The 57,671-nt window shown below is 50.9% G+C and carries 48 protein-coding genes and 1 pseudogene (1 of these 49 only partly in view); 35 read left to right on the top strand and 14 right to left on the bottom strand.

Annotated elements, in window-relative coordinates:
• Positions 1-17: 17 nt before the first annotated feature.
• Positions 18-1,133, top strand: a complete 1,116-nt coding sequence (locus ACFQ03_RS19985; RefSeq protein ID WP_379290444.1) for an MGDG synthase family glycosyltransferase — start codon at positions 18-20, stop codon at positions 1,131-1,133.
• A gap of 171 nt (positions 1,134-1,304) precedes the next feature.
• On the opposite strand, the gene ACFQ03_RS19990 is transcribed toward ACFQ03_RS19985, so the two are convergent.
• Positions 1,305-2,096 (bottom strand): collagen-like protein, encoded by a 792-nt coding sequence (locus ACFQ03_RS19990; protein WP_379290445.1) that lies wholly within the window; start codon positions 2,094-2,096, stop codon positions 1,305-1,307.
• Between the two features lie 289 nt (positions 2,097-2,385).
• Here ACFQ03_RS19990 and ACFQ03_RS19995 point away from each other — a divergent pair, with 289 nt between their 5' ends.
• Entirely contained in the window at positions 2,386-2,865 is a 480-nt protein-coding gene (locus tag ACFQ03_RS19995) for a GAF domain-containing protein (RefSeq protein ID WP_379290447.1), read from the top strand.
• 190 nt (positions 2,866-3,055) lie between these two features.
• Here ACFQ03_RS19995 and ACFQ03_RS20000 read toward each other — a convergent pair whose 3' ends face one another.
• Positions 3,056-4,408 (bottom strand): arsenic transporter, encoded by a 1,353-nt coding sequence (locus tag ACFQ03_RS20000; protein ID WP_144938458.1) that lies wholly within the window; start codon positions 4,406-4,408, stop codon positions 3,056-3,058.
• A 401-nt stretch (positions 4,409-4,809) separates the two neighbouring features.
• Here ACFQ03_RS20000 and ACFQ03_RS20005 point away from each other — a divergent pair, with 401 nt between their 5' ends.
• The 5 genes from ACFQ03_RS20005 to ACFQ03_RS20025 all read left to right on the top strand — a co-directional run bounded on the left by ACFQ03_RS20005 (position 4,810) and on the right by ACFQ03_RS20025 (position 10,435).
• Positions 4,810-6,240: an MBOAT family O-acyltransferase gene (locus tag ACFQ03_RS20005; RefSeq protein ID WP_379290449.1), complete on the top strand. Its 1,431-nt coding sequence runs from the start codon at positions 4,810-4,812 to the stop codon at positions 6,238-6,240.
• Between the two features lie 10 nt (positions 6,241-6,250).
• On the top strand, positions 6,251-7,321 hold the full coding sequence (locus ACFQ03_RS20010; RefSeq protein WP_144938464.1) for a hypothetical protein: 1,071 nt from the start codon (positions 6,251-6,253) through the stop codon (positions 7,319-7,321).
• A gap of 122 nt (positions 7,322-7,443) precedes the next feature.
• A complete protein-coding gene (locus tag ACFQ03_RS20015; protein WP_379290451.1) occupies positions 7,444-8,319 on the top strand; it encodes a polysaccharide deacetylase family protein in 876 nt (291 codons plus the stop codon).
• Positions 8,320-8,387: 68 nt separating this feature from the next.
• A complete protein-coding gene (locus tag ACFQ03_RS20020; RefSeq protein ID WP_379290453.1) occupies positions 8,388-8,951 on the top strand; it encodes an RNA polymerase sigma factor in 564 nt (187 codons plus the stop codon).
• On the top strand, positions 8,945-10,435 hold the full coding sequence (locus ACFQ03_RS20025) for a DUF4179 domain-containing protein (protein WP_144938473.1): 1,491 nt from the start codon (positions 8,945-8,947) through the stop codon (positions 10,433-10,435). Before ACFQ03_RS20020 ends, ACFQ03_RS20025 begins: the two co-directional genes overlap by 7 nt.
• An 811-nt stretch (positions 10,436-11,246) precedes the next feature.
• On the opposite strand, the gene ytaF is transcribed toward ACFQ03_RS20025, so the two are convergent.
• Both ytaF and ACFQ03_RS20035 read right to left on the bottom strand, forming a co-directional pair.
• Entirely contained in the window at positions 11,247-11,846 is a 600-nt protein-coding gene (ytaF, locus tag ACFQ03_RS20030) for a sporulation membrane protein YtaF (protein WP_144938476.1), read from the bottom strand.
• Between the two features lie 866 nt (positions 11,847-12,712).
• Positions 12,713-13,555 (bottom strand): helix-turn-helix transcriptional regulator, encoded by an 843-nt coding sequence (locus ACFQ03_RS20035; RefSeq protein ID WP_379290456.1) that lies wholly within the window; start codon positions 13,553-13,555, stop codon positions 12,713-12,715.
• Between the two features lie 139 nt (positions 13,556-13,694).
• Here ACFQ03_RS20035 and fabF point away from each other — a divergent pair, with 139 nt between their 5' ends.
• Complete coding sequence (gene fabF / locus ACFQ03_RS20040) at positions 13,695-14,933, top strand: beta-ketoacyl-ACP synthase II (RefSeq protein ID WP_379290458.1); 1,239 nt, start codon at positions 13,695-13,697, stop codon at positions 14,931-14,933.
• Here the strand turns inward: fabF and ACFQ03_RS20045 are convergent.
• Positions 14,930-15,067 (bottom strand): alpha/beta fold hydrolase, encoded by a 138-nt coding sequence (locus tag ACFQ03_RS20045; protein ID WP_379290460.1) that lies wholly within the window; start codon positions 15,065-15,067, stop codon positions 14,930-14,932. The genes fabF and ACFQ03_RS20045 overlap by 4 nt on opposite strands.
• Before the next feature lie 287 nt (positions 15,068-15,354).
• On the opposite strand from ACFQ03_RS20045, the gene ACFQ03_RS20050 reads away from it, so the two are divergent.
• The 6 genes from ACFQ03_RS20050 to ACFQ03_RS20075 all read left to right on the top strand — a co-directional run bounded on the left by ACFQ03_RS20050 (position 15,355) and on the right by ACFQ03_RS20075 (position 18,984).
• Complete coding sequence (locus ACFQ03_RS20050) at positions 15,355-15,936, top strand: hypothetical protein (RefSeq protein WP_379290462.1); 582 nt, start codon at positions 15,355-15,357, stop codon at positions 15,934-15,936.
• Between the two features lie 15 nt (positions 15,937-15,951).
• Entirely contained in the window at positions 15,952-16,689 is a 738-nt protein-coding gene (locus ACFQ03_RS20055; protein WP_379290464.1) for a DinB family protein, read from the top strand.
• A gap of 71 nt (positions 16,690-16,760) precedes the next feature.
• Positions 16,761-17,576: an aminoglycoside 3'-phosphotransferase gene (locus ACFQ03_RS20060; RefSeq protein WP_379290466.1), complete on the top strand. Its 816-nt coding sequence runs from the start codon at positions 16,761-16,763 to the stop codon at positions 17,574-17,576.
• Between the two features lie 13 nt (positions 17,577-17,589).
• Complete coding sequence (locus tag ACFQ03_RS20065) at positions 17,590-17,841, top strand: hypothetical protein (protein ID WP_144938492.1); 252 nt, start codon at positions 17,590-17,592, stop codon at positions 17,839-17,841.
• 107 nt (positions 17,842-17,948) lie between these two features.
• Positions 17,949-18,371 (top strand): hypothetical protein, encoded by a 423-nt coding sequence (locus ACFQ03_RS20070; protein ID WP_144938495.1) that lies wholly within the window; start codon positions 17,949-17,951, stop codon positions 18,369-18,371.
• Between the two features lie 37 nt (positions 18,372-18,408).
• Positions 18,409-18,984 carry a GNAT family N-acetyltransferase gene (locus tag ACFQ03_RS20075; protein WP_191964282.1) on the top strand — a complete coding sequence of 192 codons (576 nt, stop codon included), beginning with the start codon at positions 18,409-18,411 and terminating at the stop codon, positions 18,982-18,984.
• Between the two features lie 126 nt (positions 18,985-19,110).
• Here the strand turns inward: ACFQ03_RS20075 and ACFQ03_RS20080 are convergent, their stop codons facing one another.
• Positions 19,111-19,803, bottom strand: coding sequence for a hypothetical protein (locus ACFQ03_RS20080; RefSeq protein WP_379290582.1), 693 nt, complete (start codon positions 19,801-19,803; stop codon positions 19,111-19,113).
• A gap of 36 nt (positions 19,804-19,839) precedes the next feature.
• Positions 19,840-20,352 (bottom strand): annotated as a pseudogene (locus tag ACFQ03_RS20085) (RNA polymerase sigma factor); the annotation flags it as partial.
• Positions 20,353-20,573: 221 nt separating this feature from the next.
• Here ACFQ03_RS20085 and ACFQ03_RS20090 point away from each other — a divergent pair.
• The 11 genes from ACFQ03_RS20090 to ACFQ03_RS20140 all read left to right on the top strand — a co-directional run bounded on the left by ACFQ03_RS20090 (position 20,574) and on the right by ACFQ03_RS20140 (position 36,784).
• A complete protein-coding gene (locus tag ACFQ03_RS20090; protein WP_379290469.1) occupies positions 20,574-20,948 on the top strand; it encodes a hypothetical protein in 375 nt (124 codons plus the stop codon).
• 584 nt (positions 20,949-21,532) lie between these two features.
• Positions 21,533-22,969 carry an amidase family protein gene (locus ACFQ03_RS20095; protein ID WP_379290471.1) on the top strand — a complete coding sequence of 479 codons (1,437 nt, stop codon included), beginning with the start codon at positions 21,533-21,535 and terminating at the stop codon, positions 22,967-22,969.
• A 392-nt stretch (positions 22,970-23,361) separates the two neighbouring features.
• Complete coding sequence (gene hisA / locus ACFQ03_RS20100) at positions 23,362-24,117, top strand: phosphoribosylformimino-5-aminoimidazole carboxamide ribotide isomerase (protein WP_379290473.1); 756 nt, start codon at positions 23,362-23,364, stop codon at positions 24,115-24,117.
• Between the two features lie 1,236 nt (positions 24,118-25,353).
• Entirely contained in the window at positions 25,354-26,313 is a 960-nt protein-coding gene (locus ACFQ03_RS20105) for an ABC transporter permease (protein ID WP_144941744.1), read from the top strand.
• 108 nt (positions 26,314-26,421) lie between these two features.
• Positions 26,422-27,300, top strand: coding sequence for a carbohydrate ABC transporter permease (locus ACFQ03_RS20110; RefSeq protein ID WP_150959224.1), 879 nt, complete (start codon positions 26,422-26,424; stop codon positions 27,298-27,300).
• A 106-nt stretch (positions 27,301-27,406) separates the two neighbouring features.
• Complete coding sequence (locus tag ACFQ03_RS20115; protein ID WP_379290476.1) at positions 27,407-29,026, top strand: extracellular solute-binding protein; 1,620 nt, start codon at positions 27,407-27,409, stop codon at positions 29,024-29,026.
• Positions 29,005-30,840, top strand: a complete 1,836-nt coding sequence (locus tag ACFQ03_RS20120) for a hypothetical protein (protein ID WP_379290478.1) — start codon at positions 29,005-29,007, stop codon at positions 30,838-30,840. Before ACFQ03_RS20115 ends, ACFQ03_RS20120 begins: the two co-directional genes overlap by 22 nt.
• Before the next feature lie 75 nt (positions 30,841-30,915).
• On the top strand, positions 30,916-32,340 hold the full coding sequence (locus ACFQ03_RS20125; protein WP_379290480.1) for an extracellular solute-binding protein: 1,425 nt from the start codon (positions 30,916-30,918) through the stop codon (positions 32,338-32,340).
• A gap of 429 nt (positions 32,341-32,769) precedes the next feature.
• Entirely contained in the window at positions 32,770-34,296 is a 1,527-nt protein-coding gene (locus ACFQ03_RS20130; RefSeq protein ID WP_379290482.1) for an extracellular solute-binding protein, read from the top strand.
• A gap of 15 nt (positions 34,297-34,311) precedes the next feature.
• Positions 34,312-36,141: a cache domain-containing sensor histidine kinase gene (locus ACFQ03_RS20135; protein ID WP_379290484.1), complete on the top strand. Its 1,830-nt coding sequence runs from the start codon at positions 34,312-34,314 to the stop codon at positions 36,139-36,141.
• A 154-nt stretch (positions 36,142-36,295) separates the two neighbouring features.
• Entirely contained in the window at positions 36,296-36,784 is a 489-nt protein-coding gene (locus tag ACFQ03_RS20140) for a cysteine dioxygenase (protein ID WP_150959230.1), read from the top strand.
• On the opposite strand, the gene ACFQ03_RS20145 is transcribed toward ACFQ03_RS20140, so the two are convergent.
• The 3 genes from ACFQ03_RS20145 to ACFQ03_RS20155 form a co-directional block, all read right to left on the bottom strand.
• Positions 36,781-37,833: a CapA family protein gene (locus ACFQ03_RS20145; RefSeq protein WP_379290485.1), complete on the bottom strand. Its 1,053-nt coding sequence runs from the start codon at positions 37,831-37,833 to the stop codon at positions 36,781-36,783. The genes ACFQ03_RS20140 and ACFQ03_RS20145 overlap by 4 nt on opposite strands.
• Positions 37,834-37,998: 165 nt before the next feature.
• On the bottom strand, positions 37,999-38,592 hold the full coding sequence (locus ACFQ03_RS20150) for a YkoP family protein (protein WP_379290486.1): 594 nt from the start codon (positions 38,590-38,592) through the stop codon (positions 37,999-38,001).
• 39 nt (positions 38,593-38,631) lie between these two features.
• Positions 38,632-39,168, bottom strand: coding sequence for a phosphatase PAP2 family protein (locus ACFQ03_RS20155; RefSeq protein WP_379290488.1), 537 nt, complete (start codon positions 39,166-39,168; stop codon positions 38,632-38,634).
• A 398-nt stretch (positions 39,169-39,566) separates the two neighbouring features.
• Between ACFQ03_RS20155 and ACFQ03_RS20160 the strand changes: the two genes are divergently transcribed.
• The 3 genes from ACFQ03_RS20160 (at position 39,567) to ACFQ03_RS20170 (ending at position 43,303) form a co-directional block, all read left to right on the top strand.
• On the top strand, positions 39,567-40,520 hold the full coding sequence (locus ACFQ03_RS20160; protein WP_379290490.1) for a D-2-hydroxyacid dehydrogenase: 954 nt from the start codon (positions 39,567-39,569) through the stop codon (positions 40,518-40,520).
• A gap of 39 nt (positions 40,521-40,559) precedes the next feature.
• Entirely contained in the window at positions 40,560-41,306 is a 747-nt protein-coding gene (locus tag ACFQ03_RS20165; protein WP_379290492.1) for an NAD-dependent protein deacylase, read from the top strand.
• A 380-nt stretch (positions 41,307-41,686) separates the two neighbouring features.
• Complete coding sequence (locus tag ACFQ03_RS20170; RefSeq protein WP_150959236.1) at positions 41,687-43,303, top strand: S-layer homology domain-containing protein; 1,617 nt, start codon at positions 41,687-41,689, stop codon at positions 43,301-43,303.
• 243 nt (positions 43,304-43,546) lie between these two features.
• Here ACFQ03_RS20170 and ACFQ03_RS20175 read toward each other — a convergent pair whose 3' ends face one another.
• Together ACFQ03_RS20175 and sigK are read right to left on the bottom strand one after the other, a co-directional pair.
• A complete protein-coding gene (locus ACFQ03_RS20175) occupies positions 43,547-44,998 on the bottom strand; it encodes a SulP family inorganic anion transporter (protein ID WP_150959237.1) in 1,452 nt (483 codons plus the stop codon).
• Positions 44,999-45,432: 434 nt separating this feature from the next.
• Positions 45,433-46,131, bottom strand: coding sequence for an RNA polymerase sporulation sigma factor SigK (sigK, locus tag ACFQ03_RS20180; RefSeq protein WP_144939298.1), 699 nt, complete (start codon positions 46,129-46,131; stop codon positions 45,433-45,435).
• Between the two features lie 396 nt (positions 46,132-46,527).
• Here sigK and ACFQ03_RS20185 point away from each other — a divergent pair, with 396 nt between their 5' ends.
• Positions 46,528-50,700, top strand: a complete 4,173-nt coding sequence (locus ACFQ03_RS20185; RefSeq protein ID WP_379290495.1) for a heparinase II/III domain-containing protein — start codon at positions 46,528-46,530, stop codon at positions 50,698-50,700.
• A gap of 424 nt (positions 50,701-51,124) precedes the next feature.
• Positions 51,125-51,310 carry a hypothetical protein gene (locus ACFQ03_RS20190; RefSeq protein WP_144939302.1) on the top strand — a complete coding sequence of 62 codons (186 nt, stop codon included), beginning with the start codon at positions 51,125-51,127 and terminating at the stop codon, positions 51,308-51,310.
• A 100-nt stretch (positions 51,311-51,410) separates the two neighbouring features.
• Here the strand turns inward: ACFQ03_RS20190 and ACFQ03_RS20195 are convergent, their stop codons facing one another.
• On the bottom strand, positions 51,411-52,676 hold the full coding sequence (locus ACFQ03_RS20195) for a glucuronate isomerase (protein WP_379290497.1): 1,266 nt from the start codon (positions 52,674-52,676) through the stop codon (positions 51,411-51,413).
• A 292-nt stretch (positions 52,677-52,968) separates the two neighbouring features.
• On the bottom strand, positions 52,969-53,175 hold the full coding sequence (locus ACFQ03_RS20200) for a DUF1657 domain-containing protein (protein ID WP_144939306.1): 207 nt from the start codon (positions 53,173-53,175) through the stop codon (positions 52,969-52,971).
• 165 nt (positions 53,176-53,340) lie between these two features.
• Here ACFQ03_RS20200 and spoVAC point away from each other — a divergent pair, with 165 nt between their 5' ends.
• The 5 genes from spoVAC to ACFQ03_RS20225 all read left to right on the top strand — a co-directional run.
• Positions 53,341-53,823, top strand: coding sequence for a stage V sporulation protein AC (gene spoVAC / locus ACFQ03_RS20205; RefSeq protein WP_379290500.1), 483 nt, complete (start codon positions 53,341-53,343; stop codon positions 53,821-53,823).
• A 5-nt stretch (positions 53,824-53,828) separates the two neighbouring features.
• Positions 53,829-54,845 (top strand): stage V sporulation protein AD, encoded by a 1,017-nt coding sequence (gene spoVAD / locus ACFQ03_RS20210; protein WP_379290566.1) that lies wholly within the window; start codon positions 53,829-53,831, stop codon positions 54,843-54,845.
• 8 nt (positions 54,846-54,853) lie between these two features.
• Positions 54,854-55,204: a stage V sporulation protein AE gene (gene spoVAE, locus ACFQ03_RS20215; RefSeq protein WP_379290568.1), complete on the top strand. Its 351-nt coding sequence runs from the start codon at positions 54,854-54,856 to the stop codon at positions 55,202-55,204.
• A 332-nt stretch (positions 55,205-55,536) separates the two neighbouring features.
• Positions 55,537-56,496, top strand: coding sequence for an AAA family ATPase (locus tag ACFQ03_RS20220; protein ID WP_144939310.1), 960 nt, complete (start codon positions 55,537-55,539; stop codon positions 56,494-56,496).
• Between the two features lie 4 nt (positions 56,497-56,500).
• Positions 56,501-57,671, top strand: partial view of a DUF58 domain-containing protein gene (locus ACFQ03_RS20225; RefSeq protein ID WP_379290502.1) — the 5' portion only. Its footprint extends 62 nt past the window's final position; only the first 1,171 of its 1,233 coding nucleotides appear in the window; the start codon lies at positions 56,501-56,503; its stop codon lies beyond the right edge, outside the window.

Here is a 57,671-nt window from a genome sequence, read left to right on the forward strand (position 1 = left end):
ACAACGGGGGCTGTCAGATGGTTAAGAAAATTTTATTCCTTCCCTTTTTAAGCCTGTCGTCCGGTCATCATCAAGCCGCCGATGCCATGATCGAGCATATTCGGCAAATCGACCCGTCGATCGTCTGCGAGAAGGTCGATATTCTAAGTTACAGCTACGGCAAAGTGGAGCAGTTGGTCTCCGCCATATACCTGAAATGGATTCATTCCGCTCCCTATATTTACAGTTGGATTTACCGCAAAACCTGTATGAAAGGCAACAGGATGCTTAGAAGATATTTTTTGTACGAACAATTATTTTTACATTTTATGCAGAGATTAATACAGGACAGTCGGCCCGATTTCATTGTTTGCACTCATTCGCTGCCTTCCTATCTTTTAGGACAGCTGAAGCAAAGAAATAGGCTGTCGATACCGATAGCCAATGTATACACGGATTACTTTATCAATAATATTTGGGGGAGGGAGGAAATCGACTATCATTTCGCTCCGGACTTCCCGGCGAAGCAATGGCTGGAAGCCAGAGGAGTGCCAAGCGAACGAATTATCGTTACCGGCATTCCCGTTCACCCCCGGCTTATGACTCCCCGCAGCAAGCATCATTCCGGTTCTGGATTAACGATACTGGTTACCGGAGGCAATCTCGGAGCGGGGGCCGATGTCATCCGTTCCGTTCTCGCTTCGGCCGGAACATCGGACAAGGTGAACTATATCGTTCTTTGCGGCAAAAACCGGGAGCTGTATCAAGCCATCCGGGGCCTCAAGCGGCCTCAAATCGTGGCGATGCCCTATATCGAATCCCGCGAAGAAATGAATTCTCTATATGACCAAATCGATGCGGTCTGTACGAAGCCGGGAGGGGTAACGGTCAGCGAATGCCTGGTCAAACAAATACCGATATTTGTTTATCATACCCTGCCGGGGCAGGAAGAAATCAATTTGCAGCATCTGCTCGGGCAGCAGCTGGTTATACCTTTGGCCGACTGGGAACGCGAGGGTATTGAACATCAAATGATCACTTTATGGAATAATAAACAGGGTCTGATTCAGCTTCAAAAGAGGATGGAGGAGTACCGCTGTCAGATGACCGATTTAACGCAGGCATTTCACCAAATATTCTCTTCCCTGAAATAAAAGAAAACCCCGTCTCATTATTATTGACGGGGTTTCTCGTATTCTTTATTCCGAATATAGTCTAGTTCCGCGAAAAAATTAGTATTTTGTCCAAGCAAAACAATACCGGCTAGCATTTTCTATAGTATAGTGATTGTAAGATTTGATAGCAGATAGACTCTTGAATCTATGCTATGCTATTTTCTCGATAACGATAGACGCGCTTACGGTGGCCGTTCCTCCACCTATAGCACCCTGTAAAGTCTGGGCTCCCATATTGTCGATCCGGTTCAAGGTCAATACGCCGCCGGCTGTCAATTGTGCAACGACCTGCCCTTGGTACGGCTGATTTCCGGAGCCTGCACCGTAGTTGCTGCAAGGGACTAGAGCGGCAGGTGTCGGGCCGGCCGCGTCCGGATCGAAGAACAAGCCGAATGCGGAGTTACCGGCGGTCGGGAAGACTTCCCAGCTGATGTTGTATAGACCCGTTTCATTGATGTTAATAGTGGAGGGAGCAGCGAACGTAATTGCCGGGCCATTGATAACGGAGTTATTGAACGTTACGGCTCCGCCCTGGGTAGTGGGGGCCGGCGCAGGTGCCACGGTTTGGGACACCGTGCTGCACAGGAAAGCGGAAGAAGCGATCCCTCCCGCAGGTCCCTGGGGTCCTTGTGGCCCCTGCGCCCCCTGCGGCCCCGGTACTCCTTGGGGTCCCGGAATTCCCTGCGGCCCCTGAGGTCCTTGCGGCCCCCGCGGTCCCGGTACTCCGCGTTTAATTACCTTCTTGACGATGACGACTTTTTTACGTTTCTTCGGAGGGCAAAGGTCTATTTTCTTCACTTTCTTCGGATGACAAAGATCGATTCGCTTTTCTTTTCTCGAATGGCAAATCACGGCCTTCTTTTTGCTTGAGCAATGAACGGTTTTCTTCGGTCGGCAGAGACTGCTTCTGCCGCATATTTTTTTTGGCTTACGAATAAGCAATATAAACACCTCCCTAAAGTTATGATTTATCGTATGGTGTGATTCTATCTTGTGGTTGGACTTCTATCCCCCGGAGTAGTAGACTGGAATCTATTTTCTCCGAAAGATAGGTAATAATACTAAGAGAATTGTCCCGCCCAAGCGCTGCAACCACGCACCCGAACCGAATGAATCTCCTGCAGCCCTTTTTTTGATAAAAATTGGAGAACAAGCCTCCTCCCATAATTGATTGGAGGAGGTGAAATAATGATATAATATATGGACATTATCGAAAAAGCAGGTGGCAGTGATGTTTCAGCTTCAGGAGTATAAAGGAAGCAAGGAGGAGCAGTTTGCACTGGCAACGGCTCAGCTTATTGCGCTTGTAGAAGGCGAGAGCAGCCGGATCGCCAATCTGGCGAACGCTTCGGCTTTGCTTGGGCAGTTTCTTAAAGAGATCAACTGGGCAGGATTTTACCTTATGGAGGGAGATCAACTGGTGCTGGGCCCTTTTCAGGGTCTGCCTGCTTGTGTGCGAATCCCTCTTGGGCGCGGGGTCTGTGGAACGGCCGCTCTTCAGAGACGGACGGTTCGTGTGGATGATGTCGAACAATTCCCTGGACACATCGCCTGCGACGCCGCTTCCCGCTCGGAAATCGTCATTCCTATGATCAAGTATGGGGAATTGCTCGGGGTGCTGGATATTGACAGCCCGCTTAAGAACCGTTTCGACGAAGAGGACGAGCGGCTTCTGGAGCAGTTTACGGCTGAGCTCGTTAAGCGGTTATGAAGCCCGGTTCCTTATTATAGAACATAGAGGCCGGGATGGCGGCTGTCATGCTGAAGAGCCGAGCGCTCAAGCCAGATTTATCCCGACAAAGTAAAAGAAGAGATAGATAAAATAGATGAAAAAAGGCAGGCTATCGCTTAGCGGGAGCCTGCTTTTCTTTTTTATTCTTATTGAACCGCGGGCAGCAAAGTTAAAATAACCAGATCACCCAGTAAGCAAGAAGGACCAGGGTGAACAGGACGGTGAACGGGATAACCGCATAAGTCACCTTCAAGTACTGCCCCCACGTTATTTTCACTTTTCCTTTCCTCAAAATATGCATCCACATGAGTGTAGCCAGCGTCCCGATTGGCAGAAGCAGCGAACCCATATCGCTGCCTATGACACTGGCCAAATACGAGATTTTCAGAGTAATAGGATCAAGATCCATATTGGTCAGCGCCAGAGTTCCTACCATTAGGGCAGGGTGGTTGTTGAACAGATTGGACAGAACGGATAACAAGCCTCCCATCAGAATGCTTGCGTGAAGCAGGCTGCCGGAAACAAGCGGCTGCAGAATCCGGATCAGCATATCGGTCAATCCGATATTATGCAGTCCATAAATAATGACATACATCCCGAATGCGAAGATCAAAATGTACCAGGGCGTCTTCTTGATCATGTCGACGGGCGCCACTTTAAGAAAGTACCAGCGCCAGCCCAGCAATAGAATCGAACCGATGACCGCCGTTAACGATACCGGAAAGTGGAAGTAGGAGGCGACAAAGAGGCCGATTCTTACCAGAAAGACGAAGATTAGAATGTTACGCATGAACAGGGTGCGTTTTTCCTTCGGAATAAGGAGTTTATCGTCTTTGAGCGGGTGCATACCGGGGGAACCGGCATAACTCCAGTATCCGGGAGCCGGCCTCGGCAGCCTGCGCGGAAGAACCCGATAGAAGCTGAGAAAAAGCAGGGTCGTCAGCAGGAGAAGTCCGAGCGTAGCCGGAATGAACATCATGGCGGTATGCATGTAGAGGTCCATGTCAACGATTTTCAGGGCAATCAGATTGACGATGTTGCTGACTCCTATAGGTGCGCTGGAGGCTGTTGCAATTAATGCTCCGGAGATGAGATAAGGAATTTTCTGGTGGTTTTTCAGACCCAGGTTATGGAGCAGCATTAACAGAATGGGAGTCGTAATCAAAATGCTCCCGTCGTTGTTGACGAACAAGGTCATCAAGAAGCATAGCAGATTGGTATACCAAAAAAGCCGGATGCCTGATCCTTTGGCTTTGATAGCCAAGTTTTCGGCCGCCCAATGGAAAAATCCGAAGCTTTCCAGCACGATGGCCATCACGATGGTGGCCATGATGGTGATGGCGGCTCCCCCTATAGTTTCGGTAATGGTCCCCAGATCCGATAGAGAGACGCTTCCGCTGAGGAAGACAAGAACCGCACCGATCATCGCGGGAATGGCTTCGTTCACTTGAGGGCGCCAGAAGATAAAGGCGATCGTTAGCAAAAAAGATATGATCGTAAGGGGCACCGTTAAATCGTTCATTAGGTTTAACCTCATTTCTGCCGATAGTTTAAGAGGTTCCGCTAATCATCTAGTATTTCATCTCCCTCCTTTATACTTGTCTGTAATAAGTATTTGCTGTATGTATACGTATCTGGCACGACCTTCGCACTAAGCGCATTTCTCAATTTCTATTATTTTCAACTACTAGCGTTCCCGGCCATCGGCCCTCCCCGGAAATCTATCATCTATCGGCATTTATTCCTAATCTCCTTCCATAAATTCTATGAAAATACCCGTCACCGTAAGAAACGCAGATGAACCAGCCATAACTGCTGCTCGTCTATAATGAGAGACGTCTCCGGGCAACACCCGGGGTTATTACATCGCGCCTGTCCAAAGGACGGCGATAGCTGTTTATCCTTGTTTAAGGGGTCTTTCCTATGATTTTTTCATCCTACAGCTTCATATTTGTATTTCTCCCCGTGACTTTGCTCGTTTACCGGCTGCTGCTCTTCTGGAAGAAGGATGCCTTGTCCAAATTGTGGCTGGTGGCGGTCTCCCTCTACTTTTATGCCCAGGGAAGCCCCGAGTTCGTGCTGTCGTTTGCGGGGGTCATTCTCTTCAACTATGTTCTGGGCAGCAGAATTCGCAGGCTGCACGTATCGGACAATAAGCAGCACCGGTCCAAGCGAATTCTGCTCGCCATCGGGCTGGCTCAAAATCTGGCGTTGTTAGGCTACTATAAATACACCAATTTTTTTATCGAAAATGTTAACGCACTCACCGGCGAATCGCTCGCCTTGAAGTCCATAGTTCTGCCGCTCGGCATTTCCTTCTTCACTTTTCAACTGATTGCTTATCTGGCGGACTGCTATAGAGGCAAGGTGGAGGAGCATTCGGTCATCGATTATTTGGTATTTATTACTTTCTTCCCGCAATTGATCGTCGGGCCGATCGTTCATCACGGTGAAATTATTCCCCAACTGAATCAGCACAGGAGGCGGTTCTTTAACCAGGCTGAAGTTATGCTGGGCATGTTTCTGTTCTCTATCGGCTGCGCCAAGAAGCTGGTGCTGGCCGATCCGTTAACCGCCTATGCGGAAGGCTTCCTGGCCGACCTGCCGGGAGCGGATGCGCCGACGGGATGGACGGCGGTTCTCAGCTACACTCTGTCGTATTATTTCGACTTGTCGGGCTATGCGGATATGGCAATCGGCCTGGGATGGTTATTCGGAATCCGGCTGCCGCACAACTTTGACTCGCCCTACAAAGCGAGAAATTTCCGGGAGTATTGGCAGAAATGGCATATGACGCTGTCCAGATTTCTTGGCGACTACATCTTCCGCAGCCTCTACCGGAAAGAGGCCGGAAGCGGAAGGTTCTATACGGCTGTGCTCGTGACTTTCCTTGTTTCGGGGATTTGGCATGGGGCGGGGTGGCATTTTGTCCTATGGGGGCTCATCAACGGCATTTTCGTTTGCGCCGCCCATTGTATGACCCGAAATAAGCTGCGCCTTCCTTTTCTGCTGGCCTGGGGGCTGACCTTCGCCGGGGTTGTGGGAACGAGAATATTATTCGTCTCGACCGGGTTGACTCAGAGCATGGAAATCTTCCGCAAGCTGTTTTCCTTCCGGGACATTTTGGACGCTGCGGATGGGGGGATGCGGCTGGCTTCTTTTGCCGCCTTTAACTTGTATCCCATCCTTCTGCTGATCATAGCCATAGGCATCGCCTTGTTTGCCAAAAATACGAGAGAAATGACGGAAAACTTCGTTCCGAGCCGTAAGCATGCGGTCTGGGCGGCGGTTTTGTTTACGCTCGCTTTGTTCCATATGACAGAGGTATCCGATTTTCTATACTTCCAATTTTGAGGTGGGGATCATGACATTCCGTAAGTGGGCAGTTCTCTTCAGCGGCGCTATGCTGGCTGCCGCCGTCTTGCTCGGTCTCTTCAATTATGCTGTGGACCCGTTTGGCGTGTTCGGGGACAAGCTGTTGAGATGGCATTCTTATAATATGGTGAATAATCCCCGTATCGCCAAGATTGCCTACCTGGATCAGTATCATGAACGTTATGATTCTTATATTATCGGGGGCTCGAAATCAAGCTCGCTGGACCCGGCACTGCTGAATCAATACTACGGGGATGCGAAATTTTACAGCATGCTGATGTACGGAGGGGACTTCCACGATTATGAGAAAACCCTCTATTATCTCGTGGAGCATTACGAAGTCAAGCACATCGTTCTTCATATGAGCTTGCAGGAAATCAGCCACTATAACGTCAATTCCGAGAGCTTCGATCCGAAGAAGAACCTGCATGCCAAAGTATCCGGACAATCGCTCGCCGGATTTTATTTCCGTTATTTAACGCTTCATCCGAAATACAGCCTCTCCAAGCTGGAGGGCTTGGCCAGAAGGGCCGTAGATCCGGACGAGTTTACCCAAATCAAGCCCGAGGACGGAGTTTATAACAAAGTGAAGAGGGATGCGGAAGAGCTGGGGAGCATCGAAGACTTCCTGGCCAATCATCCCGATTATGCCCTTCCCATAGGGAGGCTTGACGCCTCTGCCATGCATCAAAATGTGAAGGCATTAAGGCGGATGAAGGAATACTGCGAGGCAAGAGGGATCAGCTTCACCTTCGTGGCCGGTGCCGCCTCCGATACCGAGATGGCAAGCTACTCTTTGGAGGATTTAAAGAAGTACTGGATCGCACTCGCCGAAGTAACGGACTTCTGGGATTTCTCGGGCTATACGCCGATCAGCTCCGACCCCAGAAATTTCTACGACTCCATGCATTATAGAAACAGCGTCGGCCGGATGATGCTGGCTTATATGTTCCAAGACGAAACGGTTTACGTCCCGCCACAGCTTGGCCATTATACGACGAAGGAAAATGTGAAGGAGCACAGCGAGAGAATTTTTACGAAACCGCCCGTGGATTCGTGATTATTTTCACAAGATATGGGGGCGGGATGCGTTTATTCCTATTAAAGCTTTGAACCGACAGAGGGTGCTGTTCGCCTATAGATTATCAAACTCTGACAGCCAGAAATCTATAGGGGGCCATTATGCGAAGAATAGTTATCCTGATCTTGACTTTAGTCTTACTATCGGTGACAGCCTGTGCGAGCAGGGCGGAGACCATGCGGCAAGTCGGCCCGATTTGGTATGAAAACCAGGCCATCGTCCTGCTGTATCATGATGTGGTCGATTCCGGTGAAGGGGGAGCGGCGGACGAAGTCTCAACGATCCGTTCCGATCAGTTTGAGGCTCATTTGCTGGCTATGAGAGATAACGGCTACCGGATTATCTCCATGGAGGATTTTGTAGAGTTCATCCTGAATCAGAAACCGATCCCCGCCAATGCCGTCGTCATTACTTTCGATGACGGGTACGAAAATTTCTATACTCACGCATATCCCATTCTGCAAAAACACGGAGTGACGGCGAGCAATTTCATTATCGGAATTTATTCGGACACTTATTATCCGGACGCGGAGCCCCATCTAACTTGGGAACAGATGAAGGAGCTGAAACAGAATGGGATGGGAATTTACAGCCACACCTACAACCTGCATCGTACGGCGAATACGGGAACCGATCGGGTGGAATCGGCATTAACTCATAAACTGTTCCTGGAACAGAAAGAGAGGTTGGAAACCGATGACGAGTTCAAGCGAAGGATTAAGAGTGATCTGGAGTTTATGAACCGGCGGATTGCCGATGAGCTCGGGGAGCAGACGCCTCTGTTAGCTTTTCCCTATGGCGAATATACCGATTTGACGGTAGAATTAGCCGAGGAGGCCGGGATTCCCATCTTTTTTACAACCCGGGAAGGGATTAATTCCTCCACAGATAAGCTTGTATACCGAATTAATGCGGGGGAGCCTTATATGACTGCCGAAGCTTTGATTCAAATTTTGCAAAAATATAGTCAAACTTGAAAAATGAATGAACCGATCTTTCGTTTGGTTCGCCTATATAGAGCAGGTCTAATTGGAAGGTGAAGCAAATGGATAATATAGAGCGATTGGTACGGCAATGCCGCGATGGAGATAAGGAGGCCTTCTTCCAGCTGGTAGAGCCGCTGTTGGGGCGTGCCTACCGGACGGCGTCCGCTATTTTGCGTTCCGGCCATTTGGCGGAGGATGCTATGCAAAATGCTCTTATGGAAGCTTATCAAGCCATTATGAATGGAAAGAAGATAAGAAATTTTACAAGCTGGTTCAATCATTTGGCGGCATGCCGTTCCCTTGATCTGGCCAGGCAAAGGTCCAGGCTGGCCAGCCGATCGGGAGATATTGACGAGGTCCAGCTTCCTGACGAACAGGCATCTCCAATGGAGGAGGTTCTGCAGAAGGAACTGGGGTCCGAGCTGTGGAATACGATCATGTCCTTGGATATTCACCACCGCTCCGTCATCGTCTTGTACTATTACCAGGAGCTGTCTATAGACGAAATAGCGGATGCCCTGGGCATCAAGAAAGGGACTGTCAAATCACGGCTGCATAATGCGAGATTGAAGCTGAGCCGCCTGGCCACACCATTAAATCCCAAGCAGGTGATCGGATGTTAGACAGGAAGGAAGAACAGCAATTTAAGCAACAATTGCAAAATTCTATAGATGAAGTTCCGGTTCCTGACTCTCTCCTTCAATTTGCCAAAGAAGTTCCCGCGAAGTACGAGCAGAGAAGCAAGGAATGGGCACCGCGGGCACATCGGACCAGAAGGAGGGTGCTTCCCAAAGCGGCCGCCGCCTGTGCGATATTGGTGGTTACCTCACTGGGGGCCATGCACGCTTCGCCGACCTTTGCCGAATGGATCAAAGATATCCCCGGGTTTTCCATTGCGGCGAAATGGCTGGATCTCATTCCCGGGGAAGATGGAGTTCGGAATGCGAAAGCCCATCATTACAGCCCGTTCGAACCGGTCGTGAAGCAGTTCGACGATATAACCGTCAGCATCACCGACGTGTATTTAAGCAATGACAAGCTTACTTATAAAGTGTTTATCAAGTCGAACAATCTTACAGAACATTCTTCCGCCAGAGAAGACGGCACTTATGCTGTGGATGAGAACGCTTATTCCTATTTCGTCACCGCTCCCGATCTTTCTGACCAGAGCAGAGGAGGCGGCGTGGTGATTCCGTCCGACGATGAGGCGAAGGAGCCGACGCAGATTATTTTCAATACGATAGATTTGAAGCCGGAGGACGTTAAGAAGTTTCTGGACCGGAAGCCGGAGGAGCTTGCTTTTCATATCGGTGTTTTGGGAAATCGCTCCAATTTGGTGGATACTTTGGAGATCAAGGTTCCTTTTAGACATACGGACTGGCTGGAGGACCGGATCATTCCGCTGAATCAACCGATCGCTGTGAACGACGATCCGGATCTGCAGGAGCTTGTGCTGGAGAGGATCAAGATTACGCCGACCGATACGTATCTCGATGTGAAAATTCCGGACTTCTCGAATTATTACCTGGCATTTGGCAGGTCCGAACCGTATCTGACTGATAATAAAGGCGGCATTTATCCGCTGTCCTACGACAGCCCGCACGATATCACCAGAAATAGGCAGGGAGGGGACGGAAACCTGCTGGTCTTCACATCCTCACCGTATTTCGACGAGTCGGTCACGAGCCTTACCCTTCATTTGAATGGAGTCCTGCTGACCGAAAGGGAGCCGAGCGCCAGGTTTACGATTTCTCCAAACGATTCCTTCCCGAAGGAGGTCTCTTTCAAGGGGAAAACATTGACCATAACGGATGCCTATTATGAAGACGTCTATTTGCATTTGAAAATCAAGAAGGAGCCGTCCGGCGGCAGCGGGTTAGGCATTCGGTTCAGCGCGGCGGAAGTCGCTATATGGGATGACCCCGAGCTGAGGAAATGGAGTGCCGCCGGCAATCCGATCGATGCGGGGTATGCCAGAGAACTGGATGACGACTTCTACGAAGCGCTCATCATTTCTCCCAAGCAAGATGTCTATGACATCGGGATGAATCGGGTCGATGATTATCTTCCGCTGAACCTGGAGCTTCCGATTGAACTGCCTCGATAAAGATTAGAGAAGATATGAAAAAGTACATTCAAAAAAACAGGCTTCGCTTATGGCGGAAGCCTGTTTTTTTTGGTATAAGGCGTGTATGCCGCGAACGCGGCATGGACGTCCGGCCTTGAAAATCCGTCTATTTTTATCATCTGCTGTTGCCGCGGTCCGAGACATGGGGGTCTAACTGGAAAAACTAGGGTGATCAAGGGTGGTAGATGGAAACTAACTGGATTTCCTACAGTTAGTTTGCTCCATCAAGGGCGATAGCCGGAACTAACTGGATTTCTTGCAGTTAGTTTGCTCCATCAAGGGCGATAGCCGGAAACTAACTGGATTTCCTACAGTTAGTTTGCTCCATCAGGGGCGATGGCCGGAAACTAACTGGATTTCCTACAGTTAGTTTGCTCCATCAGGGGCGATGGCCGGAAACTAACTGGAAAAAACTAGGGTGATAGCCGGAACTAACTGGATTTCCTACAGTTAGTTTGCTCCATCAGGGGCGATGGCCGGAAACTAACTGGAAAAACTAGGGTGATAGCCGGAACTAACTGGATTTCCTACAGTTAGTTTGCTCTATCAAGGGCGATAGCCGGAAACTAACTGGAAAAACTACAGCTAGTTAGTGGAAAAAGGGCGATTTCAGCCAAAAACCCCGATTCTAAGTGTAGTTTTTCCATTTACTTTAATCACTTTCTATCATTCCCTTGAATCTACCTGTATAAAATACAGTTAGATCGTCGGCAATAGAAATCACGTGGGGGGTACGGATGATGAGCAGAGTGAGAGGCCGGCTTAGCCCAGTAAGCCAGAGCTCCCTTAGTCAGTTGAAAAGAGCGGTGAATGCCACCAGCAGCAGCAGAAAACCGCTGATCAGCGTTCCAAACTGTCCTATCGTAAACCGGCCGATGCGAACGTGAGTCAGCTTTACGCCAAAAGCGACTCCGGCCCAGACCGTCACGAAGCTGCCCACTGCGGCCAATATAGAAATAAGAATCGGAGAGAAGCCGAGCAGGCCTGCGCCGACTCCGTTGGTCAAGGCATTGGCGGAGAGGGCAACGCCCAGCACTATGGATTCAACCAAGCCGATGCTTTGGGAAGGGACGGCTGCGGCGTGGTCCTTGGCCTCCGCTTTGTGCTTGGAGCTTTGATTTTTCCGGGGGACGGCCAACAGCATGATCCGGATTCCAATAACGACCAGGATGAAGGATCCGAGGACTACGGGAAGAATCCCGGGCAGAATTTGGGATATCCACAGTCCGAAATAAATGCCGCATACGCTGAAGAGAAAACAAATGACGGCAATCAGCAGGTTCGACAGCAGGCTGATCCGAATATTACGTATGCCATAAGACAGTCCCACACCCAAATTATCAATGCTTGACGAAAAGGTTAAAGCCGCAATGATAAGCCATGATGTCATTTCAACAAACTCCTTTAAGTTTTTTTTCCACATAGGAATCTTGAAGTTCTTTACAGCGTTAATACGATGTAATCAAAGATTCCTATTGGCATAAAAAGCTACCTGTTAATACCGGGCTATTCATCATCGAAGATGCTTCGCTAGGAGCTTTTTTTTCCACATAGGAATCTTGAAGTTCTTTACAGCGTTAATACGATGTAATCAAAGATTCCTATTGGCATAAAAAGCTACCTCTAAAACCGGGTTATTCATCTTCGAAGATGCTTCGTTGGGAGCTTTTTTTTCCACATAGGAATCTTGAAGTTCTTTACAGCGTTAATACGATGTAATCAAAGACTTCCTATTGGCATAAAAAGCCACCTCTAAAACCGGGTTATTCATCTTCGAAGATGCTTCGTTGGGAGCTTTTTTTTCCACATAGGAATCTTGAAGTTCTTTACAGCGTTAATATGATGTAAACAAAGATTCCTGTTGGCATAAAAAGCTACCTCTAAAACCGGGTTATTCATCATCGAAGATGCTTCGTTGGGAGCTTTTTTTAATACATCATATGGGAATGTGTCGAAAAGTCATCTTGTCTCATCAAAAATGATTGCAATTTTAGCAAATTTGTTGATTTTTCCTCAACAGATAGTTGCAGCATTGGCTTTGCCAGGGCAGTCTTGCCCCGTTGGAACATGCTCGTCTCCTCGCCGCGGACCCTGTCCAGCCGTTCGGCCCGGGCGACTTTTACGGTCCTGCCCGCCGATTCCGCTTTCGACCAAAGGAACATTTTGTTCGCTGTTGAGATTTCTGCAACACTTTGTTATCCAATCCGGACACCGGCTCGAACGACTCAAAATGGAAGCGGACGGCTTCTAAAATTTTCATTGACTATCCATCAGTTTCTTCAGCTTGTATTCTGTCGGAGATTCAGGATCGGGCGTATAGATGCTGCAGCGCAAATCGGCATTGCCCTGAACCTGCAAAGAGGTGAGATGGAACAGCATCTTGCCCGCTTTCGCATGCCGGAATTCAATCACTACTTCCGGGGCCGAGCTCACCTCGCTCTGTCTCCATAACCCGTCGAAATCGGGATGGACTCCCCTCATTTCCTCCAGAAATTGTTCGTACCATTCATCCTCCACATATTGACCGTAGTAGGCGCGGAATATTGCCAGAAAGCCTCTCACAAAATGCACCCAATTGACGGCCAGTCTCCTGAATTCTTTCCTGGTGAATAACAATCGGATCATATTCCGTTCTTCCGGAGCTATTTGTTCAAAATCCAGAAAGACATGGGAAGCGGCCGGATTCCAGCCGACAATCTGGCACCGCCGGTCGGAAATAATGGTCGGACAGAAGCGCAGCTCCTGCAAAATTCGTCTTAGTGACGCATTGATTTGAGGCTGTTCTTCCTTCAACCGGGCGGAAGCCCCCGGTCCCGTCTCCAAGGCCAGCGCAAACAGATATTTGCGTTCATCCACGGTCAATTGCAGAGCGGCCGCAATGCAGTCCAGCACCGATGCCGACACTTTAATATCGCGGCCCTGCTCCAGCCAGGTATACCAGGTCGTGCTGACTCCGGCCAATTGAGCGACCTCTTCTCTTCTAAGGCCGGGAGTTCTTCTGCGGGTTCCCGCAGGAAGGCCTGCGGCTTGCGGAAGGATCTTGGCACGCTGTGATTTAAGAAATGCGGACAGGGCTTGCAGTCTTGTCTGACGATTCACGAATCGTCCTCCTTTCCTAGGCCATCCCAATATTATAGTAGTTATTATACTAGGATAATCTATAACTTGTAATAGGATAAAGGCTGTGGAAAGATATTAGTAATTTAATCAGCAAATCTAACGTTGGAGGGGAAACACGATGAACAGAGTGGTCATTACGGGAGTGGGAATCATTTCGCCGCTCGGGAATGATGTGGATACGTACTGGTCCCGTCTCGTTCGGGGCGAATCGGGGATAAGCGTCATTGATACTTTTGATACGACCGGGCATAAGGTTAAAATTGCCGGGCTGGTCCGGGGGTTTGATGCGGATGCGCGGTTTGGCCGCAGGGAAGCGCGCCGGCTGGACCGCTTCTGCCAATATGCCTTGGCTGCCGCCGAGCAGGCCTGGAATGATGCCTCTCTTTCGCCGGAGCAGCTTGATCCGGAGCGGCTCGGAGTATATGTAGGGTCCGGAATCGGCGGACTTCAGACCTTAATGGAGCAGGATGCGCTGCTGCTGGAACGTGGGCCGGAGCGGATCAGCCCGACGTTGGTGCCCATGATGATAGCCAATATGGCGGCTGCTCAGATCAGCATCAAGTACGGGGCATTGGGCCCGGCGTTATCTCCCGTCACCGCCTGCTCCATCGGCAATACGGCGATCGGGGAGGCCTTCCGACTGATCCGCAGCGGCGGGGCCGATGTCATCATTGCCGGGGGTACGGAGGCGGCGGTTACGGAAATCTCCTTGGCGAGCTTTGCCAATGCCACAGCGTTGTCCCGGCGGAACGACGAACCGGCGCGAGCCAGCCGCCCGTTCGACGCCGAACGCGACGGATTTGTGATCGCCGAAGGAGCGGGGGTGCTTGTCCTCGAGTCCCTGGAGCATGCGCTGCGTCGGGGGGCTCGAATTTATGCCGAGGTCATCGGATATGGAGCCAGCTCGGATGCCTATCATATCGTGGCCTCCGATCCGGAAGGCCGGGGAGCTTACCGGGCCATGAAGCAGGCGATTCGGGAGGCGGGAATAAGTCCGGAAGAGGTGGATGTCATCAGCGCACACGCTACCAGCACGGAAGTGGGAGACAAGGCGGAAACGATGGCGATTCGCAAGCTGCTGGGTGAACAAGCTTCCCGCGTTCCGGTAACGGCGAACAAATCGATGCTCGGCCATATGCTGGGGGCAGCCGGGGGCGCTGCGGCCGTAGCCCTGGTGAAGACTCTGCAGGAGGGGATTATCCCTCCTACCATTAATCAGGAATCCCGAGATCCGGATTGCGATTTGGATTACGTCCCCAATGCGGCACGGAAGGCCGATCTCACGGTCGGCCTGTCCAATTCCTTCGGATTCGGCGGGCATAATGCGGTTATCGTGCTGAAAGCTTACAGGGATTAGATTTGTTCCAAGATATCCAATATCACGTCGTTAAATTTCTCCTTCTGATCCAGCATCGTCACATGTCCGGCGTCCGGAACGGAGCAAAACCGCTTGAGCGGCGCTTCAATATGGAGGAAGAATTGTTTCGCCAAGGAATAGGGCGTTTGCTAGTCCTGTTCGCCATGAATATAAAATACAGGCGCTTGATATTGGGTGCCCAAAGCCGGGAGATCAAAATTTTCCATTAAATATTTCCAAATATGGCGCTGCCCTTCTTCAAAGGCTTTGGATTTCAAAAAATAGCTCACATCTTTGAGAGTATAAAATGGCGAGCATACCGCGTTTAGGATAAGCTCCGGAGTAGGACCCGCCGCCAGCTTATATTTACACCGCAACTTATGTAGGAAAGTTTACGTTGTAATAGGTGAGGTGATGTTGGATGACAAGACTATTTTTGTCAGGATTTGTTATTGTGCTTCTGGTCATAACGGGGTGTCGGTCTTCGGAAGAAACAGAGCGCAGGCCGTCGTCGGCCCCGAACCCCTATGAAGAGATCAATCGGCAGAAGGACGAGGTGAAGGAAGGGGATTTCGTCTATCGTCTTGTTACGGAAAAACCGGAATATCGCGAGGGGGAACCGGTCGTTCTGTATGCGGAGCTGGAATACGTAGGCGATAAGGAAGAGGTCACGATTTACCATGCGGCATCGCCATTCTATTTTCCGATGACGGAGAAAACCCGGGGCTACAGCATTGAATACAGTATGCCGCAGCCGCTTGTCAGCACAACTCTCAAGCAGGGAGAGCCCATCCGGGAGGACTATAAGGGGAGCGGCGGATATGGTCAGGAGGATGACCCTCAATACATCGCCTTCACAAAGAAGTTGTGGGACAGCGGGTTTCCTGCCGGGTACTATGTAGTTGACGGTGTTGCCGAATTTTGGATAGAATTGGATAAGGCTGGGCGAGAGAATGAAGAATATCGGATAAAGGCCGAAATTGATTTCAAGGTTGTTGAGTAGGATGGTGCCGGGTGAATGAATCATTTCCGCATCGATATGGATGGGAGGAGGGGCGGACCCTGGATGGGCCACTGCCTTTCGGAAACGGGATGCATTTGGCTGGCGGACACCCCGCAAAATGTGCTGGGTAAAGCAGCATCCGAAATTGTTAAATTCCAACAATGGTTGAGCCGTCATGGCGAACCTGTACTCTCGCCTGCGGGCATTAACGAAATTACGGTTCAATTAGGAGAGCAGTATGAAATCCCTGATTTTCGAATTTCCGGAGCGGCCGTCGGTTTGTTTGAAGCGGATTATACTCCGGTCACGGATCAAGATATAGCTGCGGCCGTTCGCCGTCTCGGTTATGCCAGAAGAGAGCTGCTGGAGACGGTAGCCGGGTTGCCGGAGACGGCTTGGGATTGGCAGCCGCCCTCTGGAAAAAGAACGATCCGGCAAAATTTGCACCACGTCAGGAATTGTCATGGCTGGTATTTGACCCGGGTTCTGGGCTGGGACAAGGTTGCCGAAATCCTTCCCGAGCCTTGGCCGGAGGAAACGTGGGAGAGCATGCGCTGGGTGATGGAGCGGGCGGTTGATACACTGCTGTCTTTGCCTGCAGAGTTGAGACAAGGGGAATTTCAGGCAGAGAAACCCAGAGAGATATGGACTCCCCGGAAAATGCTGCGCCGCTTCGTTGAACACGAACGTGAACATGTGGCCATTGTGAAGCAGACCGTCGAAGTATACCGTGCCTGTACAAAGAATGGTTAGCGTTTTCAGAAACTGCAGTCTGATCCCATGAGCCTCAATTTGCATAGAAGAAAGCAAGAGGAGATGAGAGGATGCCAAACCTGCTGCATACGTTTGATAGGATGCCTGTTGAGTTACGGCACTATCTATCGGTAGATTCCAAGGTGTCCGTTATCAAGGAGAAATCAAGAGCCTCCGTCTATCGAATGGACCAGGAGGATGTTTTATATCTGAAAATAACACCTAAGGGAGAGCTACATCATGAGGCTGTGATGACGAGATATTTAAGCGGCCTTGGTCTATGTGCCAAGGTGCTTCTCTATGTTCAGGATGACCGGCACGATTATCTGGTTACTGAACAGGTTAAAGGGAAGGATGCCGCAGATGAGGAATATCTCGGGCAGCCGGAACGGCTATGTGAGGTTTTTGCCGAAAGTCTTGTCCGATTACATACAATGGGGGTAGAAGATTGCCCGCGGGATAACGGTTTGGAGAGGATGGTCGAGCGTGCCAAAGAAAATTACCGGGACGGGAAAGCAGACCGGAGTCTCCTTCGCTATATGGGCTATGAAAGCAGGGACGAGGCCTACAGGGAGCTGCTTTTGCTCGAAGATCACTCCATAAGTGACGACAGGGTTGTCATTCATGGCGATTACTGCCTGCCTAATGTGATATTAAACGAGTTTGAATTCAGCGGATATGTGGATGTTGGCTATGGAGGGAGCGGTGATCGGCACTATGATCTTTTCTGGGCGCTCTGGTCTTTGCAATTTAATTTGCAAAGCGGCCGGTATTCCGAACGCTTCCTAGACGCCTACGGCAGAGATCGAGTGGATGATGCCCGGCTCCGCCTGTGCGGCCTCGTGTCTGCCTTTAACGGTTTCCGGGGACAGGATTATTATGATTAATAAGAGGGGTCCTATGAAAATTGAAGTCAAGCTGACGACTAAAGAGGAAGCCAGAGGGAAGGGTATGGCGGAACAGGCTGCCGTCCAAGTGTTTGAAAAATTCAGAGGAAGCTGGCAGTTATTTACGAATCCATCGGAAAAAAATATTGCAGGTCAAAAGTTTTGGCGAAAGACGGTATCTAACTATACCAAGGGTCAATACGAAGAAACGGTGGGGACGACTTTTGACGGATATAAGATGATTTTCAGCTTTCAGAACGCTTAATGGATAGTGCGCATTCTATATGATTGTAATTTTTATGAGGACCCATAAAGTGTGCTCCGGCGAGCCAATTGTGCATGGTAAGTGCTTAGAATATAGGAGGACAAGGAATGGGAACAAGTTTGTTAGATGATATTATGGCTACTGCGGAAAGCTTTACTAACAACTTTTCGGATAAAGGTCACTTTGATTATAGTGTGGAAAGCTTGCATGGAGTAGAACAAATTTTAGAAGAAGTATGTGATTATGAGTTGGATGAGGACACTCTCAATTCCGTGTCTTCCATGGTTGGATGCTATATTTTCGAGGTAGCAAGAAGAAATTTCGGCGGTAAATACTATTGGATGAAAGAAAAAGAGCAGCCCGTTCTGGTTACAGGCGAACCGTCGTTTTCCGTATCCATCTATGCTTTTGACAAAGTTAAGGGAAGATTAGTCAATGGCAAAGAGGATCATATTCCGTTCTACTTCGAAGGCTATATTAAAGCAGTTGAAAATGGAAGAAACACAGGCACTTGTTCCGTTGTGGTTTAGCTGGACTAGAGAAAATGCATAAGAAAGAGGGATTGCCGTGACCGGTTACTTTTGGCAAGGCTATAAGGTCAGGCTTAGACCTACCCAGCCGAGCGATTGGGAGGACTGGAGAAGGGAAAGCTCCGACAGCGACGGCATAAGGCTGATGGAGTGGGGAATTCAGCTTCCGGTGGACGATTTCAATGTGCGCGAAATGTCGGAGAAATACGACCATTTTAAAGATGATTATAGAAAGATGTTCGCGATAGAAACTTATTCCAACCAACTCGCAGGTCTGATCAACCTGAATACCATTGACTACAAGAACGGCACCTTCAGCTTTGGATTGGGAACGAACCGGGCGTACAGAAATCAAGGATATGCTTCAGAAGCGGTTAGAATTATTTTAAGGTACGGATTCCATGAATTAAGGCTGCAAAAATGCAACTCCAGTTGCGTAGACATTAATGAGCCATCGATTAAGCTGCACAGGAAACTTGGCTTTAGGGAAGAAGGATTAAGGAGAAGGGTCATCTATATGAACGGCCGTTACTATGACAATTTGTTGTTTGGGATCACGAAGGAAGAGTTTGACGAGAATGACCGGATATACATATCGAATCAAGAAGCATAGGATTCATAGTAATATTGTGATTAGGTGGCAGCGACCGCTCTACAAAAAACACTAGCCCGTCATTTCATGCGGACTAGTGTTTTTGACATCTTTGAAAAGACTTCGTTAGGATCTTTTTTACAAGTACTAAGGGGACAGTTGCTGCTTTAAATAGTGTACCCATCGGTTATGAAATTCCGATTCTGTGCAGTGAAAGATTTCCCGGTAACCGGCCGGATTCCTAATGAGTTGATTCAGTTTAATCAATCCGTATTCCTTCGAGATGAATTCGATAATTTTATAAGAGAATTGAAATCCCTTCATCGTTTCAAAATCCCACGAGTCATTATTCAATTCCTGAAAGGAAGGGACGCTTCCCTGCCGAATGGCTTCAGAGATGGAATTGTTGATAAAAGCCGGCGTCATTTGACCCGCCACATAACCGCCAATCCCTTGTCTGATCCACTTGGGGGACTCCGGATGGATATCGCTGACCAGCCACATGGCAAATAAATGGATGGTGGACTTCAGGATGGAAGCATAAGTGTGCTCCGGCCCCGGATTTAAGGGGGAAACGATCTTGAGCTTGTTGCCTTCTATCGTGCCCATGAACCAATCGGGAGCATCAGCTTCACCGACCGCTTGATGGAACGTTGGGAGATCCGGATAGATTTCAATGACGATTTTTTGAGATGGCTTATGGTTGAATTTGGCGGCTATCCGATCGACATTCGCTTGCAGTTCACTGAACAGGTCCTCGTAGACCTTGATTTCTCGGTCTTTCCCGAGATCATCGGATTTATGCTTGTTTACGATCGATATCCAGCTTTGAACAGTCATTAGATTAAAACCTCCCCAATCTTTCAACTCACTTCTTAATTTTCCTAAGGACCTATAAAGACGATTCTTCACGGCACTTTCACGCATTTGTACAATTTCGGCAATCTCGGAAAGGGTACAGTCAACAAAGAATCGCAATGAGAGAATCTGCCGATCGAGCTTGCTTAATTTTTTCAATGCCTGGCCAATATCTATCCGTATTTCCAAGTGGCTTGCAAAGTCAAAGGTAATGAACCGGGATCCTGAATCTGAAAGATCGTAAGGAGACTCTTTGGACCGAGATCTTGTGCGGTACTCGTTTTTTAGCGTGTTTTGGGCGATTTTGAAAAGCCAAGTAAATAGGCTGCATTCCTTTCGGAAAGAAGGCCACTTCTCCGTAGCTTTCAAAAATACCTGCTGTGTTAAATCGTCCGCCCTATCGGATTCAACCTTCATAGAGAGATATTTGCGAATTTTGGAATGAAATTGATGGTAGATAAGTTCTAAAGTTTCCTGCTTCCCTTGATTATCCGGATAACCAAGGGTTTTTTTGTCATGAGCTCCTGACATGGATTAACCTCCTTCGACCTTACACATAATTAGACTTCGCAGAGGAGAAAAAGGCCACAGAATAATAAAAATAACTCAGCCATCATTTTAAATAAAGTTCGGCAGGCCTGACCGCAGGCGGATCAGCATGTCCTATTGCCATTTACGAGTCTTAATGCCTGTCGATGCCCATATAGATGGTAGGAGTATACATAACGGGGCGAAGGGAGAGTCAGCCGGTTATGAAGCAGAGAATTACGATGGAGCAAGTCCTTCAATTAAGTGAAGAGCAGAGGGGGAGGGTACGGCAGCTATGGACCCCGGATAACGGAGACCGGGTTCTGTATCGCTCCAAGGAAGGAGTCATTACGGGAATAGACAGTTTGAATGCGGGAGGAACATTTTTTGTAGAGACGATAGACAAGAAATGGCGGGCCCTGTTAGTTGAAAAAAAGGAATGTATACCGCTGCTTTCTATCGGTCAGATGGTGGAATTAATCGCTGCTATACACGAAGAAGGGGATGAAAGCCTTAACGCCATCTTCCCGAAGATGGAGGAATGGACGGCCGGGGAGCTTTGTGACCGGCTTTATGAAGCTATCCGAACCCATCTTTAGGCGGGCATCCCTGTCTCGCAAGTCGGCTAGTCTGTCGTGGGAGAAAGTGTATCCTCTGCAAGAGGAGATTCTAGCTGATCTATGAATGCTGAAGGGGGAGCAGTTTGGAAATATAGGGATATTAATGGATGGAGGGCTTGCCCGGAAGTCGTATTTTGCGATGAAATCAACCTGCAACGCGCGCGCTGCTCCCGCGGGCGTTGCAGCGCTGCATGGCGGGTGGCCGGACTCCCATGATTGCTGCGATCTGTCAAAAAGCCCCTCCCTGCTCTAACAGCAGAAAGGGGAGAATAGTTAATGATGTATAGTCAATGTTGACTATTTGGTCGAAAAATAAATGCCTGTCAGGCTCTGCGGCTTCTGGAAAAAAGCGGCTGCCCGGCATCCCAACGGAAAGTGAGGCTGGCCATGAGGACTAGCCCGAGAGTGAATGCTGCGATGATCCCGATGTAAGGCAGTGTGGCTCCCGGATCGCCACGTTAAAAAAAGGGGTAGGGCCGCTATGCGTAGAATATACAAGAGAAACGCGATGAATAGGGAAACACACTATAAAGTAACCTTAACATGGAAAGGCGGGGATCCTAATGGGTTTTCATTTGCAAGAAGCGACCATTCAAGAAATCCGGCAAGCGTTCGCGTCAGGGGAGTTGACTTCCAGACGGCTTACCCTTATGTACCTCGAACGGATAGCGGAATTCGATAAAGCCGGTTCTTCACTTAATTCGGTGCTGGAGCTGAACCCGGACGCCCTGTACATTGCGGAAGCCTTGGATCTGGAAAGGGCAGAGGGCCGGATCAGAGGTCCGCTTCACGGTATCCCTGTTCTGCTGAAGGATAATATCAACACGGCGGACAAAATGCATACAAGCGCCGGTACACTCGCCCTTGCGGACTCGTTCGCTCCGGAGGATGCATTCCTGGTCAAGAGGCTGCGGGAACAGGGCGCCGTCATTATCGGCAAAGCAAATATGACGGAGCTGGCCAATTTCATGTCCGATGTCATGCCCAGCGGGTACAGTTCCCGGGGCGGGCAGGTACTGAATCCCTATGGCCCCGGAAAATTCGACCCGGGAGGGTCCAGTACCGGTTCGGCGGTTGCCGTGGCGGCGAATCTGTGTACGGTAGCCGTCGGCACGGAGACATCGGGATCGATTCTGGATCCCGCTTGCTGCAACAGCATTGTCGGGATTAAGCCGACACTTGGTTTAATTAGCCGGACAGGGATATGTCCTATCACCTATACCCAGGACACCGCAGGCCCCTTGGCCAGGACGGTGGAGGATGCGGCGATCCTTCTGGAAGCGATGACGGGGATAGATCCGGAGGATCCTGCGACTTGGGCAAGCCGGGGCAGAGAACCTTCCGATTACAGGTCTTGTCTCGACCCGTCCGGTCTTGCCGGAGCGCGAATCTGCATCAATCGAGGGTATGAGGAAGAGTTTACGGCGGAAGAGAAGGCACTGATTGACCAATGCATAAGAAGGATGGAGGAAGCCGGGGCCGAAATCGTCGAACATATCGATCTTCCTCACATAGCGGATCATTCCTGTGTGCTGCTATACGAATTCAAGTCGGCTCTCAACCGATATCTGGCGGCGCTCGACCCGAGATTGCCGGTCAAGAGCCTGAGGGATATCATTGAATTCAACAACTATCATGCCGAGGAGGCTCTGAAATACGGCCAATCGCTGCTTCTGCGCGCAGAGCATGACACCTCGGGCACCCTTACGGAAGCACAATATATCCGCGACCGGCTGCAGGATTGGAGGAGGTCACGGGAGGAGGGAATTGATCGTTTGCTGCAGGAGTATTCACTGGATGCCCTGTTCTGCCCGGGAGTGACGGATTCTCCTGCGGTGTCGGGCTATCCGTCGATAATCGTTCCGGCCGGCTTTACGGAGACCGGCAAGCCCTTCGGCGTGGCCTTCACCGGCACGGCCTACAGCGAGTCGACGCTGATTCGCATTGCCTATTCTTTCGAGCAGAGGGTCAACGCCCGTATCCCGCCCATATTGGAATGAAGGTGCGAATAGCTATCGATAGTTCAGTCCTCTATGCTGTTCGGGGGCTGTTCTTTTTGAAAAAAATAAGAAAGCAAAAGTTTCACCTTAAATCTGTTCTTATATTTCATCGGTAAACGGGCCTTTCCAAAGGACGGTGATAGCCGTTAATCCTTGGAGCCCTAATCAAAGCCCGGAACTCTTGGCTAGAGATGAAATCGGGGAAGGATTTGATATTATATAAAGGTGTAAAATCTGATATGATAAAGCAATAGCAATAGCAAAAGCAATAGCAATAGCAAAAGCAAAACAATAGCAAAAGCAAAACAATAGCAAAAGCAATAGTAATGGCATGCGGGATTTGCGCTTGCACGAATAAGATAAGAATACTTCTAGGTGAAAGGATGTACCGGATGAAGTTCAGACCTTGTATCGATCTTCACGATGGAAAAGTAAAGCAGATTGTCGGCTCCAGCCTTAATGATGATAGTAGTGACTCCCTGGTCACCAATTTTGAAGCCGAGATGTCCGCGGCCGATTATGCGCGTCTGTACGCGAAGGATAGCCTTACCGGAGGGCATGTCATCATGCTGGGACCGGGCAATGAAGAAGCGGCTTTGTCCGCGCTGCAGGCTTATCCGGGAGGGCTGCAGCTGGGCGGCGGCATCAACGCGGACAATGCGAAGAAATATATCGAAGCGGGAGCTAGCCACGTTATCGTAACCTCTTATGTGTTCCAGAACGGGCAAATCGACTTCGAGCGGTTGTCCGGACTTGTGAAGCTTATTGGCAAGGAAAGGCTGGTACTGGATCTAAGCTGCCGAAAACGCGGCGACACTTACTATGTAGTCACGGATCGTTGGCAGAAGTTCACTTCTTATGAAATCACCAAACATAATCTGGACGAGCTGTCGGCTTACTGCGACGAGTTTTTGATTCATGCCGTCGATGTGGAAGGGCTATGCCGCGGAATCGAAACGGAGCTCGTCGAGAAGCTGGGGGAATGGGTCACTATTCCGACGACCTATGCGGGAGGGGCTTCTCAATACTCGGACCTGAATCTGGTTAAGGAACTGGGACAGGGGAAAATTGATTTGACGATCGGCAGCGCCCTCGATATTTTCGGCGGCAAGATTCCTTACCGGGATGTCGTACAATGGAGAGGATAACAGATTAATCCTTTCGACCAAAAGCTGCTATGGTATAGGTAAGGTATCCATTTGGAGAAAGCTGTTGAATTCACGGTCTTCGAATGGATACTCGTTATCCTATCCTAAACCTTCCACGTAATTCTTCTCATCTCGCTCCCCTTTTTAATTTATCTTAAATTGACTCTATTTTTCACCAACTAACTACCTTCAAATTAACTATCCCCAAACTTACGATCTTCTGACTAACTCTAACTGACTAACTCTAACTGACTAACTCTAACTGACTATCTCAACGTCTGACTGTCTGATATGCTTTTTGATTTCTCGTACAGCTCCCCTTCCTCTCCGGTTACTGCTTACTTACCCCGAAAAGTGTCCTTTCTCTCGCTTGATCTCCGATTCTCTCTATGGACAGCTTTGATAAAGGCCGTTCAAAATAACTACGCGAACTAAAACTACCGGAATGGGGCCTAGGACGCTTATGACTTGATTTGGCAATAGTCCCTCCTAATTTCTCTTAGTGCTTCAGTGACTTAAATTCCTGCGAAAGTGCACGAATTTCAATTTCAAACCTGCGTCCGAGGCCATTAACGGGAAAAATCATGCATTTTTTCATCAATTTTCCAAAGCGGGGCAGCACATAGCTAAAAAGATGTACAATCGCCGCTTTTCCGAACTTTGCAAGGAGATGTACAAATATCGCGGCAGTCTCCGGCTAAAAAAGGTGTACAATCGCCGCTTAAAGTTCCGGAGCATAAATCGAACCGCCTGCGGGTAGCTTGGATTGCCTCGAAAGCTTCATTAGGTCCTTCAATGCGGCCGGGTTTGCTCCATAAGCTGCTGTGTTTTTGAGAGGGCAGGGGCTGCTAACTCGACTTTCATATGTTTCCATTTGTGCTTTCTCGACCACTCGGCGAAGCTCATAATTGACACCGCATAAGCCCAACAAGCTTAAGACAGCGCTCACATAAAAATGATTGACACTATTTATGACAGAATATATGATATATGTACCTGTAATTTAGATGTCTATATCTAAAAATTAAAGCGCTTTAATTTGTCTATGAAAAGAAATGGGGGAAAGCGGTTATCGCCGAACGTCCGGAGAAAGCTTCATGTCTGCTCATGCTGTTATCAGCCGGGGGTAGCTCCTCGGGCGCTCGATTATTCGAGGGGGTGAACTCTTGCATTTGTGTGGTTCCGTATGCTGAAAGCGAATCCAAAATTGTAAATCATTAAGGGGAGACTGTTGGTATGAATGAGACAGCCGTTCAAACTCGGGACACCAGGCAGCCTAACACAGGACGGTGGAATGGCTTAAAAAGGAGAATGTGGCGGGAACGGTATATTTACTTGCTGCTGCTTCCGGGGGTTCTTTACTTCGTCATCTACAAGTATGTGCCGATGGCCGGGCTAGTGATCGCCTTCCAGGATTTCAATCCGTTCACCAGCATTTGGGAGAATGATTGGATCGGGTTCAAGAACTTCTCGCGAATCTTCGCGGATAAAGAAGTGGTGAATGTCATCTGGAACACGATCAACATTTCTTTACTGCAGATTTTGATGGCTTTTCCAATTTCCATTATTCTGGCACTGATGCTTAATGAACTGCGCAACGAAACATATAAACGCATTATTCAATCCATGGTGTATCTGCCGCACTTTTTATCCTGGGTCGTTGTTGTCGGTATTTTTGTCGTGTTCCTGCGCGGAGAAGGCCTGATTAACAAATTCCTGACGGATACCTTGAATTGGAACCAGATTCCTTTCTTGACCGATCCGGCCTTGTTCAAGCCTGTCATCATCGCCCAGATTATTTGGAAGGAATCGGGCTGGAGCACGATTATTTTCCTGGCCGCCTTGGCGGGGGTCAATCCCCAGTTGTATGAAGCGGCCGTTATCGACGGGGCCAGCCGCTGGAGACAGATTTGGCACGTCACTCTGCCGGCCATTCGCAGCGTTATCGTTATCCTGTTCATTCTGCGGCTGGGAAGCGTTATGGATACAGGCTTCGAACAAATCTTCCTGATGCTGAACCCGTTCAACATGGATACGGGCAATGTATTGGATACTTATGTTTACTTCAAGGGGATTCAGCAGGGGGATGTCAGCTTCGCTACGGCCGTCGGCATGTTTAAAGGATTGGTCGGATTGGTCCTCGTGATGGCGGCGAATCGGATCGCCAAGCGCTTCGGTGAAGACGGCCTGTATTAAATGTGACAAAGGAACGGGGAGGCAGGAGCCGTCCGATCCGTTGGCGCGACAGGTTCCTTACATTACCGCTCTCAAGAGGTCAGTTTATTTAAAAGGTGGCTTCAAGTGATGATCAAACGTACTTTTTCCGATAGGCTTGCCGACGGCGTCAATATCGTTTTGCTTGCTGTCATCGGTTTATCGATGTTATTTCCTTTCCTGCATATCTTCGCGGTTTCCTTCTCATCCCTTAAGGATGTATTGGAAAGAGACCTTATTCTATGGCCGAGAGAATGGGTTACCGATGCTTATCAAACGATTTTCGCATCGAACAATTTTGTACGTTCCCTCGCTGTAACCGCTTACGTAACGATAGTGGGAACGGTCGTGAATCTGTTTTTTACGGCGACCATGGCTTATGCGCTCACACGCAATGCGCTGGGACAGCGCGCGATTCTGATGATGGTCGTATTCACCATTCTGTTCTCGGCAGGGATGATTCCCACTTATCTGGTTGTCAAAGCAACCGGGCTGATCAATTCGTTATGGGCCTTGATCATTCCAGGGGCGATAAGCTCATTCAACCTTATTGTGATCCGGCAGTTTTTCCTGAGTATACCGACCGAGTTGAATGAAGCGGCACTAATTGACGGGGCCAACGAGCTGAGGGTGTTCTATTCCATCATCCTGCCGCTGTCCAAGCCTTCCTTGGCCGCCTTCGGATTGTTCTATGCCGTAACCCACTGGAATACCTATTTCGCCGGTATTCTGTATCTGAATAATCCTTCGAAATGGCCGATACAGGTCATTCTGCGGCAAATCGTCATTGTTAATGAGCCTACGGCCGCGCTAGGAGCGGAAGTGATGATGATGCTGGAAAATCCGCCGCCGCCGGTTACCATTCAGATGGCTGCGATCCTTGTCGCTACGCTGCCTATCCTGATTGTCTATCCGTTTCTGCAGAAGCATTTTGCCAAGGGGGTGATGCTCGGCTCGGTCAAAGGGTAGAAGCCGTATGGCGAGCCGCAGCGATATTCCGCACAAGGGATCGGTAGCAATTTGAGAAAGAAAATCGAAGAGTACTGCTTGGACAATGAAAAGGGGAGGTTTTCATATGAAGCACAGTAAATCGTTTATTCTGGCCGCGGCATTCATGCTGACGGTGACCGCTTGCAGCTCGGGATCGGGATCGGGCACGGGGACGGATCCGGAGAAAACGGCCCAGCCGGAAGCCAAGGTGGAGAAGAAGCATCAAATTACAGGGATCACCTACATCTACGGAAATCCGCCGCCAGGCAATGGAGAAGGGCAGAAGAAGCTTAACGAACGCTTCAATGTCGATTACAAGGTAGACAAGGTCCCGCAGGAAAACTATGTAGAGAAGCTGACAGCCATCGTATCGGGGGGAGATATTCCGGATATGATCGGGTTCCGGCCGAATGATATGGCCCTGTTTCAAAAATGGGCGGGCCAGAAAGCTTTCCTTCCGCTGGATGATTACATCGACAAATATGAATCGCTTAAAGCGGTTCCCAAGGAAGTATGGGACCAGTTCAGAATCGACGGCAAAATATACGGGATTCCGTCCTGGGCTCCTCTGGAAGGCAATTCCTTCATGATTCGCAAAGACTGGCTCGATAATTTGGGGATGGAGATCCCGACCAGCTACGAGGAGCTTAAAGAAGTAGCTATCGCGTTCACGAAGAACGATCCGAATAAGAACGGGAAGGACGACACCTACGGATTGGCCATAGGGCAGAACATCAACCCGGATTTTGCGATGGGGCCTTACTGGCAGTTCAATACATGGTATCATAAAGACGAGCAAGGTAATTTCATTCCCGGAATTATGTCCGAGGGACGCAAGGAAATTATTCAATTCATGCACGACCTGTACAAAGAGAAGGCCATAACCAGTGATTTCGCCGTGCTGAACTGGGCCGATACGAATGACGAATTTTACAAGGGGAAAGCGGGAATTTTCCTGGTCGCCCCTCGCGGAATGTCCCAGGCTTATATGGAAGGCCTGCTGCAAATCAACCCGGAGGCTGAATTCGCCGTTCTTCCGCCATTTGAAGCACCCGACGGAAGCCAGGGCTTTACAGCAGGGACGGGATACGCCCGCTTCAACGCTTTGAGCGCCAAGCTGGCCAAGGATCCCGACAAGCTGGCGAAAATAATGGAGATGCATGATTTCTCCAGAGCCTTCTATCCTTCGTCCGAGCAGGGCGCCTCCAATGCTGATTTTGATTGGTTCTACGGAGGGGAGAATGTTGGCTACAAAATGGAGAACGGCAAACGGGTGATGCTGAAATCTGCCGAGGGCTGGGAGCCCGCCGCTTACTTCCAGGATAATACGAACTGGATTCCGGACGGTGTGGACCCCGAATTCGACAAGGCTTACACCGAGCCGAAACTAATTCAGGTGACCAAGGACCTGATGGCCCTGAATAAGGAAATGAAGAGATATTTCCCGCCGAATTACGGCATTCAGTCAGAAACGGATAATCTGAAGGGTACGGAGCTGCTTACCTTTATGATGAACGAGCAGACGAAGATGATTGTCGGCCAGCGTCCGATTTCCGATTGGGACGCGCTGGTGGCTGAGTATTTGCAGCGCGGCGGAGCCGATATTATTAAGGAAGTCAACGCAGCTATTGCCCCTCTTACTGATTGCTGGGAATTAATATTTATGGGCAGAGGTGAGAAGAAATGGGACGCTTTGAATGTATAGGCACGCCGGTTCGCGCGGATGAGACCCGTTCGGCGGCGGTATGCCGCAACGCCGAGGGTGAGGAGCGCGTCGTTATTGCCGCACGCGGATATGTGCTGATCGTCCATCCCGATACCGGGGATTGCCGGCAGCTCCCTTTTCCCGAAGGCTGGGTCGATTATCCGTTCGCATCCATAAGCGACAAGGCCGGCCGATATTATACCGGAGCCGGCCGCATGCTGATGGTGCTGGACCCGTTCACGGCCGAATTCGTCTGGTGGACGAAGGGTGGACAGGTGCCGGAGGAGGAAATTCTCGGCTTCGCCTTTGCTGAGACGGAGGAAGGCACTGTATATGCGACCACTTATCCGGGCTGCAAACTGATAAAGGTGAACCCGGATACAGAAGAATGCGAACGGATAGGCCGCTTGAGCAACGGGCAAAAATACGCGATGTCTCTGGCCGCCGACCGTCAGGGCTGGCTCTATGCAGGCATCGGTACGCAGCAAGCCGGCATTAGCGCTTATCATCCCGATACCGGCATACTGGCGGAGTGGCTGATCTCCGGGGACGATGTGGCGGGGAGCGGCCAGGTTCACCGGGGAACCGACGGGGAGGTGTATGCAAGCCTGCCTCTGGCGGGTGAGGGTCAGGAAGCGCAGACCCGCTGGTTCCGGCTGCTGGGCGGCGAGGCGGTCCCTGTGAAGGCTGCGGATGTCGCTCCCTCCGTTTATCAGGGCAGCGGATATCAGAAGCTGTACGGTCATTTGTCCGGCGGACGGACAATCATCTCCTGGCAGCTGGCGGACAGCGAGCTGGCCATGGAGGAAGCCGACGGGAGCACGACGGTTTGCCCGCTCCATTATGAAGGCTGGGGCACCAGTCTCTCCCCTATGACCCAAGGGCCGGACGATCGGCTCTATGGCACCTCCAACCATCCGCTGCATCTCTATCGCTATGATCCGCGAGAAGACGAGCTGGTCAATTTCGGCGGCAAGGTGGTCGAAGAGGGCGGGGGAGGCAATATTTGCGCCTATGCGGCGCAAGGTCCGTATTTGCTTGGAGCGGCATATGCCGGGGGCAGGGTTCATATGCTGGATACCCGTGAGAACCCGGGTTTGGGGCGGGATGGCGGAAGAAATCCAAGACTCATATATTTTGACGACAGGATTCACCGTCCGCGCTGTGCAGCGGCCCATCCGGACGGGCAGCATATTCTCTACGGCGGATTTCCCGGATATGGCGCAGTAGGGGGAGGGCTGGGAATCGTGCATGTGCCCAGCGGAACAGTCACCGTGTATCCTCATGATCAGATTGTGCCGTTTCAGAGCACGCTTGGCCTGGCCTGCCTGAGCACGGGAGATATTATCGGCGGCACCAGCATCGAAACACCGGGAGGAGCCGAGCCGGCGGCCCGGGAAGCGGTCCTGTACCGTCTGAGCTGGCAGGAGCGTAAGGTCGTTCGCCGTTGGACGTTACTTCCTGAAGCTCGGGAAATCTCGCTGCTTGCCTGTGACTCCCGGGATTTCATCCACGGCCTGACCTCCGATTCGCTATATTTCGTCTTTGATCCTCGTGAGGAACGTCTGCTGCAGCGCATAGACTTGTCCGATTGGGGAGGGGTAGTCAGACAGGGGCTTATCACGGCAGATCACGGAGGCGAGACCGTTATATTCGGGTTATTAAGCGGTACGCTGTTCCGGATCGACCCCAACACCAGTGAACCCGTTCGGCTGGCCGATCCTCCGAAGGAGGCGACCAGCGGCTTGGCTTATATTAATGGGCGGCTGTATTTCGGCTGCGGCAGCGAGCTATGGCGATATTGCATAATTTGAAAAGCATAAATTGGAAATGATAGAAAGGCCATGATATACTAGAATGAAGCGACATTGACTAGGAGCGGTAAAACGATGCTGCGTAGAAGGAATAACTTTCAAGAGAGATATGATCGGTTTCTTCGAGAGCTAAGAGACGAAATTGTGAGCGGGGAATTGGCACCGGGGGAATATATACTGCCGGAGGGCACACTGAGCGAGAAATACGAAATGAGCCGAATGTCCATTCGGAAGGCTCTGGCCGAGCTTGTTCAGGATGGCTTGATAGAGAAGATACCGGGGAAAGGAAATCGAGTAACGAAGCCTGCTTACGAGCAGTCTCCTATCCAATTAAAGCTCGCATGGTTTTCCAATTCATACGAGATTGAGATTGTGCGGCGCATTATCGCGGCATTCGAGGAGCGGCATCCGATGATCAAGGTCGAGCTGATGCTTCTCCCTGAGGATGAATACACGGATTCCATCATACGCTTGACGGAACAAGGCGCCGGCCCGGATGTGTTCATGATCTCGGATCAGCATGTGCGCGAATGGATGGACGTGGGCAAGACCGACTATCTGACCGGGTATGTGCCCGAGCATCTGGACCCGCAAACCAGCTATCCCCAGATATTCGAAATCTTCTCGGATGGGGGGCGTATGCTGGCAGCTCCTTTCATATTCTCGCCGGTAGTCATCTGCTATAATCGTTCAATATTCCGGGAGAATGGAATGGAGGATGCGCAGATCAAGGACTGGAACGATCTGTTGGAGATCGCCCGGAAGTGCACGCGTTCTGCCCGGAAGGACGGTATGGTGGAGGAGTACGGGTTCTGCTTCTCTTCTTCGATGAACCGTTGGCCCGTCTTTCTGCTGCAGAACGGCGGAGAGCTGATGGAGCAGGGACGGAGTGTCTTGTCCAAGCCGGAGAATATCGAGGCTTTGAGCTTCTGTACCTCTCTTATGTACGAGCACAGAGTATCTCCTATTTACTCTCATGGAAGCAGTCACCTGGCGGAAAGCCTGTTCAAGAAGGAGAAGGTCGCGATGATCATGACAACCTACTATTTCATGAACGAGTTTCGCAATCTTTCGATAGAATGGGACGTGCTTCCTCTACCGAAACAACGCGAGGAGGCCACTCTGCTGCTTGGCGGAGGACTTGCGGTCAGCTCTCAATCCGAGCATACCAAGCTAAGCCAGAAGCTGGTCGATTATATGACCGGCCTGGAAGCGCAGACGATGATCAAGCAGTACGGATGCACGGTTCCGGTACTAAGATCGGTGGCGGAGGACGATAAGCTGCTTGATCCGGCGATTCATCCCCGGCATTATAATCGTTATCTGGACGTGCTTCCCTATGCCCGCCCGCTGAAGAGCTTGGGGCTTGGCCAAAGCCAGATCCGCTTGCTCTTCGATGAGCTCAATCTGCTGTGGGCCGGAATGGAGAAGCCCGCGGAGGCATGCTCGAGAATCGAATCGAAGTTTAACCGAAGACCGAAGGAACAGCCGCTTGTATGATATGGGCGGCTTTTTTTATATAGTATTGCCTGCAACGAGAAACTGAACTTCCTTGGACAAGGACGGCGGCAGCCGTTTCTTCCTGCTACTCAGGGATATTAATTTATCTGCACAATTGCACGTCTTTTGCTGATTTTGGCTAAAATCGTTCCGAAGACCTGCACTTTTGCAGGTCCTTAAGGGCCTCGCCCTTTTTTTGATAGTCGGGAGACCAGACCGGATTAACATTTTGCGCCTGTACAATTTTTAAAGCAGCGAACGCAATTTCCTTCTTGACGGATTTCCTCGAATCGTTCAAAGTGAAAGTCATGAGAGTACTACACAAAGTAACCGGAATCCACTATTTAATGGAAGCGCATACAGGTACAATAGCGGTACACTTCCATCCTTCCGGTATTCTCGGCAAACATGATAACAAGGGGTATAAGTATGAAGAACCGCTCCGTAAGTAGACTAAGCCGCTTGATAATACTGGTTTCCGCTGCCGGTTGGATATTGATGGCCTCTGTCTCCTGCTCTTTACTGCCGACAGGCAAGGAAGGAAGGAGGGATAAGGACGGAAGTCCTCTGCCATCCAAAATTCGCATAGTAATCAGCAGCATGGGGCTCACTTTTCCGAATGGACTAAATGAAAACAACAATCCGTATCTCGACTATATCGAGCAGAGCACCAACCTGGATGTTGAGGTGATATTGCCGCCGGTGGATGCTTATCAGGAGATGCTCAACGTGATCATGGCATCAGGGGATCTGCCCGATATGCTCAATACGAGCAATCCCGGATTTCTGTCCAACTATGTCAAGAAGAATGCTTTGATGCCGCTGGATGATTACATCGATAAATATGGAGCCGATTTGAAACGGCTCATTCCCCAGGAAGCCTGGGATCAGGTCACCTTCGACGGGAAAATCTATGCGATTCCCAGCCTGAATGAGGTGAAAGGAACGGAGATCATGTATGTCCGCAAGGACTGGCTGGATAAGCATGGCCTTAAGCCTCCCAGGACGCTGGATGAATACGTGGAGGTTATGAGAGCCTTTGCCGGGAACAACCCGGACGGCAGTATTTCCGGCGCTGTCGGCTTATCCATTACTGAAAATCTGGGGAGAACCGCTCCTTTCTTCGGCGCGTTCGGAACTCAGAAGAATGCTTGGTATGAACGTAACGGAGAACTGATCTACTCGGGAATTTTGCCGGAAACGAAGGAAGCGCTCGCTTTCCTGGCTGAATTATATCGGGAGAAGCTTCTGGACCAGGAGTTCCCTTTGAACAAGACCAAGACACTGGAGGAGAAGATAATATCGGGCAAGGTGGGACTGTTCTCCGCGGCTTGGTTTGATACGAGAGGTCCGATTGAACAAAACCGCAAGCTCGATCCGACCGCAGAATGGATTCCGCTGGAGTATCCGACTGGCCGGGACGGGCACAGAGGAACCTACACCACTTCCATTGTCCGTTCCTATAACGTGATTCCGGCTGCAAGCAGCAACCCGGAAGGGGTCGTCGCTTTTCTCAATTTTATCGCCGGGGAAGGGCACAAAACGCTAAAGCTCGGCTTTGAGAACGAAGTCTGGACGAAGAAGGACGGGAAGATGATTTCCAATTTCGAGGAGCATAACAAGCAGCAATACCGCGGCATTTACGGTGCGCTGTGCGATACGGTGGAGCTGTCTGTGAGCAAGGACCGGCTTGACTCGCTGGGAGAGCATTTTCACCTGTGGGACAATATAGAGCAAATCCATGCCAATTTGATCAAAAATGAGTTCGATGCAGCCCCTACGCCGGCAATGGGCAAATACAATGCCAAGCTGCAGCAGCTTATGGACGAAACCTTTACCAAAATCGTCGTCGGTACGGTTCCGCTGGACGCGTTCGATGATTTTGTAGAGAAGTGGAAGCTGGAAGGCGGCAATGAAATCACGCAGGAAGTGAATGAGTGGTACAAGAACAAGTAGGAGGAACGCGCATCTATGAGAAGGCTGCTGAGAGGAATCTATTATTACTTTACCGGACGCATTCAGGTGAGGCTGACATGCTATTTTCTTCTCATCCTCCTTCCCCTCGTGATCATCAGCTTGTTTGCCAACGGCAAATCTCAACAGATATTGGAGGAGGAGACCGGGGAAAGAACACGCGGGGCTCTTCAGGCCGCAGTGGAATATATCGATTTGACCCTGCAGAATGTGGATGAGCTGTCCACTCTTCTGGCAACGGACCGCAACCTGATCCGTCTTCTCGAAGAGGCGGAATCGCAGCTGACGCCGCAGTCCATTGTCGACTTTTCCCTTCTGATGCGGGAAATTACAAATGTGATGTCCATCAATCATATTTTGTCTAAAATATCCATCATTCATCTGCCTTCCGAAATGATGATCACTACGGACTCCGGCGGAAAGCGAATTCCCGGTGCGGAACGGCATCCAGTCATCGCCAAGACGGTCGAAGCTAACGGGGCCAGGCTGCTGTACATCCCGGAAGCCGACGGGAACGAGGATCTGCTTAACGGTACGTTCGAGACCGATCAAATCTATTTATTGCGGACGATGGATTTATACAATCATGACCGGCAGCCGAACATACTGATTCTGGCGATCAAGAGAGATACGCTGCTCAAGCTGACCTCTTCGATTCAACCGTCCGAGAATGCCCATATCTACTTGTTCTCCAATGATAACAAGCTGGTAGCCGGCACCGGGCATAGCCGTTTCTTCCCTTATTGGGATCCGGTGAGCGAGGAGATGGTTATGAAGAGCATGGAGAAGCACGAAGAGAATATGTTCATCATTCGTGCCAAGTCCCGCTATTCGAATTGGTCGCTCCAGCTCATGCAGCCGGAGGTTGAACTGAACGGGAAGACCCGGCAGCTGCAAATGTTCACTTATTTGATCATCGGGCTGAGCGTTATTCTGGCCCTCTGGATCTCCTGGATTGTGTTCAGCGGGATTTCCTCGCCCCTGTCTAATCTGGCATATGGGCTCAGGCAGTTGAGATTCGGCAACCTCGACGTCAGGCTCAGCGACAATAACCGCAAGGACGAGTTCGGATATGTAACCAACACATTCAATAAAATGATTGAGGATCAGAAGCATCTGATTGAAAATCACTATGAGCAGCAGCTTCGCTTGTCCCGAACGGAACTGAAATTTTTGCAGTCGCAAATTAATCCGCATTTTCTGTATAACACTTTGGACACGATCTATTGGACGGCCAAAAATTACGAGGCAAGCGAAATTAGCGAAATGGTGCTGAATCTTTCCCGTTTTTTCCGGCTCAGTCTGAACAAGGGGAAGGATACGTTCACCGTTGAGGAAACAATGGGTCACCTGAATTATTACATCCGGGTGCAGCAGCTTCGCTTCCTCGACCAGTTTACAGTGGAGTATGAAATATCGGAGGACAGCAAGCACTTATATATTCTTAAGCTGCTGCTGCAGCCGCTCGTGGAGAATGCGATACTGCACGGGCTGGAGAAGAAGCAAAGCGGAGGCCATCTCCGGATCGTAAGCCGGTTAGAGGACGATCATTTGCAGCTTACCGTGCAGGATAACGGAGTCGGAATAAGCGCAGAGAAGCTGCGGTATATTCGGCAGGAGCTTGCTGCGGCCGCCTCGGTCGTCTCCAGCGCACATTCCGCGGAACCGGTTGAAGATCTGTTCGGCTTAAGAAATGTGGTCTCCCGTATCAAGCTGTATTACGGCAGCGAAGCGCGGCTATCTATTGACAGCCAGGAAGAGGTAGGGACGACCGTCCTGCTTTCCATCCCAATGAGCGACCGCTTAACGACGGGCAACGGAGGCTAATGCTCCTTGTCCTTTTCTTTTTTTGCCGGCTTTGTTGGAACCCTCCTGTTCTTTTTTCCATACATTGAAGCAGGGCTATAGTCCCTCCGGATCTATAGTTTTTTTATAAAGATTTCTTATAGGAAACAGGAACAATGCTTATAAGGAGGACAACATGAACTGGCTGGAAGAAGTAAAGAGAGTGTTCAACGGGATATCCTCCGGCAAGGAGGAAGAGCTTAGAGCGGCTATTCGCGAATTGAAGTGCACTCCGCTTCAGATCGGTCCGCACGTAACCGAGCCGAAGGATTTGCCCTACGGACGGAACGTCATCCACCGGACCGATCAAGTGGAAGCGATCGTCATTTACCTGCCGCCTCTCCAGTCTACCTTTATCCACGATCACGGCAAATCGGTAGGCTGCGCTTATATCGTGCAGGGGACGATGGTAAATACGATCTATAAACCTAATGACCGCGGCAAGGCGGAGTTTCTTTACGAATACAGGCTGAATGCCGGGGAATGTTTCTACGCCGGGCCGGGGCAGGTTCACGCCATGCGCAACCCGTCCAACAAGCCGCTCATCACTTTCCATTTGTATTCGCCGCCGCTGCAGAAAGCTAACCGTTATGAGGCGGAATGGGTTCTCGATTTTGTTATTTAAGCCTGAACAGCCGATGCGGGGGAACGGCGCTTCAAGTTCAGGACGTCCAGCGTCTGCTGATAAAGCCGCTGCATCAATGCTCTTTCCTCCCCGTCGGTTATCTCCTCGGGCCGTTCAAGGGCGGCCTGAATGGGAACGACCTGATAGGTTCCGCTCTTCGTCTGCTCCGGAGAGCGGACCCAGGTAGGCACTGCATGCACATCGGAGATGCGCACCCTCCGGTTAGGTGCTTTCTCGATTTCGATTTGCAGAATCACTCCGGCCAGGGTGGACGGATTTTTTTTCAAGCGGGTGCTTAACAGACTTCCCATGGAATAGACGGCAAAATGTCCGGGTGAAGGAAAATACGCCGGCTGTACAACATGGGGGTGGGAGCCGAGAACAAGGCGGGCTCCATGCTGGAGAAGCATCCTAACCAACCGCCGCTGTTCGCCGGTCGGCTTGTGGCTGTACTCGGGTCCGGCGTGAATACAGACAATCGGAAGATCGGTGACCCGAACGAGATTCTTCAGATCCCGTAACATCGAGGGCAGGTGAATTCGGTTAACCATCCACGGCTTCGGGACCGGCAGCGAATTGGTTCCTCTTGTGTATGACAGGATGCCGATGCGGATTCCATTGCGTTCCAGGATCAGAGGCTTAGCCGCCCCCGCTTTGGACGCATAGGTTCCGGTATGAGCGATACGGTGCTTGTTCAAGATGCGGAGGGTGCGGACCAATCCGGCCTCCCCCCGATCCATGCAATGATTATTGGCGGTCGTTAATACGTCGACTCCGCTGTGGGCCAGCGCTGCCGCGAATTCGTCCGGACAGTTGAATTCGGGATACCGGGTCTTCGGATTTCTCCTCATATAGCTGCTTTCCCTGCCCGCCAATGTCACTTCCAGATTGCCTATCGATAAATCGGCATCCCGCAATATAGGCGCGATCGGCTCCAGCAGCGGCTCGAAGGAATACCGGTCCGTATCGGGCAGCTTGGCCGTCGTTATCATGTTTCCTCTGACTAACAGGTCGCCAAAGGCGGCTATTCGAAGTTTATTCCCGCTCATCCAAACTCTCCCTTCCTTTCTAGATTAACCGGCTCGAACCCACGAGTCTTATTATCCTATTCAGCAGAAGCGGAAAACGTTAGTTCCAGGTTAACAGGACAGGGCAGGGCCAGGGAAAAAGCCGAATCGAGCGGAAATATCGCCGGCCGGATCACCCGCGCCGGGCTAAATAGCCGAAGACTCCACCCCGAACCGGCGGATCAGCGAAGAGCGGGTCATCACCAGCCTCATCGGAACAAGCTTCTCCGTATGGGGGACGATGCGCCGGCGGTTATTCGGATGGAAGACCGTCAACAGCAAACGCAAATAGGAGGTAGTAAACGTGCGGAAGAAGCCCTGCTCCACGTGGTGAGTCTCAAAGCCCAACCCGTGCGTAATGCCTCGATGCAGCAAAGTTATGCCCTGCAGCGCCTTGACCTGGCTCAGCCGCGGGTTTCTTTGCATTTCTGCGCAAATTTGCCGCATGGCGCCGCGTGTAAGGCGGGCGATCATCAGCGCCACGCGGTTCGCTTCATTGGACTGCAGCATATGAAGGATTTTCCGATTATCCAAATGCAGTTCGCCGATCCAATCGCCGGAATGTATCCATGTGCCGTCCTCGCACTGAATGCACTTCCCTTGGTACTTGATTACGAACATTTTACAGATGCCGAATTCTCCGGCATATTTGGAGCGTAAGCGGCTGAACGCCTCGAATACCCGCTCCCAGCCCATCCAACAATGCTGGATCACTTGTTTGATTTTTGAACCGGCTTGCATATCCATTTCCTCGCTTTCGTGTTCTCTAAAATTTGCTGCTTACGCGGCCCCGGCGACCAGTACAACCAGGATGGCGGTTATCGTGCCGACCAAACCGCCGGCCAGCACGTCGGAAGGATAATGAACGCCCAGGCAAATACGCGACAGGCCGACGATGAAGGCCAGCGGCAGCAATATCCGGGCGAGCCCGGGATCGGCGAACAAGAACGGAATGAAAGTGGAGAAAGCGGCCGTCGTGTGCCCGGAGGGAAACGAATAATCCTTGAGCGGATGGATGAAGAGCTTCGCCTGCTGCAGGACATCATAGGGCCGGTTGCGCTGGAACGTTTTTTTGATGAGCACTGCCAGCAGATGGCTGGCGGTTAAGGCGATCAGGCTCAGCCAGCCGGTTCTTTGCCAAGGCTCTACCGAGAAAAGGATAATCGAAAGGGAAAACAGGATGGTGAATGCCGCGCTTCCCAAATGGGTGAGCCCCTTTAGTAGGCGGTCGAGCACAGGATGGCTGAGCGAATGATTGCACCAGAGAAACAGCCGATTGTCGTACTCGCGCAGCCAAAGATAATAGCGATGTTTCATTGTTAACACTCCCCAAGGAAAAATAGCTTGACCGGTCGCAGTTGGCGCAGGTCCTGCCTAATGCCGCTGGCCGGGCGCTGTCCTTGCCCGTTCTTCTCGCCTACCGGCCCGATCTGTTAGTTCACACAGCATAGTGATAAGAACAGCAGCGCGCTGATGCCAACCATTACTGTTTCGTCAAAGCTTGTGACCATCCTGTTATGGTTGGATTTGTTTTCCAGTATATCGGATGATGCGGGTAGAACGAACCGGCCTCGCGCCGAGATTTCACCTCCGACCAAAGTCCAGTCTGGTTTTCCCTGAAGCGCCGGCTTTATGCCTTTTGAAGAATAGAGGCTTATTGTCGTATACTAGTAGGAAGCAGGATAGCCAATTTTCGGAAAAAGGGGGAGAGGTTCATGAACATAGTTGTTCTGGACGGTTATACATTGAATCCCGGCGATCTCAGTTGGGAGCCGCTGCAGCGGCTGGGCCGGTTGACGATCTACGAACGGACGGGCCCGGAGCAGATTGTGGAGAGGGCGCGGGATGCGGAAATTGTGCTGACGAACAAGACACCCTTGCGGGCCGCAACTCTGGAGCAATTGCCCAAGCTGAAATATATCGGAGTGCTGGCTACCGGGTATGATATCATCGATGTGAAGGCTGCAGCGGAACGAGGCGTCATCGTTACGAATGTGCCGGATTACAGCAGCCGTTCCGTAGCTCAGCTTACGATGGCCCTACTGCTGGAGCTGTGTCATCATGCCGGCCGGCATAGCGATTCGGTGAAGGCGGGTGATTGGGCGGCCAGCCGGGATTTCAGCTATTCGCTCACCCCGTTGATCGAATTAAGCGGTAAGACGATGGGGATTATCGGGCTCGGCACCATCGGAAAGCAGACGGCGAAGCTCGCGCAAGCCTTCGGCATGGAAGTGATCGCGACCAAGCGCCGCCTTCCCGTCGGAACAACGGAGGATAACGTGCGGATTGTGGAACTAGACGAACTGCTTCGTCTTTCCGATGTGGTCAGCCTGCATTGTCCGCTTACCCCGGAGACGGAAGAAATCATTCAGCGGAAGACGCTGGACCGGATGAAGCCCTCCGCCTTCCTGATCAACACCTCCCGAGGGAAGCTGGTGCGCGAGCAGGATTTGGCCGATGCGCTGAACGAAGGCCGGATTGCCGGGGCGGCGGTTGACGTTCTGTCCCAGGAGCCGCCGGGAAGCGATCATCCGCTAACGAAAGCGGCCAACTGCATCTTGACTCCCCATATCGCCTGGGCGACACAGGAGGCCAGGAGCAGGCTGCTGGAAACTGCGGCGGCCAACGTGACCGCCTTTCTTGCCGGCACACCGGTCCATACGGTATAATCGCAATTCTTGTACGTACAGAGGAAAGCAGGGATGAGGATGGAACATTTGCTGGAACTGCGGCAGCTTCTTCGGCGAAGCCGCTCCATTGTTTTCTTCGGAGGAGCGGGGACGTCAACGGAGAGCGGAATCCCGGATTTCCGCTCGGAAGGGGGCTTGTACTCCACTTCGGAGGGAACGGAGGTTCCTCCGGAAGAAATTCTTAGCCGCCGTTTTTTTATGAAGCATCCGGAAGATTTCTACCGCTTCTACAGGAAGAAAATGATATATCCCGATGCCAAACCTAATGCGGCGCACCTGGCCTTGGCCAAGCTGGAGCAGGAGGGGCGTCTGTCCACCGTCATCACTCAAAATATCGACGGTCTGCATCAGGCGGCCGGCAGCCGCAATGTACTGGAGCTTCACGGCTCCATTCACCGGAATATTTGCTTGAACTGCCATGAGAGCTACGACCTGGATTATGTTCTGAACAGTGCAGAGAACGTGCCCAAATGCGCGGTTTGCCGGGGAAAGCTGAAGCCGGACGTTGTTCTCTATGAGGAACCGCTGGATGAGAAGGTGCTGACAGCGTCCATCGAAGCCATCGCCGGCGCCGATGTGCTGATTGTGGGAGGAACCTCCTTGACGGTATACCCCGCTGCAGGTTTGATTCGGTATTTCAATGGGGACAGCTTCATTATTATCAACCGGTCGCCCACTCCTTTTGACGGAACGGCGGATTATGTATTTCACGATTCGATCGGGCAGCTTCTCCCCCAATGGGTGAACGATTCGCCGGATAGCTGAATTTAGCCTGCCTGCAACGTCAGCGGATTCGCAATGCTCATGGCGTGCATTATTTCAGAGTTTTTTGCTGTTCCGCTATATTTCTGGATTCGTCATCATACGCAAACCGCCGACATCGGCGGTTTTTCCATTTTTCAGTGAACTCGTTCAGCTTAGCTGAACATCGAGTAATCAGATGGAGACTCTACTCCACCTGATTTAGAGCCCACCTATAGAGGTGGGGGTCTTAACCCGATAATACAAACATCGGGATAAAGGTTAAGCTCGTCAGATGGGCATGAAAAGCATTCAGCCGTTTGCGTCCGCAGCCAATCCTCTTTCCCCGGGTGCAACTTTCCTCCCTATGCCGCGTTTTATATTTGGGGGAGGAGATCAAACGAATGGGAAAGTGGATAAAAATAATCGCTTTTGTCGTGCTCTTGATGAGCGTCGGAACAGTGAACGTCTATGCTTATGATGTAGCGGCTTTAAAGCCATTTAACGATTTGCAGGAAGGAGATTGGTCCGAAGCCTCCGTTTACTTGCTTTCGTCCTTGGGGGTGATAGAAGGCTATTCCGACGGCAGCTTCCGGCCGGATGAGCAGCTGACCCGCGAAGCTTTCATTAAGCTGTTGACATCGGCTCACAAGCTGGGTGCCCCAGCGGAGCCGTCATTAACGTTAACGGATGTAACCGGGGACCGGTGGTCCTATCCATATATTCAGGCCGCTTATTCATTGGGCTGGCTGGATCATATGGTTGAGAACGGGCAATTTCACCCCGAGCGAGCCATTACCCGGGAAGAGGTGGCGGCTGCGGCGGGACGATCGCTGTTGGCCGGCCTCGATGAACAGGAGCGGAAGGCCTGGCTGGAATCGGGCTGGCTCCATGAGCAGGCCGCCAGAGGATTTGCCGATCAGGCGCAATTCCGTCCGGATACGGCGCCCTATGCCTACTATGCAATGAATAGGGGGATCATGGAAGGTGACGAGACAGGCTTTCGCCCCGGCGACGAATTGACGAGGAAGGAGGCGGCGGCGATCATTCACCGGCTGACGGATCGCTTGCAATCCGGACAGCCTGTATCGGTGACCGGTTTCTATGCGATTCGCTCCTATTCCAATATGGACAAGCTGGCGATGGTGGATCATGCGGTATTCGGCTGGTCCCATCTCGAATATTCCGGGGAAGGCTCCGCGTCTCTGAATACAGCCGAGACGGAATACCGGATACCGGAAGGGTGGAAGGAAGCGTTGGATACCGCCGGAAGTCATCGAATTTCCAAGGACTTGATGGTCTTCTATAACGATGGCCCCATGTTGGCGAAGTTCCTTCAGGACGAGCGGGCAGTGGAAGCCTTCTATGAATCGGCATTGAACGTGCTGAGTGATCCCCAATACGGATTTACCGGATTGCTTATCGATTTCGAAGGGCTGAAGGGCGAAGAAAGCCGGGAGCCGTTCGTCCGTTTTATCCAAGGACTGAAGGATAAGCTGGGCTCCTATTCCTTGAAGGTGGCCGTCCCGCCGACCTACTACTATTCCGGCTATGACCTGGCGGAAATCGGCCGAATTTCCGATGCGGTCGTGCTGATGGCCTACGACTATACGGATCGGAGCCAAAGGCTTCCTTCCGCTCCATTGCCGCTGGTAAATGATACGGTCCGCCAGGCGCTGCAGTCGATTCCGGCCGAGAAGCTGATTCTCGGCATTTCCAAGCAGGCGAATCAATGGGTAAGCACTTCTGCGGGGACAGAATACTACTCGCCCGCCGTCGAGCTGGTAGAGGAACGGCTGAAGCAGCCGGGCATCCAGGCGAAGCTGGCCAATCCTTATTATGTTAAGCAACTGCTGTATTCCGATGATCGCGGCAGTCATGAGCTGTGGTACGAGGATACGGACAGCATAGGGGCGAAAATATGGCTGGCCAAATATTACGGGCTGCAGGGTGTGTCGCTGTGGCACATGGGGAATTTTACAGATCGTGATTGGGCTATGCTGGAGGCAGCCACCCGTTAAGGCAGTCAACGGAATCTGTTCGCTGCAACCACGTTTCGCGAATGTCCCGTGAATAGACTAAGCCCGCTCTCCTTATCGGAGGGCGGGCTTTTTTCTAATATAAGCGTCTAAGTTTCACCTTATACCTGTTCTTATATTTCATCGGTAAACGCGCCTGTCCAAAGGACGGCGATAGCCGTTTATCCTTGGATAGTACAGATATTATAAGTTCCGGGGCTCCCCGCATTTGTGGGGTTATTTTATTTAATGTCCGGCCGACAGCTCGAGTCCGACCGTGTCCACCAATCGGCTGCTTTCGTTGTTAAGGCCGGTAATGCTAGCCTTCTTGTCCAGCTGCCGGTACTTCGCCACAACTTTGGCGATAGCTGTCACGGCCGAATGATCCCAGACATGCGAGCCGGAGAAATCGATCACGATGTGGCCCGGGTCTTCCTGATATTGAAACTGCTTCAAGAAGTCGGATGTGGTGCCGAAGAACATCTGGCCGGTTACCTTGTATACTTTGCTCCCGTCCGCTTGAACCGTCGCCTGAATCCGGATCTTGGCCATTTTCCAGGCAAAGACCAGCGCGCTGAGCAGAACTCCGGCCAACACGCCTTTGGACAGGTCGTGGGTAGCCACTACAATAGCGACAGTAATGATCATTATGAACGAGTCGCTCTTGGGAATTTTATTAAGATTACGAAGCGAGCTCCAATTGAAGGTTCCGACGGAGACCATTATCATGACGCCGACCAAAGCGGCCATCGGGATTTGCTGAACGACGTTGCCGAGCACAATAATCAGAAACAGGAGGAAGGCTCCCGCAACGAAGGTGGACAGGCGGGTGCGGCCTCCGGATTTCACATTGATAACCGATTGCCCGATCATGGCGCATCCCGCCATTCCTCCGAAGAAGCCGGCCACTATATTGGCCAGCCCTTGTCCTCTAATCTCTTTATTTTTATCACTTGCCGTATCCGTCATTTCATCCACGATTGTCGCTGTCAAGAGCGATTCCAGGATTCCTACCAATGCCAGGGAGAATGAATAGGGAAAGATGATAAGCAGAGTCTCCCAGCTCAACAAAACTTGAGGAATGTGGAAGACCGGCAACGAATTGGTAATCGTCCCCATATCCCCTACGGTATTAACCTTCAAACCAAGCCCGATCGACAGGAAAGAGACTATAAGGATGGCAGCCAGGGCAGAAGGGACGGCCTTCGTCCATTTCGGCAAAAGATAGATAATGGCCAGAGTGAGGCCAACCAACGCGTACATGACCCAGCCTTGTCCGGCAAAATGGGGCAGTTGAGCCGCAAAAATGAGAATCGCGAGCGCATTCACGAAGCCCGTCATCACCGAATGAGGGACGAAGGTAATAAAGCGGCCCAGCTTCAGCAATCCCATCACGAATTGCAAAATACCGGTCAATATCGTCGCCGCAAATAAATACTCCAGCCCATGATCCTTGACGAGCGTAACCATTAACAGCGCCATGGCTCCGGTAGCGGCGGAAATCATTCCGGGCCTTCCCCCCGCGAAGGAAATAACGAGAGCAATACAGAAAGAAGCGTACAGCCCGACCATCGGGTCCACTCCTGCAATGATGGAGAATGCGATCGCCTCCGGAATCAAAGCCAGAGCGACCGTCATTCCCGACAGGATGTCCATGCGCGTGTTGGAAAACCAGGATTTTTTCAGTTGTGCATTCATGTTAGTGCGAGCAAACCTCCTAGATATCTGCGTATAGTTTTGTTGGCTTTCCACTCTCAGAAAAGCCGGGGCCGATGTTCACAGTTTGACATTATACCTAACAATACGGGGCTTGACCAGTTATTTTTGTAAAATGGCCAGGCTCGCTGAGATTCCGATTGCCGTGGAGTAAATTCCTGCGATAATACATCAATTATGAAGCGAATGGAGGGGTTCGAATGAAAAGCCTGCGAAAATACAGGAATTTTCTTTCCAAATGGCTGAATCGCCTACTTCAAGAAGAAAAAGATGCACTATCGCAGGCTTTGACCCAATAACTGAAATGTAAACTCAAAAAGATGTATTTCTGCAGGCTTTGTGACAGCCGGACTCTACCTCCCCAATGCTAGAAAAAGCCGTTCTATCTCCCGGACGGAAATAGAACGGCCGCACAATCATTTCTTTTTATAAAATTCATGATAGAGCTTCATTAAAGCCCGCTTTTCAATTCTGGAAACATAAGAACGGGAGATACCCAATTCCTTGGCAATTTCCCGCTGAGTTCTCTCGTCGCCGCCCAGCTCCAGGCCAAAACGCCCTTTAATCACTTCCTGCTCCCGGTCATCCAGAATATCCAGATGATCGTATATTTTGCTTTTTTCAATTTTGAGCTGAACCCGTTCCGCCACCTCATCCGCCTCTGTCCCGAGAATATCGATCAGGGTAATTTCGTTGCCTTCCTTGTCCGTGCCTATCGGATCGTGCAACGATACGTCTTTTCTCGTCTTCTTGAGCGATCTTAGATGCATCAGGATCTCGTTTTCAATACAACGGGCGGCAAAGGTGGCCAGTTTCGTCCCTTTGTCCGGGGAGAAGCTCTCGATAGCTTTAATCAGGCCGATCGTACCAATGGAGATCAAATCCTCCAGATCTTCGCCGGTGTTATCAAATTTTTTGACGATGTGAGCGACCAAACGCAGGTTGTGTTCGATAAGCATGTTGCGGGAATGCTGGTCGCCCTGAGCCATTTGTTTCAGATGCCTCATTTCTTCCTCTTCGGTGAGCGGTTGGGGGAAAGCGTTGTTTTTGACATAAGAGACGAGAAGCATCAGTTCCTTGATGAATAAAGCAATAGCCGTAAATAGGCCCGGCACATCTGTCACCTCCTGAGCGTTAGCGAAACAAGCCTGCCTCCTTGGCGTTTGTTCGACGAATATTACATTGTATGTGGGCAAACGCCCAACCGTGCCTGTACGGTCGGGAAAAAAGCGGGATCTGACGGATGGGTTCTCCCAATCCGGGGGTTCCGAAATTTTCTTTTTCATACATAAGAGGAATTTTGAGGGGAATATAGAATACAAGTTAGTAACAACTATGGGTTTGACCGAGAGTTATGCTGCCGGTTATGTCTAGGCACAAAATATCTTGCAGAAAGGAGGGAAACTTAAGCTTTTTTCTTCATTTATGAAAACGCTTTATTAATCAAAAGACAGCTATTGAAACGCCTGCATATCTGCCTCAAATCAATTTGGAAAAAGGAGAGCTGGCGGATGTTAAAAAAATGGTCTCTCATCGGATTGATCTTTCTGATCGTTCAGACAAGCATAGTCGGATGGGCGGAAGCCCGGCCGGACGAAGCGAAGAAGCACGGGCAAACGCTCGCCTCGGAAACGATACGCCATTATACGGACAAGCAGGCTTATATTCCATGGAGCGCCCAGCCGCCCGTCATGGACGGCAGCCTCTCGGACCCGGCTTGGGCGAATGCCGCCGAGCTAAGCAATTTTGTTACGGTTTACGATAACCGTCCTGCCGAACCGGACACGGTTGTCAAAGTAACCTATGATGATACCCATCTGTATGCGGCCATTCAAACCGGGAGGGAGGAGGAACCGTCCCTGGCCCAGGTAGACCTGATGATCAAGCCCCCGGGTGACGGCGAAGCCTATTATATCGTCAATGTGAAGAACGGAACGCTGAATTTACCATATCGGACTCAATGGGGGGAAGGAGCCGTATCGGTATCGGGAGCGACCGTTCGCCAGCAAATGACGGACGGAGTGTTTACCGCAGAAATTTCGATTCCGTTCGCTTCTCTAGGCACAGGTCCGGTTCAAGCGGAGAAGCCATGGGGCTTCAATGCCGTCTTTGTGCACAAAATCAATACCAAACCGATGAGTTCATGGGTACAGATGCGCAACTCGTATTTTGCGGACACAGGCGCCGCAACGATTACTTTCGTCGGCAATGTTGCGGATCACGGCCGCTTCGGCCGCCTGTACTTCCTGCCCGCACCTGCAACCGATTCGTTGAAGAAGGGGCCCAAGCGGGAGAAATCCGTCTGGATTCCGGAACAAACCGAGTTTACTTACGAGGGTTATACCGACAAGCGATTTTCCTTCAAACGAAACGATATTCATATAAGTCAAAATACCGAAGTAACCCTGCGATGGGGGACGCCGTCGGGAGAATGGTCGGAGCTTGACCGTGTGCAGGTTGAACAGAACGGGGAGAGGTGGAGTATCGCCTTCAGCCATCCGGAAGCGAAGGAGGTAGGGCTGTACGGCCTGGAATTGATGGTGAAGCAGGGAAAGGCAGGAGAAGTCCGCACGGCCTTCATCATATTTGACCGGAAGGATTTGATCGATGCAGGAGACCGTCAGTATGCTGCTCTGAGGAAGGCGGAAGGTTCCCCGAAAATTCCCGTCCCTTGGTCGGCTCCTTCCGAGCAGGTACAGACGCTGTTGGAGCTGATCCCGGACAAAACCGGTTTTATTTTCACAGGGCTGCCGGATCATCCCGAGCTGAGACCCTACACTTTATATAACTGGGACCCGGAGCATCCGCACCAGATGACTTCCGCACATAGCGATCTCACCTATCCCAACGACCGATATAAAGAAGATAAAATAATGACCGCTCGCAACCGGAAAGGGGAGATAGTCGAGTATCCATATTATGAGGATGAGAACGGCAAAAAGTATTTTATTACGGCCCATCTATGGTACAAGCAAAAGGACTACACCGTCCAGCAAACCGCCGCGGTGGCCAAGCAGGACCCGCTGGGCGCGGCGCGGCTTTTATATCGTTTTGCCCAGGTGTATGAAGGCTATGTGCCGACCAATGACTACATGTGGCAGAACTATCCGCTGAATGCGGATTCCGGGCCTCCTTATGCTTATTGGGGCGGGGTCTGGTATCGCTGGTACACGGCCGATCTGAACAGCTTGAAGCCTCTTGTTCAGGCGTATGCGGATGTGAGCCGGACGGACGCCTTCGAACAATTGAGCCGCGAGGTCGGCGAAGACGTGGAGAAGAAAATTGTGGAAGGGATGTTCCTTCCGTCCATCGATTTTACCAGATCATATCCTGTGTTAAACCATAATATGGAATACAATAACTGGCTGGGAACGATCGAGCTGGGCAAAGCGCTCAACGATCCGAGCTATATTCATGAAGCGGTAGAGCTGGTGGAGAATTTCTCCATGGCAACTTATTTGTTTGACGGATTTTTCAAGGAAGTGACTTTCTCCTATCATAATCAATCCACCGGAGGCTTGGACCAAACGGTCCGTGCGCTTCAAGGCTGGACCGACCCGGCGGGCTATCTCTCGCCCAGAACCGGCCGCCGGCTGGAAAATCTGGACATGGGAAGCCGGTTCCCGGTGCTCGGCAAGGCTCAAGAGCTGCCCAACCTGATGGTTTATCCGGACGGCAAGTACTTCCCGATTATGGACACCTGGGCTAACCAGAAGGCCCCCGCACCGCAGCTTGACTCCGGCTCCCTGCTGCTTCCGGCATCCGGAATCGCCCGTTTGACCCGGGGAACTGGTAAGAGGGGAGAGACGGAATTTGGGTTGATCTATCCCTTCCCCGACATGACGGTGGAGGAACAGACGGTAGGTTATCAATACTTCGGCAGCAGCGGAACGATTCAATTGGAGGCGAATTCGCCGGGCGAGAGAATTGTGTTCTCCTTTGAGATTCCGTCGACCGATACTTATGAGATTGACTTGAAGCCTTTTAAAGCGGGCAGCTACGGACGCTATAACATTGCAATAGACGGGCAAACGCTTGCGGACAATTATAACTTCTACAGCAAGACATCCGGAGTTCAAGACTATGAGACTCTTGGAACGATGCGGTTGGAGGGAGGCGTTCATCGGATCAGCTTCGAGAATGTCGGCAAGGACGAACTCTCCACGAATTATAAAATGGGGGTCGTCCGGCTTGCCCTGCTGGACGAAGAAGCGCAGCAAGCCAGAGACGGACAGACCCGCGGGGAGCCGGAGGAGGATCCGAGCCAGCTTTATCTATCCTTCGTGCCCAAATACGGGCATAACCATTACGATCCGTTGAATCTCGTCTTCTATGGAGAAAATCAGGAGCTGCTCCCGGATATCGGCTATACGCACACCTTGTACCGGCAGTGGACGACCTCGACGATGGCCCATAACACGGTTGTCGTGGACAGCAAAGATATGAGCAAGACGGGGGAGGCCGTTCATGGGGGCCATATAGAGGTCTTCGCACCGGCGTCGGCGGGAATTCAGGTGATGAGGGCGCATCAGGAAACAGCCTATCCGCAGACGGACGAATACAGCCGGGAGCCCTGGATGATCCGCTTCCCGGGGACGGATGGCGGGGGATACATTCTGGATATCTTCCGGGTGTCGGGCGGAAACAGGCATGAATATACTCTGCAGGGGGATGCGAATCGGGACGGTCAATGGATCACGGACCTTGCGCTGGCCGATTACGGACCTTATTTGCTGCCGCCGGGGACGGAGGTCGTTGAGCCGGTAGGAGAGAATGATCCGGGAAGCGCCGAAGGGCATTACTACGGGTATATTTACGTTCGGGATGTCAAGCGTGCCGCTCTGCCCGATGGTCGGTTTGAAGTTACTCTAAAGACAAGCGAGAACGGTCAGGCCCGGGGGAATATGAAAATCATCGGCCGCGCAGATCCCGGGAGCAACGAGTTGTTTATCGGCCAATCGCCTTCTCTCCGCTCCACCCGGTTGTACGGAACCAGTCAAGACATTAACAGTGAAGCGGTGAAGCACTGGATGCCGAAGCTGGTGCTGAGAAGAGAAGGTAACCGGCTGAACAGCCATTTTGTTACGGTCATGGAGCCTTATGCATCCGGAGCGGCTGCTAGAATCTCAGCGGTCGAAAGGCTGACCCCGGACAGCTCTGCCGAAGGGGCAGTAGCGGTGGAGATTTCCTACGGAGATTATAAGGACATCATATTAAGCTCGCCCCGTTCCGAGGATTCTCTAGTCATCGGGGATATGATTTTGCAAGGAAAGATGGGAATTATTCGCTTGAAAAATGGCCAGGTGGAGGAGATGACCTTGATCGGCGGGACTTTGCTGCGGAAAGGAGAGGCTCAATTGACCGGTTCCGGCCCTGTAACAGGATCGGTGAGCGAGGTATGGCGGCAGGCCGACGGGCATCCTGTGGACGGTTTCCTCGTCGATATGGAAGTGCCGGATACGATGAAAGGAAGCTATATCGTCATTACTCATCCGGATCAATCCGCTCACGGCTACAAAATTAAAGAGCTTCAGCGGCAGAATGGACAAACCTTGATCCAAACCGACGGAATCGATCCCGGTTTTGCGATAGGTGCAGGCGGGCAGTCCGGGTTGAAATTTTACCCGTTTACTAGCTGGAGCGGACCCCATACCTTCCGAATTGAAAACATAGAGAGGCGTTAATAGGGAAATCAGCAGGGTGTTCCTCGTCGGGAGCGCCCTGCTGCATATTTTGTGTTTTTTTACAAGACTCTCCTCGCAAAATAATGTATGAGCAGTTTGGTTTTAACGGCCCCCAGAGGCCTTAATTACTCGAGAAGAGCCTTTTCGGTAACTTTAACGGACCCCAAAGACCTTATTACCCAAAAATGCACGCGAAAGTAGGAGAATTCAAAGCAATAAGCGCAACTGTTTCCGTTAGTCCGAAAAAAACTCCTATTTTGACGAAGTAAGGTCTCCCAGTTCCGTTACATTTTCGCTGTGGCTGGTTTCATGGATAGAATAAAGAATTCGGGGGGCGGGAGTTTCTGCGTTTGAATCCTCATTTTACAGGCATATACTAATGAAAAATGAATTCGCAGGAATTTACAACTGAAGGGGGAGTACGTTGATATACTTTGGAGTTTTCTTCATCCTGTTCGGGCTGCTGTCCGCCTGCTTTCCCAAGTCCGTGGCTATGTGGATCGGACCGGAATCGGAGCGGATAACGGCCAATGCGGGTTATTGGAAGTGGGGAAGGGTTTGGGGCGGCTTCTTTGCTTGCTTCGGTGCGATCATCCTGCTTCTCGGGTGAATGAGGCAAACAAGGCTTCTTCGTCTAAAATCCTCACAGGAATGGAAAGGCTCACAACTCCGCGGGAATTGCGAGCCTTATTCTTATGATAATGTTGGCATTAGGAAAGGGCCGGATCCGGTCTGCCTAGGAATTTCCAGAAAGTTCCACCCGATAAATCCTCCACGTCCCTGCGGATTTCATCCTCTTCTAACCGCCAGCCGGCGTCGAACAGGTCCCCGTACTTATCGCACAGCACCTTGGCGATGATGGTTCGGGAGTGATCCCACTTGTATAGAAGCTGATCCAGAATGCGGCAGTCGGAATGCTGAGGAATAACACTGCCGCCCAGCAATTCCAGACGCATGCGGGTAATTTCTTCTATCAGGCTCGGGTTGTTCAGGAACCACCAGCAGCCGAATACGAGAAGGTTGCGGTTCTTCCTGGCCGTTACCGCCAGCTCGTGCTGATTCTCCCGGGACAGCATAGTAACGAGAAACTTGTTGTCCGGATATCGGCTGACTATTCGTTCCACAGCCCCGATATCGCTCTTGCCCACACTGTCACCGGCGTCTCTGAGGGCCGGATTGACTTTGCGCTTCACTCCTATCATCATGGCGAAAGGAATGCCTGCTTCGCGGGTAACGGGAATGATGCACTCATCGATAATCGTTCCCCGGACCGAAGCCTCGGGATAAGCGAAATCGGACGGGAGCGAGACCGCCATATACAACGGATCCATCCGCTTGATCCAATCCTTGAGGAAACGGCGGATTTCCGCCAGAGTTTGCTCGTTCAAGTCTTCCGTAACGTTATATCCCTGATCCTTGAGCTTGCTCCAGCTCGTATCCCACAGGTTAAGCAGAGGATCGATTCTTAAAGCTGCCTGGAAGCGGGAATCCTGGCGGATGCCTCTATCCCATTGAGCCCGCTCGTAGTCATCGAAAGGATCGTTCGTCATGACGACGGTCTTCACTTTGGCCAATTCCATAATCCGGTTAATATGCTCCTCCGCCGTTACCGAACGGAAATAGGCGCGATATTCATTCAGATCCCGCTTGGACAAGTCAAATCCGAGCCTGTTCAATACGGTGACGACGCCGCGGCATGCTTCGCTATAAGGGGAATGTTCGATAAATAGGGTCTGCCAAATAAGGTCGGCTTGCTCTTGTTTGGTCATGCTCCAGAATTGCTCATAAGGCAAATCCGGGCGGAACCTCATGGTCTCGGCAATTAAATAATGATATGTAAGCAGCTCGTCGATTCCCCACAGCAGCAAATCGCCGAAGGATTCCGCAAAGAGATGGGTATGAATGTCGGTGACCGGACAATGGGCTACCGTTTCTTTCACGAAGTCGTTCAACTGTTCTTTGGTCCGTATAGTCATATGTCATTCCTCCTTCACAATACTTCCTATTATATCATTTTTCGTAGAATAGGCGTATGACTCATTTACGATCTAATAGCGTCTGCATACGATATTGTAATATGCTGAGGAATACCATTTCCCCTATCATCAGGGAGAAAGACAGAGGTAGCTGTCCATGAAACGGGAAGCGGAAACGATTCTAATTCTTATCCTGTTTATTTTGCTGGTGATCCTGCTCGTTGTGTTCTTATAAAAATCTCTCGCAAACGAAAACCGGCCTGCTGCGGGCCGGTTTTTCGTTTGCGTGCCATTAAAATCCTTTGTATTGAGGTTCTTCATTCTCCAACTGCTGAACGCGGTTCGCCAGTTGATCAATCACTTGTTGGGTTGTTTTCGAAGCATTTTCAAATAATGTTTTAGCTTCCTGATTTTGCGTGTTCAGAGCGAATTGCTCCAGACTGGCTTGAGCGCTCTTTAAGGATGCGACGCAAGTTTTTACTTGAGAAGATACGGTCACAGGCTGCACCTCCCTGCAATAGTTTAAAAAACCCTCCATTAATATTTGCTGTCCGCGGCAAAAACATACCCTGACCAAAATTCATAAGCAGAGAAGGTTTGGCAAATAATTTAAGCAGAGCATTTTAGGTGAAATGATGATTAGAGTCCAGGGAGGTTATTGGGTATGAATGTCAAAGCTAAAAAGAAATTTACACCGACGATGCAGGAATACCAGGCTTTGGCTAAGCATAAAGAGCCGCCGCGCCCCATTCTGAGAAATTGTATCCTTGCTTTTGTGGTGGGAGGGTTAATCTGTGTTATAGGACAGGCCCTTATGTTCATGTTTCAGATTTATTTCGGTTTTCCCAAGGAAGAGGCGGGGAACCCGACCGTGGCTGTTTTGATTTTTATATCCGTAGTGCTAACCTGTCTGGGAGTGTATGACAAAATAGCCCAGTGGGCGGGAGCCGGAACAGCCGTACCGGTAACCGGATTTGCCAACTCGATGTGTTCTGCCGCCCTGGAGCATCGAAGCGAGGGAATTGTGCTGGGAGTAGGCGGAAATATGTTCAAGCTGGCCGGATCGGTCATCGTATTCGGGACCGTGGCCGCCTTCGTTATTGGCTTGCTAAGGCTGTTGTTCCTGGGGACGGGAGGAGGATCCTAGTGAGAATTTTGCGCGGCTACCAGAGCTGGGCCTTCGAGAATAAGCCGGTGATCCTTTCGACGGCTACCGTTGTAGGTCCGGAGGAGGGCAACGGGCCTCTCGGTGACGATTTCGATATCGTTCACGGCGATATGACGCTGCAGGAGAAAACATGGGAGAAAGCGGAGCGCAAGTTAATGGAGGAAGCCACGAAGCTGGCGATCGAGAATGCAAAGACGACTAAAGAGAAAATCAATTTCTATGTAGGCGGCGATCTGATGAATCAGATCATTAGCAACTCCTTCGCCGCACGAACCTTGTCCGTCCCTTATTTAGGCGTGTTCGGGGCATGCTCCACCTCGATGGAAAGCCTTGCCCTTGCCGCCATGATCGTTAATACGGGAGGCGCTAATTATGCCCTGGCGGGAACCTGCAGCCATAACTGTACGGTGGAGAAGCAATTTCGTTATCCGACCGAATATGGGTCGCAGAAGCCGCCAACCGCTCAATATACCATTACCGGTGCCGGAGCCGCCGTCGTTGCCGCTAAAGGGGAGGGGCCGATCATTACCCGGGCAACGATTGGACGCGTGGTCGATATGGGCATCAAGGATCCCTTCAATATGGGGGCGGCCATGGCTCCTGCCGCAGTGGACACGCTGCAGGCCCATTTTCGCGATTTCCGTATTGAACCGGGCTATTATGATTTGATCGTTACCGGGGATTTGGCCAAGGTAGGTCACGCCATCGCCAGCGAGCTGCTGGAGAAGCACAAGATCCCTATGCAGCAGACCACCTTCATGGATTGCGGGCTGATGATCTATGATCTGGACAAGCAGCCGGTTCAGGCCGGAGGCAGCGGCTGCGGCTGCTCCGCCGTCGTCACATACGGCCATTTAATGAAAAAAATGCGCAACGGCGAAATCAACAGAATGCTTGTCGTTGCGACTGGAGCGTTGTTATCGCCGTTATCCTACCAGCAAGGCGAAAGCATTCCATGCATCGCGCACGCTGTCGCTATTGAGAGCGGAAGGAGGGAATAGCGATGTTTATGCAATATGTTTGGGCATTTGTAGTGGGGGGCGCCATCTGCGTGGTGGGTCAGCTGCTGCTTGACGTCGCCAAGCTGACGCCGGCCCATACGATGAGCGCGCTGGTTGTTGCCGGGGCCGTTCTGGATGGGCTGGGCCTGTACGAGCCGCTGATTAAGTTCGCCGGTGCCGGGGCGACCGTTCCGATCACAAGCTTCGGAAACTCGCTCGTTCACGGCGCCATCAGGGAAATCGAAACGAACGGCTGGGTCGGTATTATTACCGGTATTTTTGAAGTTACCAGTGCCGGTATATCGGCGGCGATCATCTTTTCCTTTTTGGCCGCTCTGGTCTGCCGCCCCAGAGGCTAGATGGTAAATATAGGAACTTTATGAGCAGACCCTCCCGGCGAGTATCGCCCGGGCAGGGTCTTTTTTTGAAATAATAAGTATAAGTTTCATCTTATACCTGTTCTTATATTTCATCGGTAAACGCGCCTGTCCGAAAGGACGGCGATAACGTATAACCTTGCCGTGTGACCGATGACTCGCCATTCTGTTCCGGGATTATGATAAGCTAACCTAATATGGAAGTCGGGTCTTTTGAAGTATACTTAGCCTGTTAAATCTTGTACAATAAAAGGGAGACTGCCTTAGAGGCAGATGATGCCGGTCCAGGAATGAAGCAAGAAGGAGGAGTGTCCATGGAGAGCATCCCGAAGGAAGAGATGCAGCTTATTCTGCAATTGCGAACGAATCTGGAATCTTGCATTTTTGGTAAAGAGAAAGAAATCAATCTGTTGCTTACCGCTCTGCTGGCCGAAGGCCATGTACTGCTCGAGGATGTTCCGGGGACCGGAAAGACAGTGCTGATTAAAGCGCTTGCAAGATCCATTCAAGGGCAATATCGCCGGATCCAATGCAACCCCGATTTACTTCCCACCGATATTACGGGCGTATCTATTTTCCATCCGAAAGAAGAATCTTTCATATTTCGTCCAGGCCCTGTAATGACCAACATCCTGCTGATAGACGAAATCAATCGGGCCACGACCAAGACACAGTCGGCACTGCTGGAGGCTATGGAAGAGAGGCATGTGACCGTAGACGGAGAATGCTACGAGCTGCCGAGACCATTCCTGCTGCTGGCTACGCAGAATCCGATTGATTTCGAAGGCACGTATAATTTGCCTGAAGCGCAGCTGGACCGTTTCATGATGAAATTCAGCCTTGGCTATCCGAGCCAGGATACGGAATTACAGATGATTACCGCACAGAGCAGAAGTCATCCGCTCGAGGATCTGCAGCCTGTGGCTACGACCGAACAGATTATCGGTTTGCAGAACCTGGTTCGTCAGATCCATATGGACGAAGCTGTCGCTCAATATGCTGTCCAACTGGTCCGCCTGACCAGAGAGCAGCCGGCCATATACCTGGGAGCCAGCCCCAGAGCGACTCTGTCCCTGGTCCATGCGGCCAAGGCATATGCTTTCATACAAGGAAGAGATTATGTCATCCCTGACGATATTAAAGAACTGACCCCTTATGTGCTTGGACACCGCATTATTCTTCAGTCCGAAGCGAGAATGGAGGGAGCGACCATCTTATCGGTGCTGGAAACGGTATTTCGGCAGGTGAGAGTACCGGTGCGATTGGAGAAGTGATCCAATGAACGAATACTACAGCAATATCGGGTCGAAATTCGCCAGCTTTCCAATCCGCTTGGGTATTGTTCTCGCCGTTTTTATATGTTCGTTATTTTTTCTCCTGTTTCAGGGCGGCAAGCTGGCCTTTATGCTGTTTATCATCGTTTTTATCCTGACGGTCTACCTGATTATGGGCAGATGGAGCGGAATTAAGAAGACGACGGGAAGCCGTACTCTGCTTATGGAACAAGACGGCAAGCTCGTGGCGGGGACTTCCGTTACCATTCATCTTCAAGTGCAAATACCCGGCTTCTGGCCGATTCCGTATGTGTTTATTAAAGACCGGATTAGCCGCAAGAACGGCGGAGATCAGCGGTTTGAAGCATCGCTGGTTCCGGATTGGGGCAGGAGGGGAGTTGTGGAGTACAGGACAGCGCCTCTTCGCCGCGGGGTTTATCAATTTGGAACGACGGAGTGCTCTACCGAGGATATTTTTGGAATCTTCCAGCATACGGGAGTCATTCATCTTCCTTACAGCTTCAAAGTCTATCCGAAAATAGTCGCGATCAAGGAATGGAGCCAGCTCCACTTCATGTTCAGAGGCAATCATTTTCATTCCATGACGACCCGGGCGGTCCGGGAAACGACACAGATCAACGGTGTCCGGGAGTATAACTACGGGGACCGGTTATCCCGTATTCACTGGAATGCGACAGCCAAGACAGGGACGCTCAAATCGAAGGAGTTTGAGAAGGAATCTCTTCCGAAGACGATCATAATTTTGGATTGTCATCCCGATCATTATTCCTCCTCCGATCAGTTTGAGCTGGCTGTGTCGGTAGCCGCTTCGTTATTGGATTATGCCTCCAGGAACGGACTATTGGCCGGCCTGTTGACTCATCAGTACATTCCGCCGGGACATCCGTCCGCAGGACATAATCCGATGCTCGATCATTTGGTTGAAGTGGAGGCCAATGCTCCCCGTTCCCTTCAGCAGGTCATTCACGAACATTCCATCCACTTGCCGGCGGGGACATTCGCCTTGGTCATTTCGCCCTTGCAGGGAGAACCGATGGCTCAAAGTCTTGGCTGGATGAAGCTCCGTCAGTTGAATCCGTGTCATCTTTGTATTAGTGGAGAAGGCCGGGGAACCGGAGATAACTGGATGAAGCTTCTGAAGGCAAAAGGTATAT

The organism is Paenibacillus residui (assembly GCF_042677205.1).
Classification (GTDB): domain Bacteria; phylum Bacillota; class Bacilli; order Paenibacillales; family NBRC-103111; genus Paenibacillus_L; species Paenibacillus_L residui.

Excerpts from the sequence above, each read along its gene's own strand:
- ACFQ03_RS19985 (WP_379290444.1), top strand. The coding sequence starts at position 18 with ATGGTTAAGAAAATTTTATTCCTTCCCTTTTTAAGCCTGTCGTCCGGT.
- ACFQ03_RS19995 (WP_379290447.1), top strand. The coding sequence starts at position 2,386 with ATGTTTCAGCTTCAGGAGTATAAAGGAAGCAAGGAGGAGCAGTTTGCA.
- ACFQ03_RS20000 (WP_144938458.1), bottom strand. The coding sequence starts at position 4,408 with ATGAACGATTTAACGGTGCCCCTTACGATCATATCTTTTTTGCTAACG.
- ACFQ03_RS20005 (WP_379290449.1), top strand. The coding sequence starts at position 4,810 with ATGATTTTTTCATCCTACAGCTTCATATTTGTATTTCTCCCCGTGACT.
- ACFQ03_RS20010 (WP_144938464.1), top strand. The coding sequence starts at position 6,251 with ATGACATTCCGTAAGTGGGCAGTTCTCTTCAGCGGCGCTATGCTGGCT.
- ACFQ03_RS20015 (WP_379290451.1), top strand. The coding sequence starts at position 7,444 with ATGCGAAGAATAGTTATCCTGATCTTGACTTTAGTCTTACTATCGGTG.
- ACFQ03_RS20020 (WP_379290453.1), top strand. The coding sequence starts at position 8,388 with ATGGATAATATAGAGCGATTGGTACGGCAATGCCGCGATGGAGATAAG.
- ACFQ03_RS20025 (WP_144938473.1), top strand. The coding sequence starts at position 8,945 with ATGTTAGACAGGAAGGAAGAACAGCAATTTAAGCAACAATTGCAAAAT.
- ytaF (WP_144938476.1), bottom strand. The coding sequence starts at position 11,846 with ATGACATCATGGCTTATCATTGCGGCTTTAACCTTTTCGTCAAGCATT.
- fabF (WP_379290458.1), top strand. The coding sequence starts at position 13,695 with ATGAACAGAGTGGTCATTACGGGAGTGGGAATCATTTCGCCGCTCGGG.
- ACFQ03_RS20050 (WP_379290462.1), top strand. The coding sequence starts at position 15,355 with ATGACAAGACTATTTTTGTCAGGATTTGTTATTGTGCTTCTGGTCATA.
- ACFQ03_RS20055 (WP_379290464.1), top strand. The coding sequence starts at position 15,952 with ATGAATCATTTCCGCATCGATATGGATGGGAGGAGGGGCGGACCCTGG.
- ACFQ03_RS20060 (WP_379290466.1), top strand. The coding sequence starts at position 16,761 with ATGCCAAACCTGCTGCATACGTTTGATAGGATGCCTGTTGAGTTACGG.
- ACFQ03_RS20065 (WP_144938492.1), top strand. The coding sequence starts at position 17,590 with ATGAAAATTGAAGTCAAGCTGACGACTAAAGAGGAAGCCAGAGGGAAG.
- ACFQ03_RS20070 (WP_144938495.1), top strand. The coding sequence starts at position 17,949 with ATGGGAACAAGTTTGTTAGATGATATTATGGCTACTGCGGAAAGCTTT.
- ACFQ03_RS20080 (WP_379290582.1), bottom strand. The coding sequence starts at position 19,803 with ATGACTGTTCAAAGCTGGATATCGATCGTAAACAAGCATAAATCCGAT.
- ACFQ03_RS20090 (WP_379290469.1), top strand. The coding sequence starts at position 20,574 with ATGAAGCAGAGAATTACGATGGAGCAAGTCCTTCAATTAAGTGAAGAG.
- ACFQ03_RS20095 (WP_379290471.1), top strand. The coding sequence starts at position 21,533 with ATGGGTTTTCATTTGCAAGAAGCGACCATTCAAGAAATCCGGCAAGCG.
- hisA (WP_379290473.1), top strand. The coding sequence starts at position 23,362 with ATGAAGTTCAGACCTTGTATCGATCTTCACGATGGAAAAGTAAAGCAG.
- ACFQ03_RS20105 (WP_144941744.1), top strand. The coding sequence starts at position 25,354 with ATGAATGAGACAGCCGTTCAAACTCGGGACACCAGGCAGCCTAACACA.
- ACFQ03_RS20110 (WP_150959224.1), top strand. The coding sequence starts at position 26,422 with ATGATCAAACGTACTTTTTCCGATAGGCTTGCCGACGGCGTCAATATC.
- ACFQ03_RS20115 (WP_379290476.1), top strand. The coding sequence starts at position 27,407 with ATGAAGCACAGTAAATCGTTTATTCTGGCCGCGGCATTCATGCTGACG.
- ACFQ03_RS20120 (WP_379290478.1), top strand. The coding sequence starts at position 29,005 with ATGGGACGCTTTGAATGTATAGGCACGCCGGTTCGCGCGGATGAGACC.
- ACFQ03_RS20125 (WP_379290480.1), top strand. The coding sequence starts at position 30,916 with ATGCTGCGTAGAAGGAATAACTTTCAAGAGAGATATGATCGGTTTCTT.
- ACFQ03_RS20130 (WP_379290482.1), top strand. The coding sequence starts at position 32,770 with ATGAAGAACCGCTCCGTAAGTAGACTAAGCCGCTTGATAATACTGGTT.
- ACFQ03_RS20135 (WP_379290484.1), top strand. The coding sequence starts at position 34,312 with ATGAGAAGGCTGCTGAGAGGAATCTATTATTACTTTACCGGACGCATT.
- ACFQ03_RS20140 (WP_150959230.1), top strand. The coding sequence starts at position 36,296 with ATGAACTGGCTGGAAGAAGTAAAGAGAGTGTTCAACGGGATATCCTCC.
- ACFQ03_RS20145 (WP_379290485.1), bottom strand. The coding sequence starts at position 37,833 with ATGAGCGGGAATAAACTTCGAATAGCCGCCTTTGGCGACCTGTTAGTC.
- ACFQ03_RS20150 (WP_379290486.1), bottom strand. The coding sequence starts at position 38,592 with ATGCAAGCCGGTTCAAAAATCAAACAAGTGATCCAGCATTGTTGGATG.
- ACFQ03_RS20155 (WP_379290488.1), bottom strand. The coding sequence starts at position 39,168 with ATGAAACATCGCTATTATCTTTGGCTGCGCGAGTACGACAATCGGCTG.
- ACFQ03_RS20160 (WP_379290490.1), top strand. The coding sequence starts at position 39,567 with ATGAACATAGTTGTTCTGGACGGTTATACATTGAATCCCGGCGATCTC.
- ACFQ03_RS20165 (WP_379290492.1), top strand. The coding sequence starts at position 40,560 with ATGGAACATTTGCTGGAACTGCGGCAGCTTCTTCGGCGAAGCCGCTCC.
- ACFQ03_RS20170 (WP_150959236.1), top strand. The coding sequence starts at position 41,687 with ATGGGAAAGTGGATAAAAATAATCGCTTTTGTCGTGCTCTTGATGAGC.
- ACFQ03_RS20175 (WP_150959237.1), bottom strand. The coding sequence starts at position 44,998 with ATGAATGCACAACTGAAAAAATCCTGGTTTTCCAACACGCGCATGGAC.
- ACFQ03_RS20185 (WP_379290495.1), top strand. The coding sequence starts at position 46,528 with ATGTTAAAAAAATGGTCTCTCATCGGATTGATCTTTCTGATCGTTCAG.
- ACFQ03_RS20195 (WP_379290497.1), bottom strand. The coding sequence starts at position 52,676 with ATGACTATACGGACCAAAGAACAGTTGAACGACTTCGTGAAAGAAACG.
- spoVAC (WP_379290500.1), top strand. The coding sequence starts at position 53,341 with ATGAATGTCAAAGCTAAAAAGAAATTTACACCGACGATGCAGGAATAC.
- spoVAE (WP_379290568.1), top strand. The coding sequence starts at position 54,854 with ATGCAATATGTTTGGGCATTTGTAGTGGGGGGCGCCATCTGCGTGGTG.
- ACFQ03_RS20220 (WP_144939310.1), top strand. The coding sequence starts at position 55,537 with ATGGAGAGCATCCCGAAGGAAGAGATGCAGCTTATTCTGCAATTGCGA.